This window comes from Dysgonomonas sp. Marseille-Q5470 (assembly GCF_951230145.1).
GTDB lineage: Bacteria > Bacteroidota > Bacteroidia > Bacteroidales > Dysgonomonadaceae > Dysgonomonas.
Genome location: NZ_CATNVE010000008.1, coordinates 115,344 through 173,014, shown reverse-complemented (window position 1 = coordinate 173,014; position 57,671 = coordinate 115,344). Strand labels below are relative to the sequence as shown.

General features: G+C 35.8%; 42 protein-coding genes (2 of these 42 cut by a window edge). 18 read left to right on the top strand and 24 right to left on the bottom strand.

Annotated elements, in window-relative coordinates; translation table 11 throughout:
• Positions 1-1,052, top strand: partial view of a replication-associated recombination protein A gene (locus QOX35_RS13240; protein ID WP_283687341.1) — the 3' portion only. It extends 217 nt beyond the left edge of the window; only the last 1,052 of its 1,269 coding nucleotides appear in the window; its start codon lies beyond the left edge, outside the window; its stop codon occupies positions 1,050-1,052.
• 156 nt (positions 1,053-1,208) lie between these two features.
• Positions 1,209-2,471, top strand: coding sequence for a type IX secretion system plug protein (locus QOX35_RS13235; RefSeq protein WP_283687340.1), 1,263 nt, complete (start codon positions 1,209-1,211; stop codon positions 2,469-2,471).
• A gap of 75 nt (positions 2,472-2,546) precedes the next feature.
• On the opposite strand, the gene speA is transcribed toward QOX35_RS13235, so the two are convergent.
• From speA to nusB, 12 genes are all read right to left on the bottom strand, one after another.
• A complete protein-coding gene (speA, locus tag QOX35_RS13230; RefSeq protein WP_135106438.1) occupies positions 2,547-4,439 on the bottom strand; it encodes a biosynthetic arginine decarboxylase in 1,893 nt (630 codons plus the stop codon).
• A gap of 23 nt (positions 4,440-4,462) precedes the next feature.
• Positions 4,463-4,930 carry a GyrI-like domain-containing protein gene (locus QOX35_RS13225; RefSeq protein WP_135106436.1) on the bottom strand — a complete coding sequence of 156 codons (468 nt, stop codon included), beginning with the start codon at positions 4,928-4,930 and terminating at the stop codon, positions 4,463-4,465.
• Between the two features lie 2 nt (positions 4,931-4,932).
• A complete protein-coding gene (locus QOX35_RS13220; protein WP_283687339.1) occupies positions 4,933-5,442 on the bottom strand; it encodes a flavin reductase in 510 nt (169 codons plus the stop codon).
• A gap of 121 nt (positions 5,443-5,563) precedes the next feature.
• Complete coding sequence (gene lepA, locus QOX35_RS13215) at positions 5,564-7,351, bottom strand: translation elongation factor 4 (protein ID WP_283687338.1); 1,788 nt, start codon at positions 7,349-7,351, stop codon at positions 5,564-5,566.
• A 243-nt stretch (positions 7,352-7,594) separates the two neighbouring features.
• The gene (locus QOX35_RS13210; protein ID WP_135106431.1) at positions 7,595-7,855 is read right to left on the bottom strand and encodes a hypothetical protein; all 261 of its coding nucleotides are present in this window, start codon (positions 7,853-7,855) and stop codon (positions 7,595-7,597) included.
• 107 nt (positions 7,856-7,962) lie between these two features.
• Positions 7,963-8,748, bottom strand: a complete 786-nt coding sequence (locus QOX35_RS13205; RefSeq protein WP_283687335.1) for a metal ABC transporter ATP-binding protein — start codon at positions 8,746-8,748, stop codon at positions 7,963-7,965.
• Between the two features lie 3 nt (positions 8,749-8,751).
• Positions 8,752-9,648 carry a metal ABC transporter solute-binding protein, Zn/Mn family gene (locus tag QOX35_RS13200; RefSeq protein WP_283687333.1) on the bottom strand — a complete coding sequence of 299 codons (897 nt, stop codon included), beginning with the start codon at positions 9,646-9,648 and terminating at the stop codon, positions 8,752-8,754.
• A gap of 19 nt (positions 9,649-9,667) precedes the next feature.
• Positions 9,668-10,318, bottom strand: a complete 651-nt coding sequence (locus tag QOX35_RS13195; protein WP_283687331.1) for a carbonic anhydrase — start codon at positions 10,316-10,318, stop codon at positions 9,668-9,670.
• A complete protein-coding gene (gene coaE, locus QOX35_RS13190; RefSeq protein WP_283687330.1) occupies positions 10,319-10,909 on the bottom strand; it encodes a dephospho-CoA kinase in 591 nt (196 codons plus the stop codon).
• An 11-nt stretch (positions 10,910-10,920) separates the two neighbouring features.
• Entirely contained in the window at positions 10,921-11,907 is a 987-nt protein-coding gene (locus QOX35_RS13185) for a YbbR-like domain-containing protein (RefSeq protein WP_252637313.1), read from the bottom strand.
• 34 nt (positions 11,908-11,941) lie between these two features.
• Positions 11,942-12,280, bottom strand: a complete 339-nt coding sequence (gene yajC, locus QOX35_RS13180; RefSeq protein WP_283687327.1) for a preprotein translocase subunit YajC — start codon at positions 12,278-12,280, stop codon at positions 11,942-11,944.
• 119 nt (positions 12,281-12,399) lie between these two features.
• A complete protein-coding gene (nusB, locus tag QOX35_RS13175) occupies positions 12,400-13,326 on the bottom strand; it encodes a transcription antitermination factor NusB (protein WP_283687326.1) in 927 nt (308 codons plus the stop codon).
• 207 nt (positions 13,327-13,533) lie between these two features.
• Here nusB and cmk point away from each other — a divergent pair, with 207 nt between their 5' ends.
• From cmk to pfkA, 3 genes are all read left to right on the top strand, one after another.
• The gene (gene cmk, locus QOX35_RS13170; protein WP_283687325.1) at positions 13,534-14,226 is read left to right on the top strand and encodes a (d)CMP kinase; all 693 of its coding nucleotides are present in this window, start codon (positions 13,534-13,536) and stop codon (positions 14,224-14,226) included.
• On the top strand, positions 14,227-15,102 hold the full coding sequence (locus QOX35_RS13165; RefSeq protein WP_283687323.1) for a 4-hydroxy-3-methylbut-2-enyl diphosphate reductase: 876 nt from the start codon (positions 14,227-14,229) through the stop codon (positions 15,100-15,102).
• Between the two features lie 99 nt (positions 15,103-15,201).
• Positions 15,202-16,182 carry a 6-phosphofructokinase gene (gene pfkA, locus QOX35_RS13160; protein ID WP_252637317.1) on the top strand — a complete coding sequence of 327 codons (981 nt, stop codon included), beginning with the start codon at positions 15,202-15,204 and terminating at the stop codon, positions 16,180-16,182.
• 100 nt (positions 16,183-16,282) lie between these two features.
• On the opposite strand, the gene QOX35_RS13155 is transcribed toward pfkA, so the two are convergent.
• Both QOX35_RS13155 and rho read right to left on the bottom strand, forming a co-directional pair.
• Positions 16,283-17,215 carry a cation diffusion facilitator family transporter gene (locus tag QOX35_RS13155; RefSeq protein ID WP_283687322.1) on the bottom strand — a complete coding sequence of 311 codons (933 nt, stop codon included), beginning with the start codon at positions 17,213-17,215 and terminating at the stop codon, positions 16,283-16,285.
• Between the two features lie 95 nt (positions 17,216-17,310).
• Positions 17,311-19,152, bottom strand: a complete 1,842-nt coding sequence (gene rho / locus QOX35_RS13150) for a transcription termination factor Rho (RefSeq protein ID WP_283687321.1) — start codon at positions 19,150-19,152, stop codon at positions 17,311-17,313.
• A 496-nt stretch (positions 19,153-19,648) separates the two neighbouring features.
• On the opposite strand from rho, the gene QOX35_RS13145 reads away from it, so the two are divergent.
• On the top strand, positions 19,649-21,316 hold the full coding sequence (locus QOX35_RS13145) for a formate--tetrahydrofolate ligase (protein WP_283687320.1): 1,668 nt from the start codon (positions 19,649-19,651) through the stop codon (positions 21,314-21,316).
• Between the two features lie 83 nt (positions 21,317-21,399).
• Here the strand turns inward: QOX35_RS13145 and QOX35_RS13140 are convergent, their stop codons facing one another.
• Both QOX35_RS13140 and QOX35_RS13135 read right to left on the bottom strand, forming a co-directional pair.
• On the bottom strand, positions 21,400-23,613 hold the full coding sequence (locus QOX35_RS13140; protein WP_283687319.1) for a glycoside hydrolase family 3 C-terminal domain-containing protein: 2,214 nt from the start codon (positions 23,611-23,613) through the stop codon (positions 21,400-21,402).
• 81 nt (positions 23,614-23,694) lie between these two features.
• Complete coding sequence (locus tag QOX35_RS13135) at positions 23,695-25,428, bottom strand: phosphoenolpyruvate carboxykinase (protein WP_283687318.1); 1,734 nt, start codon at positions 25,426-25,428, stop codon at positions 23,695-23,697.
• 244 nt (positions 25,429-25,672) lie between these two features.
• Between QOX35_RS13135 and QOX35_RS13130 the strand changes: the two genes are divergently transcribed.
• The gene (locus tag QOX35_RS13130; protein ID WP_283687317.1) at positions 25,673-26,731 is read left to right on the top strand and encodes a class I fructose-bisphosphate aldolase; all 1,059 of its coding nucleotides are present in this window, start codon (positions 25,673-25,675) and stop codon (positions 26,729-26,731) included.
• 131 nt (positions 26,732-26,862) lie between these two features.
• Here the strand turns inward: QOX35_RS13130 and QOX35_RS13125 are convergent, their stop codons facing one another.
• From QOX35_RS13125 to QOX35_RS13095, 7 genes are all read right to left on the bottom strand, one after another.
• Entirely contained in the window at positions 26,863-28,425 is a 1,563-nt protein-coding gene (locus tag QOX35_RS13125) for a flotillin family protein (protein WP_283687315.1), read from the bottom strand.
• Between the two features lie 53 nt (positions 28,426-28,478).
• Positions 28,479-29,054, bottom strand: a complete 576-nt coding sequence (locus QOX35_RS13120; protein ID WP_283687314.1) for an NfeD family protein — start codon at positions 29,052-29,054, stop codon at positions 28,479-28,481.
• Between the two features lie 164 nt (positions 29,055-29,218).
• Entirely contained in the window at positions 29,219-30,700 is a 1,482-nt protein-coding gene (locus QOX35_RS13115) for a TolC family protein (RefSeq protein WP_283687313.1), read from the bottom strand.
• A 24-nt stretch (positions 30,701-30,724) separates the two neighbouring features.
• Entirely contained in the window at positions 30,725-31,840 is a 1,116-nt protein-coding gene (locus QOX35_RS13110) for an efflux RND transporter periplasmic adaptor subunit (RefSeq protein ID WP_283687312.1), read from the bottom strand.
• Positions 31,841-31,877: 37 nt separating this feature from the next.
• Positions 31,878-33,134, bottom strand: coding sequence for an ABC transporter permease (locus QOX35_RS13105; RefSeq protein ID WP_283687310.1), 1,257 nt, complete (start codon positions 33,132-33,134; stop codon positions 31,878-31,880).
• 15 nt (positions 33,135-33,149) lie between these two features.
• A complete protein-coding gene (locus QOX35_RS13100; protein ID WP_252637332.1) occupies positions 33,150-34,403 on the bottom strand; it encodes an ABC transporter permease in 1,254 nt (417 codons plus the stop codon).
• 13 nt (positions 34,404-34,416) lie between these two features.
• Positions 34,417-35,112, bottom strand: coding sequence for an ABC transporter ATP-binding protein (locus tag QOX35_RS13095; protein WP_135106389.1), 696 nt, complete (start codon positions 35,110-35,112; stop codon positions 34,417-34,419).
• Between the two features lie 456 nt (positions 35,113-35,568).
• Here QOX35_RS13095 and QOX35_RS13090 point away from each other — a divergent pair, with 456 nt between their 5' ends.
• From QOX35_RS13090 to QOX35_RS13040, 11 genes are all read left to right on the top strand, one after another.
• Positions 35,569-35,928, top strand: coding sequence for a MarR family winged helix-turn-helix transcriptional regulator (locus QOX35_RS13090; RefSeq protein ID WP_283687309.1), 360 nt, complete (start codon positions 35,569-35,571; stop codon positions 35,926-35,928).
• A gap of 46 nt (positions 35,929-35,974) precedes the next feature.
• Positions 35,975-38,431 carry a DsrE/DsrF/DrsH-like family protein gene (locus QOX35_RS13085; protein WP_283687308.1) on the top strand — a complete coding sequence of 819 codons (2,457 nt, stop codon included), beginning with the start codon at positions 35,975-35,977 and terminating at the stop codon, positions 38,429-38,431.
• Between the two features lie 337 nt (positions 38,432-38,768).
• Entirely contained in the window at positions 38,769-40,130 is a 1,362-nt protein-coding gene (locus QOX35_RS13080; RefSeq protein WP_283687307.1) for an MATE family efflux transporter, read from the top strand.
• Positions 40,131-40,183: 53 nt separating this feature from the next.
• Positions 40,184-47,281, top strand: a complete 7,098-nt coding sequence (locus QOX35_RS13075; protein ID WP_283687306.1) for a type I polyketide synthase — start codon at positions 40,184-40,186, stop codon at positions 47,279-47,281.
• A gap of 7 nt (positions 47,282-47,288) precedes the next feature.
• On the top strand, positions 47,289-51,659 hold the full coding sequence (locus QOX35_RS13070; protein WP_283687305.1) for a type I polyketide synthase: 4,371 nt from the start codon (positions 47,289-47,291) through the stop codon (positions 51,657-51,659).
• Positions 51,647-51,952 (top strand): phosphopantetheine-binding protein, encoded by a 306-nt coding sequence (locus QOX35_RS13065; protein ID WP_283687304.1) that lies wholly within the window; start codon positions 51,647-51,649, stop codon positions 51,950-51,952. The genes QOX35_RS13070 and QOX35_RS13065 overlap by 13 nt, the downstream gene beginning before the upstream one ends.
• Positions 51,930-52,688 carry an alpha/beta fold hydrolase gene (locus QOX35_RS13060; protein WP_283687303.1) on the top strand — a complete coding sequence of 253 codons (759 nt, stop codon included), beginning with the start codon at positions 51,930-51,932 and terminating at the stop codon, positions 52,686-52,688. Before QOX35_RS13065 ends, QOX35_RS13060 begins: the two co-directional genes overlap by 23 nt.
• Complete coding sequence (locus QOX35_RS13055) at positions 52,685-53,884, top strand: glycosyltransferase (protein WP_283687302.1); 1,200 nt, start codon at positions 52,685-52,687, stop codon at positions 53,882-53,884. The genes QOX35_RS13060 and QOX35_RS13055 overlap by 4 nt, the downstream gene beginning before the upstream one ends.
• Before the next feature lie 17 nt (positions 53,885-53,901).
• Positions 53,902-55,095 (top strand): glycosyltransferase, encoded by a 1,194-nt coding sequence (locus QOX35_RS13050; protein ID WP_283687301.1) that lies wholly within the window; start codon positions 53,902-53,904, stop codon positions 55,093-55,095.
• Between the two features lie 109 nt (positions 55,096-55,204).
• Complete coding sequence (locus tag QOX35_RS13045) at positions 55,205-56,695, top strand: glycosyltransferase family protein (RefSeq protein WP_283687300.1); 1,491 nt, start codon at positions 55,205-55,207, stop codon at positions 56,693-56,695.
• Between the two features lie 5 nt (positions 56,696-56,700).
• Positions 56,701-57,588 (top strand): 3-hydroxyacyl-CoA dehydrogenase, encoded by an 888-nt coding sequence (locus tag QOX35_RS13040; RefSeq protein ID WP_283687299.1) that lies wholly within the window; start codon positions 56,701-56,703, stop codon positions 57,586-57,588.
• 66 nt (positions 57,589-57,654) lie between these two features.
• On the opposite strand, the gene QOX35_RS13035 is transcribed toward QOX35_RS13040, so the two are convergent.
• A protein-coding gene (locus tag QOX35_RS13035; RefSeq protein WP_283687298.1) for a fimbrial protein crosses the window boundary here: on the bottom strand, positions 57,655-57,671 show its end. It continues 2,872 nt past the right edge of the window; 17 of the gene's 2,889 nt are visible here — the last part of the coding sequence; its start codon lies off the right edge, out of view; its stop codon occupies positions 57,655-57,657.

Below are 57,671 nucleotides of genomic sequence, written 5' to 3'. Positions count from 1 at the left end.
TAAACTCCGGTGTAAAAGATGTTCGTGAAGTAATTGAATTGGCTAAAAAAAATCAGTTTTTTAATACCAAAAGCCCAATTTTATTTATTGATGAAATTCATCGTTTTTCTAAATCACAGCAAGACTCATTACTCGGTGCTGTAGAAACAGGGGTAATAACATTGATCGGTGCTACTACAGAAAACCCTTCGTTCGAAGTTATTCGCCCGTTGTTGTCACGTTGTCAGGTTTATGTCTTGCAATCGTTAGGTAAAGAAGATTTGGAAGAGCTGGCTCATAGGGCTTTAACGCAGGATATAATACTTAAAGATCGGGATATCGAACTTAAAGAAACCGATGCGATATTGCGTTTTTCAGGAGGCGATGCCCGTAAATTATTGAATATACTTGATTTAGTAATCTCTTCCGAAGTAAGCGATAAGATCACAATAACCGATAAACTGGTAACAGAACGCTTGCAAGAAAATCCGGCAGCATACGATAAAGGAGGGGAAATGCATTATGACATTATTTCTGCTTTTATAAAGTCGATACGAGGGAGCGATCCCGATGCTGCTATTTATTGGTTGGCACGGATGGTGGCCGGAGGTGAAGATCCGAAATTTATAGCACGACGTCTTGTTATTTCTGCTGCAGAAGATATTGGATTGGCAAATCCAAATGCCTTGTTGTTAGCAAATGCTTGTTTCGAGACGTTACATAAAATAGGTTGGCCGGAAGGACGTATTGTACTGGCTGAAACTACTATATATTTGGCAACATCTCCTAAGAGTAATTCGGCATACATGTCGATAGATGAAGCCATCGCTTTAGTCAACGAAACAGGAAATCTACCTGTACCATTACATTTGCGTAATGCGCCTACAAAGTTGATGAAGGAATTGAATTACGGAAAGGAGTACAAATATGCACATAGCTTTGAAAATAATTTTGTACAACAAGATTATGTTCCTAAAGAGATAAAGGGGAGACAATTTTGGAAACCCCAGCAGAATGCATCTGAAAGTAAAATAGTGGAATGGCTCAAAAAGCTCTGGAAAGATCGATATTAAGCGCTTGCTCAAGTATTATTTTTAAGAATTTAAATTATCTAATAATAGAATTGTAGTTTACTTTTATAGCTCAAAAGTGACATAAAAAAATAGATAATTACCTGTTACTTTTGTCACTTTTTGAAAAAAGACTATGCAATAATTAAGTTTAGAATAATGAATAATAATAAACTATTGCTATCTATAATCTTTTACCTAACGAGTATATATACTTTTTCACAAGTCTATCATACCCAGGCAATATCTGATGATATATATACGGTACAGGTAAATAAAAATAACGATTGGAGTTCATATCCCATCATAGCATTGAATGGCAATGATTATGTACATATCAGTTTCGATCGTATTTCTGAAGACTCAATGAATCGTTTACGTTATCGGATAATCCATTGCGATGCATACTGGAAAAGAAGCAGTGGCATATCCGAGATAGATTATCTAAGTGGATTCAATGATAACCCGATAGATGATTATGCCTCTTCTTTAAATACAACCGTAGAATATACCCACTTTGCTATTAATATGCCTAATAATGATGTGAATGTTAAATTATCTGGAAATTATGTTGTTGAAGTTTACGAAGATGGTACTCCTGACGAAGTTTTACTTACTGCTTGTTTCTCTGTCGTAGATTCACAAGTAAGTATCGCTCCAAGTATAACATCTAATACGGATATTGATACAAATAAAGGGCATCAGCAGTTGTCTTTTAGTCTATTGCATCAGAATTTTAATATAAGAGACCCTTTTACTGAATTGAAAATCTTTGCTTGGCAAAACAATCGCCTCGACACTGAAAGGCACCAAATAAAGCCTACTTACGTTAGTGCCGATAAACTAATATATGAGCACAATCGAAATCTGATATTTGAGGCTGGAAATGAATATCGTCGATTTGAAACGACAAGCTATAGATACAATGGGTTGAATGTAGAGCACATAGAATATAATCGCCCTAACTATACGATGTACATCGTTCCAGATAAAATCAGAGCTGGGAGATCTTATAGTTATGATCAAGATCAAAATGGAAGATTTTATATTAGAAGTAACGATGCGAATGATAGTGAGATAGAGTCTGATTACTTTAATACGGTATTTACTCTACCAATGGACAACCCGATAGGTGAGGATATTTTTATTAATGGAAATTTTACTGATAATAACTTTACCGACAAATACAGAATGAAATATGATGAAGAGCACAGACAATATTATATAGATCTGCTTTTAAAGCAAGGTTTGTATAATTATCAATATCTGACTAAGCCGGGAGCCAGTTACTCAACAGCAACAATAGAAGGTAATTATTTTGAAACAGAAAATGAATATCAGATATTTGTCTACTATCGCCCTTCCGGACAACGTTACGACAGCCTCATAGGCGTACAAAATATTCAATCAAGAAGTAAATAAGGTGATTAACCTAAATAAAAAATCCTCTTTATGCAATGCGTAAAGAGGATTTTAATATATATGCTTATACTTTAATTATTCAAGGTAAGTGTATCCATAAAGACCTGAACGATAGTTTGATAGGAATTCTTTTCCTTCTTCTACTGTTATTGTCCCTTGTTTAACACTCGAAGTAACCCATGTTTCAACAGTGCGAACAAGCTTCTTTGCGTTGTATTGGGCATAGTCTAATACTTCTGCTACGGTTTCGCCGTCTATCATTTGCTCTATCTTGTATCCGTCTTTATCAACTGATATATGAACCGCATTTGTATCTCCAAACAGGTTATGAAGGTCGCCCAATATCTCCTGATAAGCACCCACTAGGAATACTCCGAGATAATATGATTCGTTCTTCTTCATGCTATGTACCGGCAAGTATGATGACTGATTACCGTTAGAGATAAAGTTATCTATCTTTCCGTCAGAGTCACAAGTTACATCCTGTAGTGTTGCTGTTCTATCCGGCTTTTCGTCCAATCTATGAATTGGTATAATCGGGAAAATCTGGTCAATAGCCCAAGAGTCCGGCAACGACTGAAATAGAGAGAAATTACAGAAATATTTATCCGGTAACAATTTTGATAATTGTTTCAACTCTTCAGGAGCATGTTTTGCTCTGCCTGCAATTTGGAATATTTCACGGGCAATAGAGAAGTAGAGACGCTCTACCTGCGCTCTCGTTTTCAATGTTAACATTCCCAAACTAAATAAGTCAAGAGCCTCTTCACGAATCTGTTGTGCGTCGTGCCAAGCTTCTAACATACGTGATTGGCTAAGATCGTCCCATATTTGATAAAGCTCTTTAACGAGTTCATGGTCATCTTCCGACAACTCTTTATCTTCGTCCCACTCCGGCAAAGTAGCTGTTTCCAACACTTCAAATACCAGAATAGAGTGATGTGCCGTAAGCGATCTCCCCGATTCTGTTATAATATTAGGGTGGGGAATACCATTCTTATCAGCTGCATCTACCATTGTAGCGATAGAGTCATTCACATACTCTTGTATCGAGTAGTTTACACTACTTTCGTTATAAGAAGAACGTGTACCGTCGTAATCAACACCCAGTCCTCCACCAATATCAACAAACTCTACTTTGAAACCCATTGCATGAAGCTGCACATAGAATTGAGCGGCTTCACGTAAAGCTGTTTTTATCCGGCGAATTTTGGTAATCTGGCTTCCAATATGGAAGTGAATAAGACGTAAAGAATCCTGCATATTTGCTTTTTCAAGATATGCTAAAGCTTCTAACAGCTCACTCGAATTCAAACCGAATTTGCTTCCATCGCCTCCTGATTCTTCCCATTTGCCACTACCCGAGCTAGCTAGCTTGATACGGATACCAATATTAGGTGTTATTTTTAGCCTTTTAGCTATTTTGGCTATTAGCGGTATCTCATTAAGTTTCTCAACTACAATGAATATATGCTTACCCATTTTTTGAGCCAATAAGGCTAACTCAATATAGCTTTCGTCCTTATATCCATTACAGATTATAAGCGAATCAGAATCGGTGTTGATTGCTATAACGGCATGAAGTTCCGGCTTAGAACCGGCTTCCAATCCGATATTGAATTTTTTTCCATGGCTGATAAGTTCTTCTACCACCGGGCGCATTTGATTCACCTTGATAGGGTATATTATATGGTTTTGCCCTTTGTATTCATATTCTTCGGCAGCCTGTTTAAAGCACGTGGAAATTTTCTCGATACGATTATCCAGGATATCCGGAAAACGAATCAAAACAGGAGCTGACACATCGCGAAGCTGCAATTCGTCCATCAGTTCTTTTAAATCAACAGCCACCCCGTCTTTTCTCGGAGTTACAACAACGTTACCTTTCTCATTAACAGAAAAGTAATTAATACCCCAGCCTGCGATGTTATACAACTCAGCTGAGTCTTCGATGCGCCATTTTCTCATTCTTTGTGTAAAGTGAAATTTATTTAAATAGATAAATATGTTGTTATTTTAGCATTTTTAGGGTCTTTCGACTCCTCACCATAGATGTCGAAATCTGCTAAATAACGTCTTTTTATATTAGACTGCCAAATATGTGCCCAAGTTTTACCTATGGCATAAGGCAGTTCACCTTCCGAAAGGTACTTATAATATTTCGATTCCGGTATTTCTTTGAAAGTCAATCCCAAATTTGTAGGTATCCCTTCAACACTGGAAACTTTATAACCTAATACAGTCGTGTATTCTCCTGTATAGTCACTCTCATAATCAGTATAAATGCAATAGATATCATTAGATACCTTATTCGGCATCAGTTGCTGAATGTAAGCATTACGGAAAAAAACTTCCCATAGTTTTGCAATATCCTCTTGCGATTGATGATTCTGATTCGTAGTACGGACAGATATTCCAACAACCACAAACTTAGTCAGAGTGACTTCTTCTCGATTCATCCTTATTTCCTCTTTAAGATATTTGTTACTTCTGCAATATACAAGTAATGAAAATCCTTTTCGGGATACCATCTTTCGATGATGTCTTTCTCTAAAAAAGCATCTTCTTGAATGCGCTGGACAAAGAGCTTTTTGACAAAAATAGCTGTTTCCGCTTCCATAAAATATGGTATATTCTTATCGAAAGCAATATTTAGTCCGGCTTTTGAGATTTTATCTTCATCACGTCCCGATACTTTACCTAAATAACTTAAGTTCTTTAAGTATTTTTTATCAAAGAAAGTAAGAGAAAAAGATTCAGTACTTTCTACAAACTCCCTTGTGTATCTTTGAGGACGTATAACAACAAATACTACTTCTTTGTTCCACATCACACCGTATCCACCCCAACTTGCAGTCATTGTATTCACTGTTCCATCGGGCTTAGATGCAGTAACGAGCATCCATTTGTTTTTTAACCCAAATGAATCGGGAGTAAAATCTTTTATATCTATTTTTTCAAAAGATGTCATGATTTAGCAATTGTCAATATCGTTTTCAATTAAAAAGTAACAAAAGTAACAGTTTTTGTACTGTTTCTAGATGTCACTTTTTTATATCTAAACTAATTCTAATGGTCTGTATAAAGATAATTTAATCGAGTTTCAATACAGCTAAGAAGGCTTTTTGAGGAACTTCTACGTTTCCTACCTGCTTCATACGTTTTTTACCTTCTTTTTGTTTTTCGAGAAGTTTACGCTTACGAGAGATATCACCACCATAACATTTCGCCGTAACATCTTTACGTACGGCCTTGATCGTCTCACGGGCGATAATTTTAGCACCAATGGCAGCTTGTATTGCTATATCAAATTGTTGACGGGGAATAAGTTCTCTCAATTTTTCACACATGCGACGTCCGAAGTTTACGGCGTTGTCAACATGCGTAAGTGTAGAGAGGGCATCTACAGATTCACCATTTAATAGTATGTCAAGTTTTACAAGCTTCGATTCACGATAGTCATGCATATGATAATCGAAAGAAGCGTATCCTTTCGAAATACTTTTCAGCTTATCGTAAAAGTCGATAACAATCTCACCTAATGGTATATCATATATAATCTCAACACGATCTCCTGATATATATTCTTGTTTGATAAGGATACCTCGTTTGCCGAGACATAAAGTCATAATAGCCCCTATATAGGTGGTGTTGGTGATTACTGAAGCACGTATATAAGGTTCTTCTATATAATCTATCAGGGTAGGGTCGGGGAGTCCTGCCGGATTGTGAACCTCTTTCGTGTTCCCTTTCTTGTCGTGAACTATATAAGATACGTTCGGAACAGTTGTGATCACATCCATGTTGAATTCCCGGTCGAGGCGTTCCTGTATAATCTCCATATGTAAAAGACCTAAGAATCCGCAACGGAACCCAAATCCTAAAGCAACAGATGATTCCGGCTGAAATGTAAGAGAGGCATCATTCAACTGAAGTTTCTCTAACGATGAGCGTAGGTCTTCAAAGTCTTCGCTATCGATAGGATATACTCCGGCAAAAACCATTGGCTTTACTTCTTCGAAGCCATCAATAGCCTTGTCGCACGCTCCTTTTACATGTGTGATAGTATCACCAACTTTTACTTCTTTCGAAGTTTTAATCCCTGAAATTATATAACCAACGTCGCCACATCTAACTTCATTGCGCGGAGACATATCCAGTTTTAGCACACCTACTTCATCAGCGTCATATTCTTTACCTGTTGCAAAGAATTTTACGAGATCACCTTTCTTAATTGTTCCATTCACTACTTTATAATAGGCAATGATACCACGGAAAGAGTTAAAAACTGAATCGAAAATAAGTGCTTGCAATGGAGCTTCGGGGTCTCCTTGTGGTTCCGGTATTCGTTCTATAATCGAATCCAGTATGGTATAAACGCCTTCTCCTGTTTTACCACTGGCTCGTATTATATCTTCTTTTTTTACACCTAACAGTTCTATGATCTGATCTTCAACTTCATCAGGCATAGCACTTGGCAGGTCTATTTTGTTCAGAATAGGAATAATCTCAAGATCATGCTCGATTGCCATATACAGGTTTGATATTGTTTGTGCCTGTATCCCTTGTGCCGCATCTACGATCAACAAGGCGCCTTCACATGCTGCTATAGAGCGCGAAACTTCATACGAAAAGTCAACGTGTCCGGGAGTATCTATCAGATTAAGAATATATTTTTCGCCTTTATATACATATTCCATCTGGATAGCATGGCTTTTTATCGTGATGCCACGCTCACGTTCCAGATCCATGTTGTCAAGTACCTGAGCTTGCAAGTCTTTGCCTTCAACAGTCTTTGTATACTCTAAAAGCCTGTCAGCAAGGGTACTTTTACCATGATCAATATGAGCTATAATGCAAAAATTTCGTATTTTATCCATTCTATAATAAATCTTCTTTTTGGTGTATCGATTTGAAGTAAATATACTACCCCAAATTAGGCTGCAAATATACAAAAAAGATATAAAATACAGGGCTATTCGAGAAACAGAATTCTGTGACTTTAAAGAAAGATTAAATCATGAGAAATAAATGCATTATCATTCTTTATATAAACTATGTCCATATATAATCAAAATAGGATGCACCATTGATACATCCTATTTCTTTATTCTGATATAATTTTATTTCTCTGTTTCCTTATACCATTTATTTAGCTGTCCGTTAACAAAAACAAAGTACCAGTGGTTTTTAAATTTATCTACATATTCTAAAGTCTGGTCTCCATTACTTCTTTGGTCGACAACTGAATATTTATCACCCATAAGTGAGACGATCTCTCGTTGTGTCATCCCCAGTTCTACTTGTTTTAGTTGTGTATTGTAAACTGGTCCGCAAGCTGCAAGTGTAAATGCAACAAGGCATGCAAAAAATATCTTTTTCATAATATAATTGTTTTATAACCTATTTAACGTTCTAAGCATGTGTTTAGTTCTCAGATATAGAGTAATATCAATTTATAGTCATTTTGAAAAAAAGAGATAATGAATTGCTAATCTTCTTTGCAACAGTCACAACCCTCATGTTTCTCTAAAACTCTGTGAGGAAAATCTCCATGTCCAATTATTTCAATAGGACACGAGTTGTATGATTTTTCAAGCCAGTCGGTCGAGATGTTCGTACCTGAATGATAATGCAGTCCTTCGTTTACGCATGCTATATTCTTCACGAGTGAAATAACGGTTCCAACATCATGAGATACCAGTATGATAGCCGTATCCAGATTTATCTCTTCTAGCAATTTGTAGAAGTTACTTTCAAAACGTTTATCCACATAGGAATTCGGCTCATCAAGAACCAACAAATCGGGGTCATCGATAATTGCCCTTCCTAGTAATGTACGTTGCAACTGTCCCCCTGATAACGCACCTATCGAACGGTGTATAAGCTGTTGCAACCCCATTTTTTCGGCAATGATGCTTACCTTTTCTTTTTGTTCCTTTGTATAAGAAGAGAAAAGTCCTTTTTTTACGGTTAATCCAGACAAGATAACATCATATACAGATATTGGGAATTTTTTATCAATCTGGTTGATCTGAGGTAAATAACCGATGTTTATTTTATCAACCTTTATATTATTCCTGTAAAAAGATATTTTACCCGAAGTAGGTTTGACCAACCCCATGAGAGTTTTCAGAAGAGTTGTTTTACCTCCTCCGTTTGGGCCGATAATACCAAGAAAGTCATTCTTGGTAACGTCCAGATTGACATTCTTCAATACATAAGGATTGCCGTCGTATCCTACAGAAAGATCTTTTATCTCAAGAATTTTACTCATCAATTAATCTTCTAAAGCCATAGCTCTAGCTATTTTAATCATTTCTTCACTCCAATTATAAGACAGCAGATTGATAGGTATAGCTTTTCCGCCAATAGCTTGGGCTACTGTTTCTGCATTCTTTGTGTCAAATTCTTTTTGAATAAAGACAACTTTTATACCTTCAGCTTTTGCTTTGTCTATCAGTTCTTTCAATTGTGCCGGAGAAGGGTTCTTTCCTTCATGCTCGATGGAATACTGTGTCAGCCCATATTCTTGAGCAAAATAGCTAAGCGCAGGATGGTAAATGATAAAAGCTTTGCTTGGTACTTTTTTCAGATACGATTTTATTATACTATCGGTCTTATCTATTTCAGAGAGAAGTTTATCGTAATTTGCTTTGTAATCAGCTTCATTTACTCTGTCTATTTCAATAAGCCCTTTGTACATGTTTTCTGCAATGATTTTAGCAGAAACGACAGAACTCCATGTATGTGGATCTCCTCCTACATGTCCATGATGACTATGATCATGCCCTTCGTGATGATTGTGGTCTTCACATGTTGATTCTATGCCATCCGAACAATCAATTACTTTAAACGCAGGATTACTTGCCGCAACTTTATTTATCAGAGAGTTCTCTATACCAAGATAACCCACCTTGAAATAAGCTGTACTTTTGTCAAGATTCATCATCTGTGAAGGAGTAAAGTCTGCACTTTCCGGATTCATTCCGGGAGAAATAATGCATTCTACTTTAAAGTGATTCCCGACAAGAGCCTCTAAAAAATACTTCTGCGGTTCTATCGTGACCATCAGTATTTTAGAGTCTTCAGCTTTTGTTGAAGGTTTACAACCTTGTAATAAAGCAAGTGTAAGTATTCCCAAACATAAAGCTATATATGTATGTCTATGTTTCATTATTTAATATAGTCTTATTTTACTTTTCCTTCGTTAGGTCGTATATTTTACGAATGTGATCAAGTTCTTTCTTGAAGTCAATGTTCAGGTCTATCAAAGTGCCATCGTTAAGATCATACACCCAACCTGCTACACGTGGATATCCTGATTCCAAATATGATTTTTGCACTTCTGCTGTTTTTATAACATTCAGACACTGTTCGTATACATTAAGTTCTACCAAGCGATTGTAGCGGTCTTTCATATCAGGAATAGCATCTAGCTCTTTTTCGTGTAAACGATATACATCTCGTACATTTCTTAACCATGGATTCAGGATACCTAAATCTCTCGGCTGCATAGCTGCTTTTATTCCGCCGCAATTATAGTGGCCGCAAACAATTATATACTTTACATTCAAATATTCTACAGCATAGTTAATAACAGACAATACATTCAGATCATTATTTACAACCATATTGGCTATATTGCGATGAACGAATACTTCTCCCGGTTGCAATCCCATTATTTCATTTGCATGTACACGACTATCCGAACATCCTATATATAAATAGTCAGGGTTTTGCTCTTTTACAAGATGGGTAAAGAAATCTGGATTTTCTTTGTTCTTATTCTCAACCCATTTTTTGTTTTCTGCAAAAATTTTCTGATATGATTCTTGTATTTGCATCTAGTTTTTTGAGGTTTTAAGTTCTTGTATTATATTCGTTACCTGTTCGATCAATGATTTTGTGTTATCATTAACAATTACAAAGTCAGAAAGTTTAGCTTTTTCTTCATCCGACATCTGATTTTGTATGCGTTCCATCACCTTTTCTTTAGGGAGGTTGTCTCTTAACATTGTTCGCTCGATTCTTATGTCTAAAGGTGTATATACCATTAACACCTTATCCATCATTTTGTTAAATCCAGATTCAAAGAGGATCGCAGCTTCATGCGCTACAATGTCACATTGTGCATGTTTTTTAACCCATTCAATAAAATCACGTTCTACTTCGGGGTGAATAATTGCATTTACTGTTTCCAGTTTTTTCTTATCATTAAAAATATGAGAAGCAAGCAATGGTTTATTTAGTACTCCACCACTATATAGTTCTTCACCAAATAAATTGATTAGTTTTTTTCGAATTGTAGGAGATGTGGCAACTAACCGTTTACTTTCTATATCAGCAATGTAAACAGGTACACCACTAAGTGAAAATATCTGAGAGACAGTTGACTTTCCACTGCCTATGCCACCGGTTATACCTAGTTTGATCATAATAATTGTTATTATTGTTCGAGTACAAACTCTACCTCTGAAGGTACAGGTGTCATTGTGCGTATATAATCAGGACTATCGGTTATACGTACAGGTATAGTTGCATCTTTCAGCTCTTTTATATCGTTGTAGTCTATAGTAACTTCGAAATTACTACTGGTTATATTATCAGGTCTTCTCTTGCCTACAAAAAATTCAATTTTGACAGCAGACGGAAATAGTTTTATTTCTAAGTTGCTTGGTAAATTGATACAGGTAATAGGTACTTCAACTTCCTTTTTTATAAACTCATCGATTGGAATGTTCAATTCTACTTCACTCGGAACATATTTGACTCCTAGTATAGGCTTCATCTTTATTTTTACCTTCTTTGCCGATTTGATATTCCTTAATGTATCCGATTCTGTATAAGCAAAGAAAATGGTATCTAATGAAGCTTTACTGCCGTATACCATAACAGAATCCGGCTGAGTTATCAAGTCTCCGTCAAGCATATAACCGGCATCGAGACTTACACTGCCGTTAAAAATAACAGGTAACTTCTTGCTTCGTAATAAGGCATATGAATATGACACCCGAGTGGGAGAGTAGCTAATTAGTTCGGATGTGACGAAAAGCTTTGAACGTATCAATTGCTCAAAATTACGTCCTTGGATAACCTTGTCCGGTGAATTCTTTATAACCTCTCTGACATCAACCACCAGTGAGTCTTTACGTCTGGTCAGGTAATATCGGAATAGGGTAGCACCATCATCTTTGATTCGGGCATAAACCGTAGTTGGCAGTTCATTCTCAAAGACTATACTATCCGGCTCATTTATGTATTTAACAGGTATAGCAAGGGTGGCCTCGTATTTTTGGCGATACACTTGCATCATCCAGAAAATAAAAGATAAAAGCACAAAAAACATGAAGGTCAAAATCTTTTTCCACCGAATTGTCTTGAAAAAAGCTTTGACCTTTTGTGCAAATATTTCCTTATCGTAAGTATCGCTCATAAGCTATACCCGGATATTTACCGTAATAAAAAAATTATTGTTTCTTAGTATCTTCGGCTGAAACATATACAGAAGATTTTTCAATCTTGATTTTTACTCCCTCTGCTATTTCAAGAATAAAATATGTATCACCCACTTCTTTCACTTTTCCGTGAACACCTCCGGCTGTAACAACTTTGTCTCCTACCTTAATGGCGTTTCTGGCTTCTTGTAGAGCTTTTTGTTTCTTCTGCTGTGGTCTGATCATAAAGAAGTACATGATTCCGAAGAGTAGTACCATCATAATAATCATGCCGGTACTTCCGCCTAATAAACCTCCGGCAGGAGAAGCTCCACCATCTGCAGCTTGTAACAATACATTTAAAAAAGTCATAATTGTTCTTTAATATTGATTTATATTATTCTTACTTCAGTTACTTTTTTTGAATAAGTTTTTACAAATATAAGTGAATATTTTGAAATAGGCTTTATGCGAAAATATGATAAATGCTATTATTTCTTAATTATCTTTTTTTCTTCTTTCAGCTCTTTTACAATTGCATCCAAAATTCCATTTATAAAAGAAGCACTTTTTATAGTACTATATGACTTCGCTATATCGATATATTCATTTAAGGAAACACTAATCGGGATAGATGAGAATTCGATGATTTCGGCTATTGCAATCTGCATTATAACCATATCCATCAGGGCAATACGTTCCGACTCCCAATTCTTAGTGTATTTATCAATCAACTCTTTATATTCTTTTCCGTTGAATAAGGACTCTCTCAATAATTTTACTGCAAACTCTTTATCCGTTTCATCTTTAAACATAGGAAGCAACTCTTGTTCTGTTCCTTTGTTTTCTTCAAAGCGTTTGATTGTTTTTAAAACAAAAGATTGGATAATTTCGATATCGTCGTTCCAGTAAAGACTTTCATCCTCAAGGATAGAATACAAATCTTCAGTTGTGCATATAATTTGCTTGAAAACTTTACGCCAAAACTCACGATCGTCAGTATATTCTTGAGATTGATTTTCTGTATATTCTTTATATATATCAGAGTTTAAGATATTATCCAATAGGTTGCGGATAAAGGCATCATGTTCTGCCCATGAGAAAGGCCTATCGTTCAGGTGTTTTATCAGTTCTGTGTTTTGACTGAGTTGAGATATGAATTTATTATTCAACAACTTTGTGTTTGGGCTCATATCCTCTTTAGTGGGCAATAGCTTCGATTTACGACTATCTACTCTCTGAGCATAAGTATTAGTCAACTCTACCATCAACGATAACAGATAAAAGTACAAATCATATGATTTTTGTAGGCTAAGCATTAACTCACTTTCTGCCTTTCTCAAATCTGTGGTTTCACTATGACTGCATGAGAACAGTATTTGAACAACCCTGATACGAATAAGAACGCGATTTATCATTTATATATAAAAATGTTTCAGGCTGCAAAAATACACATTTTTTTGTAATACAATAGTTTTTTTCGCCAACATCTTTCTCGTTATAAAACGAAGGAGGATTTAGAATGAAAAATTAGAATTATCTTTGCTGTATCTTTATTAGGAATATAATTTATAACGAATCAACATAAACATTTATATCGCTTAGATGTTTAATAGAAGTAAGTAATGAAAAAAATAGTTATCGCAATAGATGGGTTTTCATCGAATGGTAAGAGTACTATGGCCAAAAGTTTGGCAAGGGAGATAGGGTATATCTATATAGATAGTGGAGCCATGTATAGGGCTGTAACGCTATATTGCATAGAACATAATCTTTTTAATGGCGAAACGCTGGATGAAGAAAAATTGCGTAACGAAATAGAAAATATAAAGATACAGTTTCACTTAAATAAGGATACAGGAACTCCTGAGACATACCTGAATGGACAGAATGTTGAAAGTCAGATACGCAGTATGGAAGTATCGTCAAAAGTGAGTATTGTTAGTGCAATTCCTTTTGTACGCCATGCAATGGTGGCTCTTCAACAAGAAATGGGTAAGGCGAAAGGAATTGTAATGGATGGAAGAGATATAGGAACTGTTGTTTTTCCTGAAGCCGAGATGAAAGTTTTTGTGACTGCAAAAGCTGAAATTAGAGCACAGAGACGCTTTGATGAATTGCAGTCGAAGGGTGATACGAAAACGACATACGAAGAAGTGCTGGAAAATTTAAGAACCAGAGATCATATGGATCAGACGCGGGCAGAAAGCCCTTTAATCCAAGCGGATGACGCCATTCTTCTGGATAATTCATATATGACCATTGACGATCAGATGCAATGGTTGGTACAAAAGTTCAAACAAATAACTACAAATTAAATGAGTAATATAGAAATAGATGCTAAGTCAGGTTTTTGCTTTGGGGTAGTTAATGCCATAAAGAAAGCAGAAGAAGAATTGGCCAAAGGAGGCATGCTTTATTGTTTAGGTGATATCGTGCACAATAACCTAGAAGTAGACAGGTTGGAAAAACTTGGAATGAAGACTATTAATCATGAAGAGTTTGCAAAACTGAAAAATGCAAGAGTTTTACTTAGGGCTCATGGCGAACCACCTTCAACCTATCAAACGGCAAAAGAAAACAATATCGAGATCATAGATGCCTCATGTCCTGTTGTTTTACGTCTTCAGAAAAAGATACACGACAAATATGATAGTGAAAGAGATAACAATACACAAATTGTTATTTATGGTAAAAACGGGCATGCCGAAGTGAATGGGCTACTCGGACAAACTGAATCGAGTGCTATTGTTATTGAGAAGAAAGAAGATCTCGAAAAACTCGATTTTTCTAAAAATATTTGTTTATTCTCTCAGACAACAAAACCGTTGGATGGATTTCAAGAGATAATTGATATTATTCAAGGCAGAATGACGGGAGATGCTAAATTTGAATTTTTTGATACTATTTGTCGTCAAGTATCAAACCGTATTCCTAACATCAAAGAATTTGCTCTGAATAATGACATCATATTCTTTGTGGCAGGAGAGAAGAGTTCAAATGGAAAAGTCTTATTTGCTGAGTGTAAAAAATATAATCCCAACTCGTATTTTATCACTACACCATCAGATATAAACCCTGATTTAGTAAACAAAACAGCCTCAATAGGTATTTGTGGTGCAACTTCTACTCCAAAATGGCAAATGGAAGAAGTAGAAGCAAAAATAGAGGAAATAAGATCGGTGTTAATTTAACCAAATTGACATATTGAGATTAGCCTTATCAGTAAATTTATTCTTATTTTTGTAATTCATTTTGAAAAAGGGACTTTAAGAATAAATATAAATAACATTATGGCTAACATTAAGTGTATTGGTATCCTTACTTCCGGAGGCGATGCTCCGGGTATGAATGCAGCTATTCGTGCAGTAACTCGTTCAGCTATCTATAACGGAATAGAAGTTAAAGGTGTTATGCGTGGTTATAAGGGATTGGTATTTGATGAAATTATACCATTCAAAACAAATAGTGTAAGTAATATTATACAGCAAGGAGGTACAATTCTTAAAACAGCTCGTTGTAAAGAGTTTGAAACAACAGAAGGTCGTCAGACAGCATACGAAACACTTCAACGTGAGAATATTGATGCTTTGGTTGTTATAGGTGGAGATGGTTCACTTACTGGAGCCCGTATTTTTGCACAAGAATATAATTTTCCTATAGTTGGTCTACCTGGAACTATCGATAATGACTTGCAAGGAACAGATTTAACGATTGGTTATGATACAGCGTTGAATACAATAATGCAAGCTGTAGATAAAATTCGCGATACAGCCAGTTCACACGAACGTTTATTTTTTATTGAAGTGATGGGTCGTGAATGCGGTATTCTCGCACTTAATGGAGCCATTGCCTCCGGAGCAGAAGCTGCTATTATCCCTGAGAGATCAATGCAACAAGACCAATTGGCAGACTTGATATCTAATGGATTTCGTAAAAGTAAAAATAGTAGCTTAGTTCTTGTTACAGAGGGTGATATCACCGGTGGTGCAATGGCAATGGCCGAGCGTGTGAAAAAAGAATTTCCCCAGTACGATGTACGAGTAACTATTCTTGGGCATGTACAACGTGGAGGTTCTCCTACTGCAAACGACCGTATTCTTGCTAGCCGAATGGGTGCTTCCGCAATTGATGCTCTGCTTGATGGTCAACGCAATGTAATGATTGGTATTCAGAATGATGTGATTGTATATGTTCCATTTTCCAAAGCAATCAAAAAGAATAAACCAATTCAGCCGGATTTAGTAGAAACATTGAAGGTGCTTTCAATTTAGAAATAGAATAAAATATATAGATACTAAATAAAAAACGACGAAATCGGATAATGATTTTGTCGTTTTTTTTTTGTTTGATTATTTCCCTTTGAAAAAAACTTTAATTACAAGAGTCTTCAAACAAACAAATATTCTTTCCTTCTAGCTGAATTGTGGCATGCTTAATTCCAAATTTTTCATGAATAGAGCGCTTAGCCTTCTCTAGGATTAGGTCACGATCAACATTTGGTTTTACTATTAGGTGAACTGTTAATACCGAAAATTCGGACGTTATCATCCATATATGTAAGTCATGTATATCTTCTATGCCTTCTATTGACTTCAACGCATTTACAACTTCATCAGAGTCTATCTCTGATGGTTTAGCTTCCATCAATATGTTAACAGATTCTTTAAGGACATGCCATCCACTATAAAGAACTAGGAGTGAAACAATCATACTTGCTATTGGGTCGGCTATATACCAGCCAAACAACATGATGAGTATTGCTGCAGCTATAGCCCCAACAGAACCTAACAAATCGCCTATAACGTGCAGAAAGGCACTTCTTATATTTAAGTTTTCTTTGGTCGAGCCTTGTGAATGCAGGATATATGCGACAATTATATTAATAATTAGTCCAATGACTGATATGACCATCATACCCGGGCCTATTACATGAGGAGGTTCTGAAAGTCGATGTATTGCTTCTTTGAATATAAAAACAGAAATCAGGACAAGTACAATGCCATTTAATAAAGCAGCTAGAATTTCAAAACGTTTATATCCATACGTTTTGGATGGGGTTGCTGCTCTGGAGCCGAAAATAAGAGCACTTAAACTTAATCCTAGTGCAACAGCATCACTTAACATATGCCCAGCATCAGATATTAAAGCTAAGCTATTCGTTAAATATCCTCCGATGAATTCAACAAACATAAATCCTGCTATCAGAAAGAAGCTAATCGTTAAAGCCTTCTTATTGGCATTATGTGCATGGCTATGCCCGCTATGTGAATGTTCGTGGTTGTTATGATTGTGATCGTGTTTCATACGTTCTTATTTAGAATTATTTAAAATAAAAAAGCAAGGGTAAAGTTACTTCTTTTTCCCTTGCTTCTGTTATCTAGAATTATAATTCTTCTTACCTAGTCATTCATTGAGATAAGGAATTCTTCATTATTTATTGTTTTTCTTAATCTTCCGTCAAGGAACTGCATTGCTTCTACAGAGTTCATGTCAGATAAGAAGTTACGAAGAACCCACATTCTGCTTAGTGTATCGTTGCTGAGTAACAAGTCATCTCTACGAGTACTTGATGCAATAATATCCACTGCTGGGAATATGCGCTTGTTAGACAATTTACGATCGAGCTGAAGCTCCATATTACCTGTACCTTTAAATTCTTCGAAGATAACATCATCCATTTTAGAGCCGGTCTCAGTGAGTGCTGTTGCAATGATTGTTAGAGATCCTCCATTTTCGATATTACGCGCTGCTCCGAAGAAACGTTTTGGCTTATGTAATGCATTCGCGTCAACCCCTCCGGTTAATACTTTTCCTGAAGCCGGTTGTACAGTATTGTATGCACGAGCTAGACGAGTGATGGAATCCAATAGGATAACCACGTCGTGTCCGCACTCTACCATACGTTTTGCTTTATTCAATACTATTTCGGCAATCTTCACATGGCGATCTGCCGGTTCGTCAAATGTAGATGCTATAACTTCAGCATTTACACTACGTTCCATATCGGTAACCTCCTCAGGGCGCTCATCGATCAGAAGAACGATCATGTACACCTCGGGATGGTTATCTGCAATCGCATTTGCTATATCTTTTAGCAATGTTGTTTTACCGGTCTTCGGTTGAGCAACAATCAAACCACGCTGTCCTTTACCAATCGGAGAGAATAGATCTACCACACGACATGATAGATTGTCATTACGTCCTTTTGTTAGTTTAAATTTCTCATCCGGAAATAGTGGCTTCAAATGATCAAACGGAACGCGGTCACGTACTTCATCCGGTGTGCGTCCATTGATTCTATCTACCTTAACTAAAGGGAAGAATTTTTCAGACTCTTTCGGTGGACGTATTGGTCCTTCAACTATGTCCCCTGTTTTCAAACCGAATAGACGTATTTGAGATTGGGATATATATATATCATCAGGTGACGACATATAATTATAATCGGATGAACGAAGGAATCCGTAGCCTTCCGACATAATCTCTAAAACACCTGTAGCTGATAATATTCCTTCAAAATCAAAAGATTTTTCCTGATTCTGATTATTTTGTTTTTGATTCTGTTGATTATTTTGTTGCTGTGCCGGTTTATTTGTTTTAGCTGGTGCTTCAGTAATAATTTCTACAGCCGGAACCTCTGCATCAACTTCTAATGGAGATAGAAGTGGTAATCCCGGAACAGGTTCTTCTGGTTGAGCTTCTCTTACTTTGTTAGAGCGAAAAACCAGTTGAGTCGGCTTTACAGCTGTTGGCTGTTGTTTTACATTGCTGACAGGCTTAGCTTCCTTCTCTTTTTCTTCCACTTTCTTTACCACCTCTTTTTGTGGGGCCTTTTCTTTTTCTTCAATGACTACTTTCGGTTCATTTTTCTTTTCCACAACAGGAGCCTCTTTAGGTGTTACTTTTACCTGAGGTTTTGGCTCTTCTTTTTTAGGGGAGGCATCAGCAGGTTTAGAGTCTTGTTTTTCTGTTTTTTTCGCTTGCGGTTGGTTCTTGGGTCTTTCTTGTTTGTTCTTAGCTGCAGACTGGGATTTTCTTTGTTGTTGTTCTATCCGATCTTCGCTTTGATAGCTCTCAGAGTTTTTGTTTTTTGCTTCTAAGATAGCTTGTTCATCAAGAATTTTATAGATTAACTCATCTTTCTTATAAGCATCAGGACGTCGTATCCCAAGCTCCTTTGCGATGGTTCTAAGTTCGATAGTGAGCTTCTCGTTAAGCTCAAGAATGTTGTATATACGCATGTATATCTATATTAAAATATTGATTTTTGAGAATTTTTAATAAATTAGAGTAAAGCCTTTTCTGTAAAACTTTATAATAATAACTTTAATGGAACTTAACTTTAGGGAGATAATAATTTAAGGTTATTATCTAAGATTTAAATAGTTAGTTTGTTGGCTGGCTATCTGTCGGGATGATATTCAACCCCTAATCTTTTTTGTTTACAAGAGAAAATAATTATTTTATTTTTTTGCTAGACAAAGATAGATTTGCAATAAACCTGTGCAAAGATAATAAAAGAAATCTATTTTACAACATCTATTCTGTTATTGTTTTTTCTATTTCCTTCATAATAAAGACATATAAACTGGTTCTAAATAGTGCAATATGAACATATATGTGAGGACGGGTGTTAATTAGGGACTACAGTGTTGAAAAATCTTTATTGATTCTTTAATTTAAAGATTTATCTTTGCTCCCCGTAAAATTATTAATATCATTAAACCCAATAATAACATGATTACAGATATTGAGATTGCAAGAAATATAGAGTTAGAAAATATAAATATTATAGCCAAGAAGCTCGGAATATCTCAAGAGCAACTATATAATTATGGTAAATATATAGCCAAAATACCTGTATCTCTAATCAATGATCAGAAGGTGGCTAATAGTAACCTCATATTAGTTACAGCAATAACCCCCACTAAAGCAGGAATAGGGAAAACAACAACTTCTATTGGGTTAGCTTTGGGTTTAAACAAAATAGGGAAAAAAACAGTTGTTGCATTAAGAGAGCCATCATTAGGGCCTTGCTTTGGAATGAAAGGAGGTGCTACCGGAGGAGGTCATGCTCAGGTTTTGCCTATGGAAGATATTAATCTGCATTTTACAGGTGATTTTCACGCAATAACGTCTGCACATAATATGATAACCGCTTTACTTGATAATTATTTGTATAGAAGTAAGGGCACAAAAGGTTTTTTGAAGGAAATAACATGGAAGAGGGTACTAGATGTAAATGATCGGAGCTTAAGATATATCGTCACGGGATTGAATGGAACAACAAATGGTATCCCCACTGAGTCCGGATTTGAAATTACTCCGGCTTCAGAAATAATGGCTATTCTATGTTTATCGAAAGATATTGACGATTTAAAGCGAAGAATAGGAAACATCATTCTGGGATATACTGTGGAAAATAATGCTTTTACAGTTAATGATCTCGGTGTTTCAGGTGCTATTGCTGTTTTATTGAAAAATGCGATAAACCCGAATTTGGTACAAACTACAGAACATTCTGCGGCAATTATACACGGTGGGCCTTTTGCAAATATAGCTCATGGTTGTAACTCTGTAATTGCCACTAAAATGGCAATGTCTCATGCTGATTATGTAATAACCGAGGCCGGATTTGGTGCAGATTTGGGTGCTGAAAAGTTCTTTAATATTAAATGTCGTAAGGCGGGCATAACACCTAAGCTTACAATAATCGTGATCACTACTCAGGCATTGAAAATGCATGGGGGAGTAGCTTTGGAAGATATTAAGAAGAAAAATATCGATGGACTGCTGAAAGGTTTTGAAAATTTAAACAAGCATATCGAAAATCTGAAATCGTTCGGACAGACCGTTCTTGTATCTTTAAATAGATATGGCTTCGACTCTGATGAAGAAATTGCATTGATAGAGAAATGTTGCGATAAAATGGGAGTTGGATTTGCCTTGAATGATTCTTATGTAAAAGGAGGCGAAGGTGCTATAGCATTAGCGAAGAAAGTTGTCGAACAAATTGACTTAAATCCTTCCAGAAGTTTAGCTTTTACATACGATGATGGAGATGCAATTGACACTAAGATAGATAAAGTTGCAAAGAAAATATATGGTGCAGCCTCTGTTGTATTTAGCAATAAAGCTAAAAGAAAACTCGATACGATTAAGAAAATGGGAATAAGTCATTATCCGATTTGTATCGCAAAAACTCAATATTCTTTTTCTGATGATGCCAGCCTCTATGGCACTCCCAAAGATTTTGAATTTACAATAAATGATATTGTGATCAACAATGGTGCTGAATTTATTGTTGCTATAGCCGGAGATATCATGCGCATGCCGGGGTTACCCGCAGAGCCGCAAGCAAAGCATATTGATATTGTAAATGGTATGATTGAAGGACTTAGTTGATAGGTATTTCATGATTTAAAATAAACAAAAAAGCCTCTGAATAATTTCTTCAGAGGCTTTTTTTATAATCAATCTAATCAAACTTATTCTACAATAAAATCACTTCCTTTTATATCAAAATCTTTCTCAACGAGTGGAAGTCTTTCTGAATGGGTTGGGGTAGGAGAGCTTCCTCCGATAAATATCTTTCTTTTTCCCGCACTAACTTTTAATATGCCAGCATCATCTACTAAACCGAGCTCTCTTGGCGATAGGTTGAATTCTACAGTTTTAGATTCTCCAGCTTTGAGTGATACCCTATTGAAGCCTTTTAAAGCATATAAAGGTTTCTGTCCTTTCGTATCAGGGTAAGAGATATAAAGCTGTACAACCTCTTCTCCTTCTACTTTTCCTGTGTTCTTGATACTTACAGATACTTTAGCATTGTTTCCAGTATCTATTGTTGATGGTACTTGAATCGGTGAATATTCAAATTTAGTATAACTTAAGCCATATCCAAACGGATATAAAACTTCTCCATTAAAATATCGATATGTCCTGTTTTTCATTTCATATGAATTGAAGGCAGGCAAATCACTGTCTTTTGCATAGAATGTAACAGGAAGCTTTCCTGAAGGATTATAGTCTCCAAATAGTACATCAGCAATAGCTGTACCTGCATCCTGGCCACCATACCATGCGTTGACAATGGCTGGAATGTTTTGTGATTCCCATTCTGTTGCAATTGCACTACCTGTCATCATTACAAACACTGTAGGGATTTTTTCAGCAACAAGGGCTTTCATAAAATCTGTTTGTATTTTAGGTAGCTTGATAGAAGTTCTGTCCCCCCCGGTAAAGCCTTCAATTTTAACAGGCATTTCTTCTCCTTCTAACTCGGGAGTGATTCCACCTACAAAAATAACTATATCTACACCTTTAATACGTTTTAATAATGCAGAAACTTCTTCTTGACTATTTGCTGAAGGAGTAACAAAGTCTATTCCTTTTTCATAAATAACTTCTGCCCCTTTCAATTTTTGTTTTATAGCTTCGTATGGCGTTACTATCTCCGTTGGGAAACCATTATAATTACCCAAAACAGAAACTTCATTATTTGCGTTAGGTCCTACAACTGCTACTTTCTTTAGCTTTTTACTTAGAGGTAATGTATTATTCTCATTTTTTAGAAGTACAATAGATTCCCTTGTTATTTTCAATGCTAAATCTTTATGTTTCTGAGATTCAAGAACAGATGTCGATATCTGAGAGTATTTAACATTTTCGGCAGGATCAAACATGCCTAGCCTGAATCTTATCGTAAACAAGCGTTTAAGAGATATATCTATTTGCTTTTCTGTAATTATACCGGTCTTTACAGCATCTACAAGAGCCTTATAAGCTTCGTTACCACAATCTATATCCGTTCCGTTGTATACGGCATCAGCTGCTGCATATTTGGCATCAGGGTGCGTTTTGTGATGTTGATAGAAATCGTCAATTGCACCACAATCCGATGTTACATAGCCCGTGAAGTTCCATTTCTCGCGTAATATTTCTTGCATCAGAAAATTATTGCCACAGCAAGGTTCTCCATTATATGCATTGTATGCACACATTACTCCTGCAACTTTGGCATCCACTACTAAATTCCGAAATGCAGGAAGGTAAGTATCCCATAAATCATAGTCAGTAACAAATGTATTGAATGTATGACGCGTATTTTCGGGGCCGCTATGTACAGCATAATGTTTGGCACAAGCAGCAGCTTTTAGATATTTAGTATCGTCTCCTTGCAATCCGGCAACAAAGGATTTTCCTAATACTCCGGTTAAGAAGGGGTCTTCGCCATAAGTCTCTTGTCCACGTCCCCAACGAGGATCTCTGAATATGTTAATATTAGGAGTCCAATATGTTAATCCGTAATATATTTCTCTATTGCCTTTTGATGTGGCATCGTTATATATTGCACGTCCTTCGTCTGATATAGCAGAAGCAACCTCTTTCATCAACTCTTTATTCCAAGCTGCGGCCATACCTATAGCCTGCGGAAAAACTGTTACTTTATAATCTGTTCTGCCTATTCCATGCAGACATTCGTTCCACCAATTGTATGCCGGAATATTGAGCCGCTCTATTGCAGGTGTATTATTTAACATCTGGGCAACCTTCTCTTCTAATGTTAATTTTGACACTAAGTCGTTGACTCGTTCATCAATAGAGAGGTTGGTGTTTTGGAAAGGGTAATTTTGTCCAAGCAGTGAAAAACAGGATAAAACATAGATAGAAAGGATCAGCGTTAACTTCAGTTTTTTCATGATTTCTTTTTGATTCTGAATTATAAAATATACACAAAGCCTCTGATAATGAGTCGAGAGGCTTTGTAAATATATAATTTATTATTCATTAATCAAAGAGAAAAGCTCTTCGGCTGCCTCACGCGGGCCATCTTTTGCTTTACCTTCAATTGCCAGAGACGTGTGTATTTCACCGATTTTAACTCCGGCTTTTTTCATATCACTAAAATATGAGCGTACAAGCTTTTCGGTCGCTTCTCGTTCTTGAACCGGTCCAAATGGATTTGCAAAATAAGATTTTACAAGTCCTTTTTCTGTTGTCGTTCCTTTTGCTTTACGTGCTCCATCTTCAAATATTGGAATAGCTTTATCCAAATCGTTATACAAGAGGATTTTCTTTTCGGCCTCATTGTAATTATTGGCATATAGGAAATAATCTATCGGATATCCTCTGGATATAATTTCATATGTCGATATCGGAATTGTAACACGAGCATTTACTCTATCCATATTGGTATAAACACCTCTATCCAATTGAGCGAAGGCATAAGCCGGATCGAGATCATCTACCCTTACAAAGGCTCCAATCTCGGTTCCATATGCTTTGATAGTACCATCTTCTTCTTTCTTAAGATAACCCATATCATCAAAAATGACACGCATATGACGGATATAGTTTTCATTTAAAGTTCTGAAAGCCTCAAGACTTTCAGATTTACCCGCACCACTATCACCCATGATGATTATATTGGATTCTTTTCCATTACGAAGAACAATGTTCACCATAGCGCCGTGTATAGGTAGTCTTTCATTCTCAATTTGCTTCACATTATGCAATGTAAGAAGCATTTTCTTCATATATCCGAAATAATCTATATCGTCGCAATAGTTTGCATATCCAATCAATATATCATTCTTTTTATCTTTGTAATAGAAGGTACGTTTCTCTTCATGACCATCAGGATAACCGAATATGTAGATCATATCTGGTTTTTTTCCTATATATTCATTTTCTGTCGCTATTTCAAAAAGATTAGAGAGCCCTACACCATGTACCATAAAATCTTTATGGAAATAAACGAAGGTTAGCATGTTACCCACTTTAGCCGGAAATACGAACCAGTCGTCTTCGTTTAACACAAGATTTTCAATCGGATTTTGTTGATGCTCTTGGAAAATGCCATCACGTGTATTTCTCTTAGTATAAGAAATATATGGAGGATGGAATACTACTGTACTAATAAAAGGTATTGATGTTAACCCTTTATATTCGATCGGACAATTCCAGTTTACATCGTTTAATGTCAGACCGGCATTAGCTCCGGCTATAGATTGACGAAAAATACGGGATTCCCTTCCTACCACTGTTGTTTGTATTCTACGACCTGTTGATAATATGAGATCGTTAAACATATCATTGGCCTGAATAAAACGAACATTTTGCAGGCCTTCACCCAACCTGTTATTTCTTACGATTGTATATCTCTCAAGTCTTTTCCAATATTCAAAAAGCAATTCTGTAACTTCTATAAATAAGTCTTTATCTTCAAAGAATTTTGAATACTTGTTATCTACAGCTACAACTTCTTCAATTTCAAATACAGTAAGCAGTTTAAATACTTCGATAAAAGCATCTACAAGATTGTCTTCTGAGCCAAAATGTTCAATATAATAATCGAAAATCACAACCTCTTCTTTCTTAAGAAATTGTTTTATAAAAGAATCAACTACTCGTCGAAAACCATAGCTATTAAGAAGTTTTTGCTTTGTGTCGCAATATTTTAATGTAAAATTGATCATTGCTCTTCCTCTGGAAAGCGTAAATTCATGTAGCATAATGTTTTATATATGGTTAAATTAATACAAAAAGAGAGTGTTTCTTGATACGAAACAAACAAAGATAAAGATTAAATTTAAGTTTTTAGTTAATATGATAAGGTAGATATGGTTTATGTATGTTAAATAATCTTTTGATACGGTATATATCTGTGTCGCATTTTTAAACATAATCTCAATCGGGTTGTTCTATATAAAGTAACATGATTGATTATTCATAATCTAAATACAAAACTTATATATTATGGCTAATTCAAAAATTAGAAACATTTTAGGCGATCAAAGTGAGTTTCTTCTTGGGCATGTAAGCAAGACAGTTGACAAATCTCTTATACATGCGCCAAGTCCAAATGCGATAGATAATGTTTGGATAGATTCGGATCGTAACATCCCTACATTAAACAGTTTGCAAAGACTATTTAGTCATGGGAGGCTTGCTAATACCGGTTATTTGTCTATTTTGCCGGTAGATCAGGATATTGAACATACGGCAGGGGCTTCATTCGCTCCAAATCCTATTTATTTTGATTCAGAGAATATAGTAAAACTTGCTATAGAATCGGGATGTAGTGCTGTGGCTTCTACCTATGGGGTATTAGGGTCAGTAGCCCGAAAATATGCGCATAAGATACCGTTTGTGGTAAAAATTAATCATAATGAACTGCTAACATACCCCAATACATACGACCAAGTGCTTTTTGGTACTATAAAAGAAGCATGGAATATGGGAGCTACAGCTGTAGGCGCGACAATATACTTTGGTTCGGAAGAAAGCCGCAGACAAATAGTAGATATTTCCAAAGCCTTTGAGTATGCACACGAATTGGGTATGGCAACCATCCTTTGGTGCTATCTTAGAAATAACTCTTTCAAGAAAGATGGAGTCGATTATCACAGTGCTGCAGATTTATCTTCTCAGGCTAACCATATAGGAGTTACGATAAAAGCAGATATAGTTAAGCAAAAACTACCAACGAATAACGGTGGATTCAAAGCTATTAACTTTGCGAAGTGGGACGAACGTATGTATACCGAATTGTCTAGCGATCATCCTATCGATTTATGCCGTTATCAAGTTATAAATGGCTACATGGGACGCGTTGGTCTAATTAACTCCGGTGGTGAATCGCATGGAGCGTCAGACCTTAAAGATGCAGTCTATACAGCAGTAGTTAATAAGCGAGCAGGGGGTATGGGCTTAATTTGTGGTCGTAAAGCTTTTCAGCGTCCAATGAAAGAAGGTATTGAATTGATAAATACAATACAAGATGTATACTTGGATAAAGAAATAACTTTAGCGTGAGCTAAAATCTAGTGTTTTTTATTATAGTTGCTAAGCAGCCCTTGTGTATATAAAGCACAGGGCTTCTTTTTTAGAATAATAGATTAAAAATAAAGACCATTCTATGATTTAAGAATGGTCTTTATTTATTTTTATTTCTTCGTTTCTCCCTTTTCGTTCTTGTCTTCATCTTCTATAGGATGCGCAAGAGGGATGGTAATTCCAGCTTTCTCTGCATCGCCTTTCAGATACGAAGGAAGATTCATTCCGGCCATCTTGAATAAATCATTGAGTGGAGGAACAGACTTCATAAGACCCGAAACAAAATTAGCTGTAGTTGTTTGACCATTGCTATTGTTACCTGACGAATCCCAAACAGTAATCTTGTCAATTTTAAGATTCTTAATAGCTTCAACCTGAGTTTTCACCAGTTCAGGAAGCTTTTCTATCAGCAGTAACTGATATGCTGCTACAGGATCGCCTCCGGCTGCATTTACAACACCTTTATAACCTTCCGCTTGTTTAGATAGTATTTCATACAATCCTCGAGCTTCTGCATCCATTTTAGCAAATATAGCATCTGCCTCACCTCGAGCTTGTTCTCTCAACTGTTCAGCCTTAGCTTGAGCTTCAATAATGATTTTTTGTTTCTCTATCTCAGCAGGAATTACAACGTTAGCTATTTGAGTAGAACGTTCTCTTTCAGAACGAGCCAACTCAGCTCTTTGTTCTGCCTGATATGCTTCTTCCAAAGCTTTTGCTTCTTGTACTTTCTCCGACGAAACAGCAAGTCTCAAGGCTTCTGCTTCCTTTTCACGACGAAGAGCATCAGAGCCTGCAATTTCTATTTTTGCAATATTCTCTCCTTTTACTGCTACAGCATTTGCTTCAGCCGTTTTTACACGAGTATCTCTCGTTGCTTCAGCTTTACCAATCGACTCATCTCTGAATGCTCCGGCAATGCTAACCTCTTTGTCCTTCTGAGCTATAGCTATCTGCACATCTCTATCCCGATGTGTTTCTGCTATTTGTACATCACGAAGTCTATCGGCTACAGCCTTTCCTGTTTCACCCATTTTTTCTTGTTCAGCTACACTCACTTTCGCCTCATTGATGGCTTTAGCAGCAGCTTCTTTCCCTAGAGCTTCTATATACCCTGATTCATCATTAATGTCAGTCACGTTTACATTGATTAGCTTAAGACCAATCTTACGTAATTCGGTATCTACATTTTTAGAGATATTATCCAGGAATTTATCACGATCCGAGTTGATTTCTTCAATCATCATTGTGGCAATCACTAAACGAAGCTGACCGAATAAGATATCTTTCGCCAATTCTTGTATTTGCGAAGTGGTCAAACCTAATAATCTCTCTGCCGCATTATTCATATTCTCCTTCTCGGTAGAAATCGCAATAGTAAATCGACATGGTACATCGACTCTAATGTTCTGTTTACTCAATGCACTAGTCAGATTGGCCTCGATAGATATCGGTTTCAAATCTAAATAAGCAAAATCTTGTACTACCGGCCAGATAAAAGCACCCCCACCGTGTATACATTTGGCTGAAGCACCTCCTGTTTTGCCATATACAACTAATATTTTGTCCGACGGACAACGCTTGTACCTAGATACCATTGTCATAATGAGGACAAATATTACAATAATAGCCACTACAAAAAGAACTCCTGTTCCTTCAAATAATCCTTCCATAATAAGAGTTTTATTTTAAAATTTATTGTATTTGTTCAATCAAAGAATAGTTGTTAGAGTGTTAAAGGAGTAACAATTAATATATCTCCTTCTATACCTACAACCTTTACTAATGACCCGTTTTTGATTTCGTCAACGCTGTTGGTGATAGCTGAAAGTTCATGAGTAGAACCCCTAACACTAATAAAGACCTTACCTTTACCTTTTTTTGCAGCAGGAATAGAAAGATAAACATCTGCGGTTTTTCCTATTGTATCTTCTATTTTAAAGCTATTATCTTCTGATAGCTTTAGTAACGCTCGCATAATAAAGAAAAAGAATGCAATGAAGAGTACTCCTACTAAAAATGCGACAATAGCTAAAAGAACATTGCTTTCTATAACATTGTAAAGTGATACTCCAGCCCATCCAAATCCTAGAAGAAAATTAATTAGATTTCGAAGAGAAAAAAGCTGAAAAGGAGAATCTCCGCCATCTAGATTTCCATCAAAATCTGCATCAACACCTGTATCCGCATCGGCTCCAACAAAGGTCATTATTGTTTGTATAATAAATATTACACTCGCTCCGATGGCTATATACCAATAAAACTGTTGAGTGCCATCCATATTAGCAAAAAACTCTTTCATTATAGGTTTTAGTTAATGGTGTTAATTATATTTAAGCTTTATACAAATATATAATTTTTTCGCTAGAGAATTGACTCTAAAGGCATGTTTTTAAAATAAAAATTCCGTGAAACGTAAGATAATTTCACGGAATCTGATAACACTTGATTCTACATTAAACTCAATTATTCCAAATCTATAGGTTTTCCTTGGTAGAAATCTAATATTTTACTTCTAAAAAGGAAATCATACTTCGCCTGAATCTGTTCTGATCTACTTGTCAATAATTTAGTTTTCGCTTCATTAAATTCAAAAACAGTAGATTTTCCTATTTCGTATCTTTCCTGTGCATACTTGAAAGACTCTTCCGCTGCATCGTATGCCTTATCTGTAGAGCCGTATTTAGCCTGAGCTGCGACAGCACTCTGATATGCTTGTTGTATTTCCTTGTATAAGGCTAGTTTTACATTGTCTAAAGCTAGAGTTTGGTTTTCTATGCTTAATCGCGCGCTACGCACTTGATTACGTGTTTGGAAGCGATTGAAGATCGGGATATTCAGTGAGAATCCTATATATTTAGTCTGATTTTGACCAAGTTGTTTAGATATGCTTTCCTGATCCACCCCTTTTTTATAAATACGATCAAATCCGGTGCCATAGCGCATAGTCAGATCTAAAGTAGGATAGTATCCTGACTGAGCAACCTTTAATAATTTCTGAGAGCTTCCTAGCTTATATTGAGCCTCTTTAACATGGGGTTTTGTTTCTAATGCCATAGTGTAAACCTGATCGGGTGGTATTATACTAGAAATATTATCATATACAACATCTCCTAAATTAGGTTCTTCTATGTCAAAATTTTTCGTTGTTGGCAAATTTAGTGATTGTGACAGATTTAGCAGAGATAAATCAAGGTCATTATTTGCCATAGTCACATTTAACTCATCTTTAGCTAGCTGCGCTTTGATATCGTACAATTGTGAAGACGGTACCTTTCCAGCTTCAAGTAACAACTGTGTGCGTTCTACTTGCTGAGAACTATAAGATACTTGGTCTTTATATGCCTTTAGAATCTCTTTTTTGAAAAGTACATCTAGATATAACGATACTACTTGTAGTTCAAGATTTTCTTTTGCTTTTTTCAATCCTTCAACAGCAGCTTGCAAATTCAATTCATCCGATTTGATTTGATTTGGAATACGGAATCCTGTAAATAGAGGTACAGATGTTGATATACCAAAGCTGGTAGAGCCTGTATTTCCTGTTCCTACAGCATTTGTTGTGGTTCTGATAGAACGACCAAAGTTAAAATCTTGTCCAATATTTCCGTTTAAATTTGGAAGGCGACTATTCTTTGATGTGCTCAAATCTATTTCTGCACTTTTTACATTCAGAGATTGTTGTCGAAGGTCAATATTATTTTCTACTGCATAATCAACACACTGTTTCAATGTCCACTTCCCGGTTCCTTGAGAAAAAAGTGGAGTTTTTACTTGTACAGGTTCTACCGAGCGTTCTTCTGATATTTTAGTTGAATCTGCCGTCTCATCTAAGGTCTTTTCAGAACGAGACTCAGCCTTTTCTATATATGTCCTTTTTCTTACCGTTTGTGCTTGTATTGTAAAACAGCAACTTAATAGGACACAGAGTGTTATTGTTTTTTTCATAATTGTATACATTATCCTATCGGTCTATTTTTGAGCCGCTTTTTTAGATTTATCTGAAATTTCGTTTCCTCTGATTTTATCACCCTTCTTCAACCCGGATTTTACTTCTACTTTTATTCCGTCAGATAATCCTGTAGTAATTAGTTTTTTATCAAATAATTGTTCTATAGAATCTTTTAGAACATAGACATACGCAGAGTCATTACTGAATGTTATTGTACTTTCCGGTATAGATAATACTTTCTCAGCCTTAGATAATACGATTTCAGCATTTGCGCTGTATCCGGCACGAATAAGTACTGTATCAGGTATACGAGCAGCAGCTTTTATTTCAAACAAAATGGCTCCGTTTTCTTCAACTCCTTTTGGTGCAATATATTCCAGAACAGCATCAAATTTTTTGTTTTCTATAGCACCTACAGATAGTTTCATTGGCATACCTGTATGTATGCGTCCGACTTCGGTTTCATCTACTTTTCCAATAAAGATCATATCGTTCATGTTGGCTACACTAGCTATAGTAGTACCATCATTAAATGTATTGGCCTGAATAACAGAGTTTCCGACTTTAATAGGAACATCTAGTATCATACCAGTAATAGTAGATCTGATCTGAGTATTACTATATTGAGCTGTTTTTTTAGAAATCCCATTTTTTACAATATCCAGATTATCTTTAGAATTATCCAGCTCTTCTACAGCTTTTTTGTAGTCTGCCTCCGATTTATCCATCTCTTCCTTGGCTATTACACCTTTACCAAAAAGCTGTTTCTGTCTGTCGTATTCCGCTTTTATCTGGTTCAGGTTGATGCGAGCAACATTAACTCTCGATTCTGCACTATTCAACTGAGAAACCTCTGGTATTACTTTTACCGTAGCGATAATTTCCCCTTCTTTTACAAAATCACCGGCTTCTTTCAGCACCTCCGATACAATCCCGGAAATCTGAGGTTTGATAAGAATTTCATCACGGGGTGATACCTTACCTGTTGCTACAGTAGTGTTTTCTATATCTCCCGATTCTACAGTTGATATTTCATAAACAATCTTCTTCGGTTGTGATTTTCTAAAAAGAAAATATAATGTACCAACGAAAATTAATCCGATAAGTACTAGTCCAATAATTTTTAAAGCTTTCATATTATTTAATTTTCTATTTTTTATTCTTTACAGTAAATTATTCTTCTCTGATAGCATCGATTGCTTTTATGCGCAGTGCTCTCATTGCAGGCATCAATCCCGAAAGTATACCTGATACGATCAATACTCCTAATGCAGCTATTGCTGTCCAGAATGAAACTAGCGGCGGTATGAGAAATACGTCATCACTTATATTTTTGCTCATGACGTAGCTGATGATTTCTATGAGTGCTATTCCTGCAAAGAAGCCTGCAAATCCGGCCATTGTCGTTAAAACAAAACTTTCACTTAAAATCTGCTTCACTATTGTTATTGGCTTCGCACCGATAGCACGTCGCACTCCAATTTCACGGGTTCGTTCACGTACTGTTACCAGCATAATATTACTGATACCTATAATACCCGATAACAAAGCTCCTATTCCCACAAACCATATAAGGAAATCAATACCTAAAAATAAGTTGTTGAAAATCTGAAACTGTTTTTCTATATTGAAGCTACCTACGGCTTTTTCATCGGTAGGAGATATGTCATGCGCTGTTTTTATTATCGCTGTAACTTCTTCTTCTACCACAGAGGCTGGATAACCCGGTTTAGCCGTACATGCCATAAAATATACTTTGTCTCCTTGGTTAAAGGCCTGTTGCATTGTAGAGAATGGAATAAAAACCGTTGATTCTACATCTCCGCCGATCGACATGTTCGACTTAGGACGAATCACTCCAATTACTTGAAAGTATATTCCATTTACTCTAATATATTGTCCTTCGGGATTTTCCCCCGGCTGAAATAATGTTTCATAAACCTCTCGTCCGATTACGCATACTTTGCGAGTGCCCGCTATATCCAATTCGTTGAATACCCGTCCCATGAGTATGTGCTGTTGTTCTATATTGAAATGATCGGGATATATACCTCTTGTTCCATACGATCCTGATTTTCGTCCACGTACAACATTTTTATCTCCGCTATTTCCAAAGAGTACAGGAGAAATATATTCCACAGATTGGGCTTTCTCTCTGATCAGCGTAACATCTTTTCTGTTCATCGACCAGAAACGTCCTTTACGGAATCCTTTATACGGTTCACTGGTAACATCTGTCCAAAAGAAGCAGGAGTTGGATGCAAATCCGCTTACGTTTTTCATAATACCACCTTGAAAGCTATATCCGATACCGATAAGGATAATAAGCATAAAAATACCCCACGAAACGCCTATGCAAGTAAGAAAACTTCGAAGCTTATTTCGAGTAATCGTTACCCATATTTCTTGTAAATTGTCTAAATCAAACATGTTCTGGTTTTTTTATTATTCGGCTCTCATCGCTTCTATTGGACTCACTTTTGTCGCTTTCAGGGCAGGTATAAGACCTGCAATTGTTCCTGCAACAATCAGAACCACTGTTGCCCATATTACAGTAGACAAATCTACTGTTGGATCTTTGAATATTGAAGGACCATCCGATGGCGCGTTTGCCATAATTGTACTAATTCCTTCTGTTATACCAACCCCAATGACTATACCAATATAGCCTGCTACGGTAGTGATCAGTATAGATTCAAAGATAATGAGCTTGAGTACAGAGAAAGGAGTAGCTCCTATTGCCTTTCGAATACCGATTTCTTTAGTTCGTTCTTTTACCGTTATAAGCATGATATTTCCTACACCAACAATTCCCGCTAATAATGAAGCAATTCCGATGACAATGATAAAAGCAGTGATAATAAAGAATATACTTTGTGCTTCCAACATGTCTTCTGCCGTATTGCGAACATACAATGCAGATCTGTCGGCCGGGTCAAAATTATGGAGTGTTCCCATTCGTTGGCGGAGCCTTTCTACAAATTTCTCGTTTGCTTCTTTGGTTGGCAATCCGACTACGGTAAAATCAATCCTGCGAAAACCATAACCCTTGTTATATAGCATCTGGGCTGTTGTGAAAGGAATATAGCCCGGAGGGTTGTTGTCATAGATATCTTCATTATCGTAAACCCCAATCACCTGATAAGCTATATTATTATCAGCAATCACATATTGGTCTATCGGATCTTTATCTTTAAATAATACCTTTTTCATATCGGGGCTGAGAACTATCACTTTGCGGCGATTGTCAACATCCATTTTATTGAGAAATCGGCCATTTCCATTCGCAACTTTCAGATTATTGATAATAGAAGCATCCTGTGACACGCCGTCTATATCCCACGAACCATACTCTTTTTCATAAGATAGAGTTACTCTTTGGCTCAACCGAACCGAGACATATTCTACCTCCGGTATCTTATTTCGTATTAGATCATAATCTTTTTGATCAAATTTTATTTGTCTATTCGTCGGAAGGCCCTTGTAAGCCATTGAAGTCCATCCGGGCCACAATGTAACAGAGTTTTGTGCCCTGCGTGAAAAGTTTGAAGTAACACCATTTTTCAACCCATTACCTGCAGCCAATAAGATTATAAGCATAAAAATACCCCATGCTACAGCAAAACTGGTCAAAAAAGTGCGTAACTTATTTTTGCCGATTGTAGAAAATATTTCGCGTATAGAATCAAAATCAAACATAAGTAATCCGGGTTTACATTGCTATTATTGGGTTCTCATTTACTTCTATCGAACCTATAATTCCATCCTTTATATGGATAACTCGATCTGTAGCATCAGCCACAGATTGCTCATGGGTTACAATAAGCATGGTTATACCGTCGTCGTTATTGATCTGTCGAAGTAATTGCATTACATCTCTTGAAGTCTTACTATCCAAGGCTCCTGTAGGTTCATCGGCCAGTATTATCTGGGGTTGGGCTATTAGAGCCCGGGCAATTGCGACACGCTGCTTTTGTCCTCCTGAGAGTTCATTAGGCATATGGCTCGCATGTGATGCTAGTCCCATCTTGTCCAGATATTCCATAGCTATGCTATTACGTTTTTTTCGAGAAACTCCCTGATAATATAGCGGTAACGCTACATTTTCTACAGCATTTTTGAATGTAATCAGGTTGAAGGATTGGAATATAAAACCAATCTTCTTATTTCTCAATTCAGCTGCTTGGGTTTCACTCAAATTTTTGATTAGAACATTATCTAAATAATATTCACCGGTATCATAGGTATCCAGAATGCCGAGAATATTAAGTAAGGTGGATTTCCCGGAACCGGAAGCTCCCATTATAGAGACTAACTCACCTCTTTCCACATCCATATTAATCCCTTTCAATACATGTAAAGGCGATTTTCCCCAATAAGTTTTGTTTAAACTATTTATTCTTATCACGTTCGCTGTTGTTTATTATATTTGAAGAACCTACTGCCACACAGAATTAACTTTTGATAAAGTTTCACGAAATAGTATCTAGAAACATTTACTATATATGTCGTTAAAAATTAAAAAAGGTTACATCTTTTTGATATTTTAACATTAAAAAATTATATAATTCTGTAATTAGATGATATAAAGATGAATAATTAAATTTAGAAAATACAACTTTTGCTTATAAATTTATTTTTTTGATATGCTTAGGGAGCCTCGTATTGCTATTTTTTTTCAGAAGAAAGCATATTTGAAATAAATCATAGAATCATATATTAAATAGAAAGATAGCAGGCACAGTATGCGATAAAATTGGAGTATTTTCATCTTTTGAAAAATTTAGAATATTATTCATATACATTTTGTCAATAGAAAAATATTATTTTTCTTTGCAAATATTTTCCAATAGCAAATATTTTAATGGAGTCAATTTGTAAACTAAAAAACATATATAAGTCTCTTTATACTTTTGAGAAAGAGTTTGCCGAAAAGAATAATATAACCATTAACGAAGGGATGGTTTTATGTTGTATGAAGGATGAGAAGCCAAAAACAGCAAATGAGATTTGTGAATTTGTAGGGTTGTCTAATTCCAGAGTATCACGTATAATAAATACTGTAGAAACAAAAGGGTATATATTGCGAGAAATGGGTTCTATAGATAAAAGGCAAATGATTTTTTCCTTGACAGAGGAAGGGAGAAAGAAAATAAAAGAAATGATGAAACATGAAATTAATTTATCTGCATTGATAAAAGAACTGGTAGAAATATCAGCATAATTTTTAATCACATAATTGCTAATAACAAATATTTATAATATAAATTATGAAAATACTTATAATTGGAGGTGTGGCAGGTGGTGCAACAGCAGCTGCACGACTCAGAAGAATGGACGAAAATGCTCAGATTATACTTTTCGAAAGAGGAGAGTACGTATCGTATGCCAACTGTGGACTTCCTTATTATATTGGCGGTACAATTAGTGAACGAGACAGGTTATTTGTACAAACAGTAGATGGTTTCATCAATCGTTTTAATATAGATATCCGTGTAAGATCCGAAGTGACAAGCTTTGACCTGAAAGATAAAACAGTAAAAGTCCATGATATTGCAGCCAATAGAGATTATATAGAAAGTTATGACAAACTAATAATATCTACAGGAGCAGAACCTATCAAACCTCCAATGCCGGGCATAGAAGACAGTCGTATATTCTCTTTAAGGAATGTACCTGATATGGATAAAATAAAAAGCTACATAAACCAACATAAGCCCCGAAGGGCTGTGGTAATAGGCGGTGGTTTTATAGGCTTGGAAATGGTAGAAAATCTACATGATGCAGGATTAGATATAACGTTGATTGAAAAGAGTAACCAAGTAATGGCTCCAATCGATTTTTCTATGGCTTCTATTGTACACCGGCACCTTATTCAAAAAAATGTATCTCTTTTGCTCGAGGAGGGTGTTGCACAGTTCGAATCAATTGAGGATGGTATAAACGTCGTATTGGAAAGTGGAGGAAGTGTTACTGCAGATATGGTTATATTAAGCATCGGAGTTCGTCCCGAAGTAAAATTGGCTAAAGACGCAGGCTTGCAACTTGGTTCTATGGGAGGCATCAAAGTTGATGACTATATGCAGACGTCAGATAGTAGCGTATATGCTCTAGGTGACGCTACTGAAGTGTTTAATCCGATTATTAATAAACATACTTTAATTCCACTAGCCGGACCGGCAAATAAACAAGCTCGTATAGTAGCCGATAATATTTTAGAAGGGAATAAGTATATATATAAGGGTACTATAGGAACTTCTATAGCTAAGGTCTTTGATCTGACTGTCGCAGCAGCAGGAGCTTCTTCAAAATTACTAAACAGAGAGAAGATAGAGCATATATCATCATATACGCACGGAAGTTCCCATGCTGGCTATTATCCGGAAGCACTACCATTATCTATCAAAATAATTTTTTCTCCTGAAGATGGCAGATTGTTGGGAGCTCAAGTGGTCGGTTATGATGGTGTTGATAAACGTATTGACCTATTTGCACAGGTAATAAAAAATGGAGGTACAATTTATGATCTTCAGGAGATAGAACACGCTTATGCTCCCCCATACTCGTCAGCCAAAGACCCGGTAAATATGGCCGGATTTGTAGCAGAAAATATTTTAAAAAGGAAAGTAAATATTATACAATGGCGTGACATCCTCAACGTAGATAAAGCAGAAGCTATGATCATAGATTCACGTACAAAAGAAGAATATGATTTTGGACATATCGAAGGTGCAATTAATATACCAGTCGATGAGATTAGAAGTCGTCTAAATGAAATGCCGAGAGATAAAAAGATTATAGTTTATTGCGCTGTTGGATTACGTGGGTATATTGCCTCGCGGATTCTTATGCAATCTGGCTATACCAACGTTTATAATCTATCGGGAGGATATCGAACTTACTCTTGTGCTATTGCTGATAATATAACGAGTGAAGGTCTCTGTGATACACTTATTAAAGATGATGGAGAGATGGAAAATAAAGAAAGTGCAATGATTAAAACAATCAAAATAGATGCTTGTGGATTACAATGTCCTGGTCCGATCATGCAATTGAAGAGAAATTACGATGAAATAAATCTAGGCGACCGCCTCGAAATTAGCGTTACAGATCAGGCTTTTGGTGAAGACTTAAATGGCTGGTGCCGCATGGTTGGCGCAAAACTAGTAAGTATGAATAACTCGGGTGGGGTAATAACTGCTATTGTAGAAAAGATAGCAAAAGAAGATGCTTCTTGCACCACATCAGCTATCGCTAGAGATAATAAAACGCTCATAGTATTTAGTGACGATTTGGATAGAGCTCTAGCTTCATTTGTGATCGCTAATGGTGCAGCAGCTACGGGTAAAAAAGTAAGTATCTTCTTTACATTCTGGGGTCTGAATATAATAAAAAAGGAGAAAAAGCCTACTGTAAGAAAAGACTTTATGGGAAGAATGTTTGGCATGATGTTGCCATCTAGCAGCAAAAAACTAGGCCTATCTCAAATGAATATGGGAGGGATCGGTAGTAAAATGATGCGTAGTATCATGAAAAACAAAAATGTAGATAGCCTTGAAAGCCTTATGCAACAGGCTTTAGATAATGGTGTCGAATTTATTGCATGTTCTATGTCGATGGATGTAATGGGTATAAAAAAAGAGGAATTAATAGATAATATTACGATTGGTGGTGTTGCCGCTTATCTCGATAGAGAAGAAAATGCGAATGTAAATCTATTCATTTAATATTTTTAGATATATAAGACAACCCTAAATGCTCTTCTCTCACCTGATTATTTATCCTGGAGAGAGAGGAGTCCTTTTTATGTTTTTGCACCTATACAAAAAGAAAGTAGATATAATATCCTTAAATTAAAAAACAATAAATTTCATAGATTTAGATTCCGTCTCTGATAATTTGTAGAGGCTTTATTCTTTGTTCAATAATTATTTTTATTTGTTTAGTATAATATATTTATATAAGTTTGTGGCTTGAGACTATAAATATATTTTTTCTTTAACATTGACTTTACATACATTACTAATGTTTTGCCTAGATAACATTTAGTAATCAGATAAAATAATGGGGTCTATACTAAATAGATTAGAATCAGAACAAACAACAAAACTACTGAGAGAATATTCCATTTCGGCTATTATCGGTTCCTTAGTTGTTGCCATCTACAATATTGTGGATAGTATCTATATTGGACATGGGCCTAATTTAGGAGATCATGCCATTGGTGGGCTAGGAATCGTTTTTCCTATAATGACATTCTTTACTGCATTAGGAGCATTCGTCGGTACAGGTGCTGCCACTCGTGTTGCTATTTATATGGGTGAAGGTTGCAAAGATAAGATGGATAGAGCACTAGGTAATGCTCTGGTTTTGATAATACTATTAACAGGATTCTTCGTTCTTTTGACCTATATCTTTATCGATCCACTATTACATATAATCGGAGCAACACAAGACACTTATCATTTTGCTCGCGAGTTTTTAATCTATTATCTACCGTGTTGTATCTTTCTGAATTTAGGCTTTGTATTGAGCAGTGTTATGCGTGCTTCGGGTTATCCTCAAAAAGCAATGTATATTATGCTGCTTGGTGTTATTCTAAATATCATACTTGCACCTATTTTCATTTTTATATTCGAATGGGGTATGAGGGGTGCTGCAATTGCCACTTCAATAGCAGCGTTTATCTCCTTCGTAATCTTTATGATTCATTTTCTTAATAGAAATAACACATTAACACTACATAAGCATAAGTTAAATCTAGATAAAAAAATTGTATGGGCTATAATGAGTATCGGGGTTTCTCCATTTCTTATGCAAGTAGCAGCTTCCATTGTTGTCTTTTTTATAAATAACAGATTAAGTACTTATGGAGACAGCATTGCCATAGAAGCATATGCAATAGCCAATAGATTAAATCTTATTATTGTACTCATCATTGTAGGTTTAACACAAGGAATGCAACCTATAGTTGGATACAATTATGGAGCGAACAAGATAGAAAGAGTTATATCTACAGTAAATCAGGCAATAAAAGCCGGCATCGGTATCGGATTTATCGGTTTGATAGGTGGATTATTCTTTTCAGATATTGCAGTCAGGCCATTTAACCCTACTTCTGCATTGGCGAGTAAAGCTTCCGGAGTTTTAAAAATAATAACGATTGTATTACCTCTTAGTGGGTTACAAATGGTCATTTCTAATTTTTTCCAATCTATAGGAATGCCCACGAAAGCAATCATGCTAAGTCTAACACGGCAATTTCTTTTTCTAGTACCGTTGTTGTTTATTTTACCTCTTTTTTTTCAATTGGATGGGGTCTGGATTTCAATACCATTAGCTGATGTTGCATCAACAATATTAGCTGTTATTATTTATATTGGGCAAATACATAAACTTAAAGAAAAATATATATATATGCAATAGATTAGATAATAAAACAAGAAAGACAAACAAAAACAAACTACAACTATTTAATAATGCAACATTACAAAGAGCTACTTATCGTATCTCCTTTCGAGATACCGAATACTACTTTAGCTTTAGATACGATCAAGACCGGTGCATATCCCGTATTGCATCTTGGTCGGAATCTGCAAAAAGCACAAGAATCCTTAGATATTATGAGTGAATCTACAACAGAATCTTTTGGGGTTTGTTTTGTAGATGATACTACATTAAAATTAGACCTTCCACCGAATGTAAGCAGAGTGATTTTTCCTGCTGGTATGGATATATCTGTAAGCGAAAATATAGAAAAATTATGTCAGGTACATTCTTTAGATGAAGCTGCAAGAGTAATAGATAGCGGTATCAGTAATATTATCGTAAAAGGAAATGAAGGAGCGGGAAAAGTGTCAGCGCAGTCCGCATTCATCCTTTTCCAAAGTATAGCGAATAAATATTTAAAAAAAGGAATAAATATTTATATACAAGGAGGAGTCGGTATACATACTTCTGCCGCTTGTTTAGCTTTAGGAGCGAAGGGGGTTATTCTGGATAGTCAGATTTCCTTATTTCCTGAATGTGGATTAACCAAAGATCAGAAAAATATTTTTAGTAAACTGAGTGGGAGTGAGACTACTGTAATTGACAATTTCAGAATATTGTTGAGGAAAAATTCTCCTAAATTACCTGTCAACACTAAATATTCGGATATTATACCATTATTGGGAGGATTAGATATTAATAAGAATATCTTACCTATGGGACAAGATATTTCATTATCTATTGACTTTGTAGAAAAATATAAAAACCTTAACACTTTCGTTTCTAGTTTCTATGAGGCTATATACGGTCATATACAGCAAGCAAAAAGACTGCAAACAATCAAATCAGATAGTAAACTCGCAAAAAGTTTAGGTATAAAATACCCAATAGCACAAGGTCCAATGGCCAGAGTAAGCGATGTCCCTGAATTTGCTTGTAGTGTAGCTGATGCGGGAGCATTACCTTTTATAGCCATGAGTATGACGACCGGAGATGCTGCCCGCAGCCTGATAGCAGAATCTAGTCGGTTACTCAACGATAAAGTCTGGGGCGTGGGGCTACTCGGCTTTATTCCTACAAAACAACGCGAAGAGCAAACGAAATATATATTGGAGTACAGACCACCCGTGGTACTTATCGCCGGAGGAAGCCCAGCTTTGGCAAAACCATTTGAAAAAGAAGGTATCAAAGCTTTTATTCATGTTCCATCTCAAACATTGTTGGATATATTTCTTAAGGAAGGGGCGAAGAACTTTGTATTCGAAGGACGTGAAAGTGGGGGACATATAGGCCCTCTTTCCAGCTTTATCTTATGGGAAAGACAGATATACAGATTACTAAAAGAAGATAATCTGTCTGCATTTAGTGTCTTTTTTGCGGGTGGGATACATAATGCATTTTCTTCTGCGTTCGTATCTATAATGTCTGCCACACTCGATGCTAAAGGTGCTAAAATAGGGGTGTTAATGGGGTCTTCATATCTTTATACAAAAGAAGCCGTAGAGACAAAAGCCATCCTCCCTGAATTCCAAAAGTTGGCGATTGAAGAAAATGCAACAGTTATTCTGCAAGCTGCCCCCGGACAAGAAACACAATCTCTAAAATCTCCATTTACAGAATATTTCGGTAAGGAAAAAGAAAAACTACAACGGCAAAACCTAGATAGTAAAGAAATTTGGATCAGATTAGAGGAGCTTAATCTTGGTCGTTCAAGAATTGCAACCAAAGGCATTGAACGTATAGGGACTGATCTTGTAAAATTGAACGAGGAAGAGCAAAAAGAAAAAGGTCTTTACATGATAGGACAAATAGCAGCTCTCAATCAAAAAGAAATGACTCTGTATGAATTGCATAAGCATGTAGCTGTAGATAATAACGAGCTACTTTCTCAACTGCCCGATATTGCTTTGCCAACATCAAATACACAACCATTAGATATAGCGATTGTCGGAATTTCGGGTATTTTCCCCGATGCGCATAATATTGAAGAATATTGGAGAAATATCGTTCTTGGCAAAAATTGTATCACAGAGGTTCCCGATAGCCGCTGGAATAAAGATCTATATTATGATTCAAATTCTACTGATACAGATAAAGTGGTCTCGAAATGGGGCGGATTTATCCCATCGATAGATTTTGATCCTCTTGAGTTCGGAATGACACCTCAATCACTTGCGTCTATAGAACCGACACAATTACTGAGCCTTTTGGTGGCTAAGCAAGCATTAACAGATGCAGGATATGAAAACCTGTCCGAAATTGATTTAGAAAACACTTCCGTTATATTCGGTGCAGAAGGAGCAACAGAACTAGCGGCAAGTTATGGTTTCAGAGCCTATGCAAAACAGGTTTTTGGAGAATTACCAGATGTATTGAAAAATTCCCTACCTCGCCTTAATGAAGATTCTTTTGCAGGAGTATTATCAAATGTAATATCTGGTAGAATAGCCAATCGCTTAAATCTGGGGGGACGTAACTATACAGTAGATGCAGCCTGCGCTTCTTCTCTTGCAGCATTGGATCTGGGCTGTCAGGAGTTATTCTCCAATCGCTCTGATATGGTACTTTTAGGTGGAGCCGACTTACATAACGGAATCAACGACTTCTTAATGTTTTCATGTACGCATGCATTATCCCGTAAAGGTTACTCTGCCTCATTCGATGCAGATTCGGATGGTATTGCCTTGGGAGAAGGCATTGGCGTTTTAGTGCTGAAACGGTTAGCTGATGCTGAACGTGATGGAAATAAGATATACGCTGTTATCAAAGGAATGGGAGGTAGTAGTGATGGAAAAAGCCTGGGAATGACTGCCCCAAACAGAAAAGGACAGATAAAAGCATTACAAAGAGCTTATCAGAATGCAGGAATTTTACCCTCACAGGTAGAAATGATAGAGGCTCATGGCACGGGAACAGTAGTAGGAGACCGAACAGAGCTGCGAGCATTAACAGATATGTTTCTTGAATCAGGCGCCATTAAAGGGCAAACATTACTAGGTTCTGTAAAGACACAAATAGGACATGCTAAATGTGCTGCAGGTATTGCAGGCGTTATCAAAGCAGCCCTGTCTATCTACTATAAAGTTCAACCGCCGACATTGCACCTGAATAAACCAAATCCTTATTATGATAAGGACAGCAGTTCTTTTGTGTTTAATTCTCACTCGGGATATTGGGACAGTGAAAAAAGAATTGCAGGAGTCAGTGCTTTTGGTTTTGGCGGAACCAATTTCCATGTAGTGATGGAAAATCATAAAAAAGAGGAAGAACATAATAGCTGTTTACCTCTATGGCCATCAGAACTATTTGTATTTCGCGGGGATTCACTAATAGAAGCTAAACAACAATTACAGAAAGTAAAAGAACTGCTAAGCTACAATGATACAATCAATATTAAAAATATCGCTTACAGTTTGGCAGTAAACAGCAAGAAAGAAGTTCAAGTGTCTATAATTGCTAGTGATTGTAAAGAATTACACAATAGAATTAATGCAGCTCTTGCCGGAAAAGAAGAATATGGGATTTATTTAAAAAATGCGAAAGAAGGAAAGGTTGCATTTATGTTTTCCGGACAAGGTAGCCAAAGAGTAAATATGGCTCGGGATATGTTTGTTGTCTTTCCCGCAATGCGTCGCTTACTTACCAAGCATAAAGAATATGAGAAGATACTATTTCCATACTCAGCCTTCGATGAAGAAACGCGTAAAGAGCAAGAGGAAGTTATCACCGATACACGAAATGCCCAGCCATTACTGGGTATTGTAGATTTTGCCTTTGCTGAGTTTCTTAAATCACTAGGTATTATTCCTGATATGGTAGCAGGTCATAGCTATGGAGAGTTGCCGGCTTTATGTTTTGCCGGTGCTTTTGATGCAGAAGAGCTAGTATCATTAAGTAGTAAGAGAGCTTTATCTATATTAGGAGCAATAGAAGAGGATAAAGGGAAAATGATAGCTGTCAGTCTCTCCGAAACAGAGATAATTACGCTACTGGATGGTGAAAAGGATGTATGGGCTGTGAACTTCAATTCTCCGAAACAAATAGTCCTAGCCGGTTCTACCGAAGGAATCAATTCTTTTATGCGAAAACTAAGTAATAAAAATATTGCTTATAAAGAACTTAATGTTGCATGTGCATTTCATAGTCCTCTTTTGCATAAATCAAGAGCGTTGTATACCGATGAGTTACACAAGGTTGACTTTAAGACTCTAAATATACCTGTATGGTCTAATACAACAGCAGAGCATTATCCTCAAAAAACTCAAGAAATAAAAAATCGATTAGCGGAGCATCTTATTAAACCTGTACTTTTTACCCGGCAAGTTGAAAATATGTACAATGAAGGTGCACGTATGTTTATTGAGGTGGGACCGGGCAGAGTTCTTACTGGACTTGTTCAATCCATATTAGGAGACAAAGTTTCTACTTTTGAGACAGAAAATAAAAGTTTCAATGGAGTAACTTTCATCTTACATACTATTGCAAAATATTTGTCAACAGGAAAATCTGTTGATGTTGAAAAACTCTTTGAAAAGCGTAATACATCTATAGTAAACATTGATAAGCCTGAACAATATAAGAAGAGTCCTATTCTTTGGCATATCAATGGTCATAATGCTATACCTACTGATGGACGAATGCCTTCAACAGGAGCATATCCGATAATACAACCTATAATGAACTTAAAAAACATGACGAATAATCTAAATAATAATTCCACTTCAGGACTTTCATCCTCTGATCAAGTAATATTAGAGTATCTGAATAGTATGAGAATGATGCTGCAAAGCCAGCGTGATGTTATGCTGGGCTATTTAGGTCATATTCCCAATAATATATCAACTCCAATACAAACGAATTCTGTACAACAAGTACAAGTGTTACCGATGAACACTTCTTCACAACAGGTAGAGCAGAGACAAGAATTTGTGGACATAAATACTTCTTCTTCTAAATCGGCTGAAATATCAACACAAGCCTTATCTATAGATGATATTAAAGGTTTATTGCTCGAGACCGTTAGCGAAAAAACGGGCTATCCCATCGAAATGTTAGGTCTCGACCTAGATTTGGAGGCCGATCTCAGTATAGACTCTATCAAACGAATGGAAATTATTGGATCATTGAGAGAAAAACTTAATATATCAGGGAGCATGGAAGATGCTGAAGATACAGTAGAAAAGCTTGCCTCTGTAAAAACTCTTAATGGTTTGATCGATTGGATTAAGGAATTAGCCAATTCAAGTATAAATCAGACACAAGGTGCAATTATGCCAGATGTAGTTGATTCTGTTGTTCCTATTCAAACTCAAGCCGTGACAATTGATGACATTAAGACTTTGCTTCTTGAAACCGTTAGTGAAAAAACTGGTTATCCAGCCGATATGCTTGGTTTGGATTTGGATTTGGAAGCTGATCTCAGTATTGATTCTATCAAACGTATGGAGATTATAGGCTCATTGAGAGAAAAACTAAATATATCCGGTAGTATTGAGGATGCTGATGATACAATTGAAAAACTAGCTTCAGTAAAAACTCTTAATGGATTAATTGATTGGATAAAAGGGTTAGCTAATGGTGTTGAGAATAAAGATTCTATATCCCAGTCTCAAATAGAACAGATAGCAGTAAAAGAAAGTGATACCATTGAAGGTGAATTGATAAGAATGAGTTTTGAACTTGAAGAAACAACCCTAAACTCTGAAAATAATAAGATACAAGGAAAACGATTTGCCCTTACGGATGATAATGGTGTATATGCTCAAAAGGTTAAAAACGCAATGGAGGCAAATGGAGCTATTGTTGACTTGATACAAGGGGATGAGAATCTTACTCAGTATGATGGACTGGTGATACTCAACTCTTCGGCATCACCTCGAAAATACAGTATAAAAGAAGTGTTTAGTATGATCAAAAATGTAGATCTTGCTAGGATTAAATGGGTGTATACATTCAGTGATGTACTTGGAAATATTAAAATGACTGAAGGGGTATCTAAGTTGAAAGAAATTCAAGGCTTCCCAGGACTGATTAAGAGCCTTGCTCATGAGTTTCCAACAATTAATTTCCGGGCAATAGTATCACATTCTATCTTCGACCCAAATCTTCTATCTCAAATTACTGTAGATGAGTTATTAACAGAAGATGATACTTATACAGAAATAATCTATAAGGATAATAAGAGATATTTTGCAAAACCTAAGCCTGTCACTCTTGTCAAAAATGGAAGTTCTCATTTTTCTCTCGACAAAGATGCTGTAGTTGTTGTGTTTGGCGGGGCACAAGGGATTACGCCGGAGTTGATTAGCGAACTATCAAAAGAATATCCCTGTAACTATATTCTTGTAGGACGGTCTGACGCTCCTACAGAAGAATTTGATAAGTATAAATCATTGGACTCGAAGGATAAGATACGCAGATATCTGATCACTGAAGAAAATATGAAATCTCCCAGCGAAATAGAGAAGAAAGTACAAAAGATATTCAAGACTAATCAGATAAATGAAAATGTTGCAAAAATAGAACAAAACGGAGCGAAAGTAACATATATATCCTTAGATATAAAAAATGAAGAAGCACTGAGATATTTTATCAAAAAAACATATGATACCTATAACAGAATAGACGGAATATTTCATGCTGCAGGTCTGTTGGACGATAAATTATTTATACATAAAACCTTTGAATCTTTCTATAAAGTGTATTCTACCAAAGTTACTCCACTGCATGTCTTATTGGATGAACTACGTTCCGACCTGAAGCTATTTGTAATGTTTAGTAGCGTTGCATCAGCTTATGGAAACAAGGGACAATCTGATTATGCTTCAGCAAATAGTGTTTTCGATCATATAGCTTCAACCCTAAATGACAAAGTTGAAGCCAGAATACTAACCATCAACTGGGGACCTTGGAAAGGAACCGGGATGGTGAATGAAACACTAGAAGCTGAATTCAAGAAACGTGGAGTTTCGTTGATCCCTCTCAAGAAAGGAGCTGAATATTTTGTAAATGAGCTTAAATATGGAAAAGAGAGCCATATACTGGTAATGGGTGGAGCAGATGATGTAAAAAGCTTTTTAAATAATTGACTCAGAAGTGGAAAATAAAAAAGATATAGCAATAGTAGGAATGTCTTGTTTTGCTCCTGAAGCAAGTAATTACACTGAGTATTGGAACAATCTTATCAATGGGGTGGACTGTATTAAGGATGTTCCTGCAGATAGATTGGATCCTAGATATTTTGATGAGACAAAGACTCTGGCTGTAGATCGATTTTACTGCAAACGAGGAGGTTTTATTCCGGATATATTATTTGATCCCATGCAGTTTTCGATCCTACCATTGGCTGTAGAAGGAATGGATACGGCGCATCTTTTAGCATTAAAAAGTGTTTATGAAGCACTGGAAGATGCATCGGTCTTTGAAAAAAATATATCCTTAAAGAAATGCGCATTGGTAATAGGAAAAGGAGCGTATGTGGGATCTGCTATATGGCGAGCGATGGATATTGTTCATGTCAGTCATCAGATAACAGAAGTGGTAAAAAAAGCATTACCCGATTTATCTGATGAAGAACTCGACAAAATAAAAGAACAGTATCAAGCGTCACGAGGGCGTTATCAGGCGGATTCTATGCCCGGGCTTATACCCAATCTGATAGCATCCCTTATTTCTAACAAGTTAGATATGCAGGGACCGTCATATGTAGTTGATGCCGCTTGTGCCAGCTCTTTGATTGCATTGGATCATTGTGTCAAAGAACTAGAAAGTGGAAGATGTGATATTGCAGTTGCAGGGGGAGTTCATGTTGGTCATAATGCTCCGTTTTGGAGTATTTTCTCACAACTTGGAGCTCTATCTCATAAACAACATATCTGTCCATTCAGCGAAAATGCGGATGGTCTACTGATTGGTGAAGGTAGCGGTTTCGTTGTTCTAAAAATGCTGGATAAGGCTATTGCAGACAAAGATCGTATTTATGCAGTCATCAAAGGGGTAGGAGTGAGTAGTGATGGATCAGGAGTTGCCGTAATGGCTCCATCAGTAAAGGGGCAAAAGCTTGCTATAGAAACAGCCTGGGCTAATAGAGATTTAGACAAATCTAAAATTGGTTATTTAGAAGCACATGGCACAGCTACAATGATAGGAGATAAGACAGAGTTACAAACTTTATCAGAAGTGTTTCCAAAAGAAGAATGTGACAAAGATGTACTGATCGGTTCTGTAAAATCTAATATTGGTCATGCTATGCCTGCCGCAGGTATTCTTGGTCTGATTAAAACAGTTTTAGCATTATATACTAGAAAGATTCCTCCAACATTACATTGTGAGCATCCATTAAAGGGGATAGAAAATACCCGTTTCAGACCTGTACAGAAACTTCAGGATTGGGATGAAAATAAGTACCCATTAGTTGCTGGGGTAAATGCTTTTGGTTTTGGAGGAATAAATGCACATGTGATCTTAGAAGCATACGGAGAAAAACGATTTTTAGACGATGATGTTGAGAAAAGCCCATTTCATGATAAAGTAATAGCGATTAGCTCTACCTCCAAAGAAGAGTTAATAAAGACTTTACGTAATGGACAAACAGCATCTTTTAATCAAGACGGAGACTACCGTTTGGTTCTATTCAACCCAACGCCTGATAGGATAGAAAAAGCTATAAAGTTTATTGAAAAAGATTTAATATGGAAAGGGCGTCAAGATATTTGGTTTACAAATAAACCACTTATAAAGAATGGAGGAAAGATTGCTTTTATGTATCCGGGTTATGATACCGGAGTGAATCCTGAAATAGAGAGCCTGATCAACTATTTTAAATTTTCTTTACCGGAAGAGGAATACAGATCAACAGAAAGTAAAATTATAGACAATGTCTTAAGATTGTATCGTATCAACAAAGCGATGGATATGTCGTTGAAGGTATTAAATATAAAATCAGATATGAACGTCGGACACAGCTTAGGTGAATGGTTCGGCGTGGAAGCATCAGGTATGGTATCAGGTAAATCAATCAAAAAACTTATCAACTGCTTAGATGCGAGTCAATATAAAATAGATGGTGTTTTCTTTATTGCAGTCAGTGTAGGGCGGGAGAGGGTTAAGAAATATTTGAATACAATACCCAATCTTTACTTGTCTAATGATAATTGTCCGAATCAAGTATTACTATGCGCTACCGAAGATGCTCTTAATAAGTTGTCCGAATCTCTTAGACAGGAAGATATTTTCTTTCAGGTTTTACCTTATCAATCTGGATTTCATACTCCTTTTATAAGAGATAGGCTTCATCTGCTTGAGGATTCGTTCCAACATCTCGAATTTCTTGATCCGAGTGTGCCAATGTGGTCATCGAATACATTGGAACCTTATCCAACCGAATCTCATGATATTAAAGCATTATCTGTCAAACATCTTATAGAAAGTGTGAGATTTAGAGAGCTTATTGAAAAACTCTATAATGAGGAAAATGTACGCGTATTTATTCAGGTCGGAGGAGGAAGTCTTGTCGGATTTGTAGATGATATATTGGTAAACAAACCCTATAGTTCTATATCTCAGGTCAGCACACAAAGAACTACATTAGAGCAATTGAGACGCGTGATGGCATTGCTTTATATAGAAGGTCGGGATGTAAATATGTCTTTTCTTAATGTAGAGAAACTGAATAAGAAAAAACAGAAAAAAGGGATGAATTTACAAATGCTCATGGGCTTTCAATCAGACTTTCCTCTTTTGAGTGAACATGTCCAAAATCGTCTACAAAAAACGATTTCTGTTGATTTTGACTCATTAGCAATGGACACTTCTCATCCGATAATGGCAGCTCTGAATGAGAATATGAAAGAGATGGCACAAATGCATATGGAACTAGCCGGTCTATTCAAGGAAAGGAATATAAACTATAAAAATATCTCTGCTAATACTCAATCTCAAGTCACGAATACCATTTCGCCTGTTATCGAAAAAGATTTAAAACCTACCGTTATAAAAAATGGGCCTAAAACAGGATCAACATTTGAAGAAGATTTATACGTATCATTAGATACACACCCTACACTAATAGGACACTCATTAGTTAAGCAGCCGGCAAATTGGAACTATGTGGAAGACTTAAATCCTGTAATTCCAATGACTATGACCTTTGAGTTGATAGCTGAAGCTGCACATAGACAGGATTTGTCAAAAAAGATTGTAAGAATTGGGCCTATCAGTGTTTATCAGTGGATGGAAGTTCATACACCCTTTGTACAGAAAATAAATGGTGTGTGGAAGTCTGAAGATTTACTTTCTTTAAACATCAAGAATTATGCATCGGGGGAGGTTACATTAAGAAACACATTTTCTAAGCCTGATTCATATTATGAAAATTATATTGATCTGGGAGAAGATATCCGACCATTACCTACACCAGAGCAAATCTATGAAAAGTATATGTTTCATGGAATTGAATATCAGGGGATAGAAAAGGTTACAAATGTCACAGAAAAAGGTATAAGATCTTATATAAGAAAAAAGGCAGGCAAAGGATCTCTCCTTGATAATATGGGGCAAACTTATGGTTTGTATTTACATCTTATTCTGGATATAAACTATATAACCTTTCCTGTAAAAGTTCAGGAAATTACTTTTTATCAAGATATGCATGATCAAGAAGGATTATTTGAATGTGTCTGTTTGAGTAAAACTATTGATAAAGACTTTACGACAGCAGAAATGATACTGAAAAGAGATGATAAAGTATGGTGTATTGTCAAAGGCTGGCAAAACAGACGATTTGAGTTTGATAGTTTGCTATGGGAGATGACTTTGAATCCTGGAAAAAATTTTATATCGCAACAAATAGCACCTGGAGTATTTTTATCGGAAAGTATATATAATAAGACAGGTGTTTTAGAATTTCTTAGAAAAAGATACTTAAATCAGCCCGAAAAGAAACGACAAGCTTCTCTGCCTCTAAATAAGCGGAAAGATTATCTTACTAGCAGGATTGCTCTTAAAGATAGTTTAAGGTGGTATGTTCAGAATAAGAGTGGTAAATTAACATATCCAATTGAATACTTTATAAAATATGATGATTATGGCAAGCCTTATGTGTATGGTATAGAAGAAACAAAAGGATTAGAAATTTCTTTAGCCCACAAGAATGGAGCCAGTGTGAGCATTGTTTCAGAAAAATCTGTTGGTATCGACATTGAAACAATAGAGGAACGTACAAAAGACTTTTTGGAAATTTCATTCACCCCTTACGAATTCGAATTGATTAAAGACAAGGATATCACAGAATGGAGCACTCGTTTTTGGGTAGCAAAAGAAGCTTATGGAAAAATGTTAGGCGTGGGACTTCAAGGGAACCCTAAACGATATGAAGTAAAAAGAATAAATGAAGACATTCTTTTTATTGAAGATTGTGAAATAAGGATATTTAAATATAAAAACTACATAATAGGATGGACACAATAATCGTAAAAGAAGAAAAAGATCTGGTATTTGAAGTTTTGCATCAGTTTATTTCAGATATAATAGGTGCAGATATAGCAGAAGAACTTGATATAACTCAAAACAGCAATTTTACAAAAGATCTGGAGATGGATAGTATTGAACTTGTATCTTTTGCTGAGAAAGTTAGAATTAAATACGGGACGGATATAGACTTTACAAAATGGTTGTCAGCAATGGATCTTGATCAGATTGTAAAGTTAAATATAGGAGATATTGTAAACTTTATTGTTGATGGCAATCATTCAGATAAATAACAAGAAAATCCATGTATTGGAAATGAATTGTGAAGCATCTCAGGCTATTGTGATGATTCATGGTATGTTTACCAATATGTCAGTATTCTACTTTAACATAGCCCCTGAACTGGCTAAACATTTTCATGTTGTATTATATGATTTGCAAAGCCACGGTATGAGTGAACGTGTTGACTGTGGATATAATCTTGAGGCGATGTCTGATGACTTGATAGCTCTACTTGATGTTCTGAATTTAAAGAAAGTACACTTGGTTGGATACAGCTATGGTGGTCTTATAGCCTTAAAAACGGTAATGCTTTATCCTGATAGGGTGGAAAAACTAAGCCTGATAGAGTCTCCCAAGCCGGATGAAGGTGATGCTCCTGAAGTACTCCAGAAATATGGAAATAAATTTATAGATCAGTATTTGAATAACTATGCTGAGTCTACATCTTTACAGCCCGGAAAAAGACAGATTGAAAAGAATAGAAAACTCTATGAATACTTATTCAACCATACTTCAATTAAGGAAGATTTTGATATAGATAATAATTTGTTTGATATATTATCTACCAATTCTATTAAAGTGCCAACCTTATTATTATATGGCTCTGATTCGGATTGTTTATTAGCCGGAAATCTATTGAAAGAAATTATTCCAAATTCTTATTTATTAGAAGGGAGTGGCGATCATAACTTGCCTATTCAAAAACCACAATGGATTATTGAAAAACTATTAGAATTTATGAAATGAAAGGCCGATTTTTATTTATAGTTCCGCCACTTACAGGTCACGTTAATCCTACCTTAGGTTTGGGGGCTGAATTGCTTAAAAATAAACATGATGTGGCATGGATAAGCATTGATCCTCAATTAGAAGAAAGAATACCCAACGGCGGCACATTTCTTTTACTCGATGCTGATATAAGTGAAGCTGATAAAGAACAGATAAAAAATGAAATTCTGGAGCTTGGAAAGAAAGCTGTTTATGGTCTTGATAGTTTGAAATTTTTGTATGATGAAGTATTAGTTCCAATGAATATGGGGATGTATGAAGGTGTAAAGAAACTTATTGATGCTTATAAACCTGACATCATTATTAATGATCATCAGATATTTGCTGCAGCAGTAGCTGCAATACAAAAGAATATACCTTATGTAACATCTGTAACTGCTCCGGCGGCAATAAAGGTAAACGAAGCTTTACCGACGATTCATGTATGGGAAGGAGACCAGATTATAAAGTTTCAAAAGAGTGTAGGGCTTGATATCCATAAGCGTTTAGATTGCTCCAAATTACTTACAATTGTATATACTTCTAAAAAATTATTTGGAGATTCTAACTTAGATAATTATTACCAATTCGTAGGTCCAGTAATCAATAGAGGAGATTTGACCGATGATTTTGATTGGCATAAACTTCAATCAATGAATGATCTTCCTAAAATACTAGTCACAATAGGAACAACATTTGATCACAACCTCAAACGACAATTTCTAAGGAAAGTGACAGAGGCTTTCGAGAATGATATGATAGGAATCGTAATTGTTTCCGATCCTGAGTTGTTTGACTATATACCTCAAAATTTTATAGTATGTAGACGCATTCCACAACTTAAACTTATCCCTCTAATGGATGTTTTAGTATGCCACGGAGGACACAATACTGTTTGTGAATCATTGTCATATGCCAAACCTTTGGTCGTTTTACCTATTGCCTATGATCAATCCTATGTTGCAAGTACAGTTGTAGATAGCGGATCAGGAATACGATTAAACTTCAATCGATTTAAGGCACAGCAATTGAAAGATGCTGTCAACGAAATTCTCCATGACAAGAAATATTCAGAAAATGCCCAGGCAATACAAAAATCATTTGAAGAAGCGGGAGGCGTTGCTAAAGCAGTAAAATTATTAGAAAATATACTTACAAAACAAATAGGTCTATAACCTTAAAATAGAATTAAATGTCTAAATTTTTATTTGTAATTCCTCCTTTCTGGGGGCATATAAACCCCACATTAAGTATAGGAGGCACTCTCTTAGAAAGAGTCCATGATGTTGCTTGGGCGGGTATGACCAAACTCAATATGAAACTCTTTCCTTTAGGAGCAAAATACTTCTATATGGAAAAAACAGAGAGTAAAAACAAAAAAGAGATAGAACGAATAATCTTGCTGCAAAATAAGGGCGCTAATATGCCGGCACTTGAAGCTCTTAAGTTAGGATTGGAAGATACCTATATTCCTTTTGCTAGGATGATGATAGACGAGTTTAATGAGATTGTAGAGCAATATAAACCCGATGTAATAGTGAATGATTGTATTACTTTTGTTGGTGGACTGTCCGCTCAATTAAAAAATATTCCATTTGCCACTATAACGCCTATTACACCTAATGCTCTGAACGACCCTCAAAGTGCACCTAAAGTTACAGAATGGGTACATAAATCAATCATTGATTTACAACGTTTTGTTGGAATAGATGGGGATGAAGAGTTTGTGCAGTCTAAGCTATTGAATATGTACTATACCTCACAGCTATTTTGCGGTTTAGATAATGCTTCTGTACCACCCTATATGAAGTTTATAGGGGCATTGACAGGTAGACCGGATAATACTCCATTCGATTGGAAAAAGCTTGAGGCAATGGGTGACCACCCTAAGATATACATTTCGATAGGAACAGTATTGGTCCAAAGTCGGAAAGATTTCTTTAGCCGCATGATTGACGCGTTAAAAGATAAGCCTGTTACTGTTATAGCGGCTGCAGATCCTAACATATTGGATGAATGGCCTGAGAACTTTATAGTGCAAGGATATGTTCCTCAATCGGAATTATTGAAACATATAGATGTTGTAATCGGACATGGTGGGTTAAATACAACTTGCGATACATTTATGAATGGTATACCTATGCTCATTATCCCGATGGCCTTCGATCAATCGCATACAGCACAACTGATTCAAAACTACGGCTGTGGTATTCGCATTAAATATAGTCGTATTCGCATTCAAGACATCGAACATGCAGTAGATGAGCTATTATACAATCCTACATATAAAAAAGCGGCTAAAGAGATTCAACAATCTTTTATAAAAGCGGGTGGCAATAAAAGAGCTGCCGAATTATTGGAAGAAATTATAACTGTAAAACAGTAACTAAAAAGAATATAATTTGAGCATGAGCGTTTTTAACCCACTGACCGAAAATAAAATAATAATACTCCTCGGTTGTTATGTTTTTTTTCTATTAATCATATGTTCTCACATGTCTCCTTTGTATTATTCAAATGAATGGGCAGATGTAAATATTTACTTTAATGTAGCAAAAGCTATGTTTAATGGCAGAACCCTTTATAATGAATCTTTTGATCATAAAGGGCCTCTTATTTTCTTTATATATGGTCTGGGATATCTTATATCAAATAATTCTTTCTTCGGAATGTTTCTGATTCAATGGACTGCATGGTTTATAATGGTTTATTATATCTATAAGCTATCTAAATTATATTTGGATAATGCTTTTGCATACATAGTAGCTATTATTTTCCCTGTCTTTATACTGAAAATAATGAAAGCGGGAGGATCAGCAGAAGAGTTTATTCTTGTTTTCGAATGTATTAGTTTATATTACTTTGTCAGATATTTTAAAGGAAAAGGTGTATTTATCCATAAGCCGTCAGTAATGTTTATACATGGAATTATGTGTTCTATGGTACTTTTCATAAAACTCAATTTGTTGGCTTTTTGGTTCTTTCCTTTAGCTGCTATATTTTTTAATCTTTTACGGAAGAGAGCGTTCAAAAATTTTGCAGTAAATATGGTTGCATATATTGCAGGACTTTTGATTATTGCAACTCCTATTCTTTTGTACCTCTATGTTAATGACGCACTCCAAGAAGCATACTCTATTTATATTGATTTGAATAGAAAATACGCAGAATTACAGACGATAAGTAGCTCTCTGCAATTGGTATTGCTCCGTGTTGTATACCTGTTTATGGATCCTTTTGCACTTTTCTTTATGGCACTTATTGGAGTTTTTTATTTTCCAGTAAAACATATTAAGTATACTTTAGGTAAATATGCTTTACTATTATCCGGAGTCGCTCTTTACATTATTATATTTATGTCTCCGGTTTTTCAAATGTATTATCCTGTTGTATTTCTTGTTTTTAGCTTATTGGGTGTACTAAGTTTGTTTATATACATATCCGGTTTTATAACGATAGTAAAATATATTACACCTGCTTTTTTACTTATCATTACAAGTTGTATGATATATATAGGCTATAGTCAGACTGATTTGGGGAATAGTAAAATCGCCGGGACTACAGTTTCTTTGAAGCCGGGATTACTTACACAGAAAATTCATGATGAAATTGTTAAGGAACAAAATCCGACACTCCTAAATGTAGGTTTTGGTCTGGGTAATAGCTTATTTACAACATGTAAAATTGTTCCTAATATTCGTTATTTTGTTTCACCTAATCTAACATATGAATCATATCCTCAAATGCGTGATGAACAGACAAGGTATATTGAAAATAAAGAAATCAAGTTTATAGTTATACCCTTGCCTCTATTGGATATAGATGGAAGCACAAAAGTGCAGAAGAGACGGAAAATTGGAAATCAAGAATATTTTTTAAATCTCCCTGCTTTCAAAGAAAATTACACTTTAATTTTAACAGACACGATTATCAATACGATAGATGAAAAAAATATAGAGATACTTCAACTATACAAACTAAAATAAAGAAGATGAATAAAATATCCAATGTAACTATTCTAGGGGGTGGTAATATGGGCTCTCAAATTGCATTTCAGACAGCTTTTAAAGGATTCAATGTCACGATATATGACATCAATGTAGACTTATACAGTCAGGGGATTGAAACCCTTGAATTACTAAAGAACATATATCTGAGAGAGGCTCATGCTAACGAAGAAGAAATGGATGCCGCTTTTAATAATATTTCGTATTCTTTTAATCTGTCTGAAGCTGTTCAAGATGCTGATATTACAATAGAAGCTATACCCGAGAATATGGAAATAAAACAAAAATTATACACAGAGTTGGGTAGGGTTGCTCCTGCAAAGACAATTTTTACTACTAATTCATCAACAATTTTGCCCAGCGATTTGATGAAGTTTACAGGGCGTCCCCAAAAATTCCTGGCATTACATTTTTCTAATTTATTATTTCACTGCAATATTGCTGAAATTATGAAATCATCAGAGACTGATGCTGAAACGTATAATACTGTTATAGAATTTGCTAAAGCTATTGGAATGATTCCTGTCCTTGTAAAACAAGAGCAACGTGGTTATATATTAAATTCATTGTTAATGCCTTTTATGGCAGCTGCTACCGAACTCTACCTAAAGGGTGTTGGCGATATTGAAACCATCGATAAAACATGGCGTATCGCAACAGGCTCACCTGTTGGTCCTTTTGAAATATATGATATAGTTGGTATAAATACAGTCTATAATATAGCCGCTAATGGAGATCTGAAAGCAAAATTATTTGCACAATATCTAAAAGACAATTTTATAAAACAAGGAAAACTGGGATATCTCTCAGGAGAAGGGTTTTATAAATATCCAAAAGAAAAAGAAGTAAACATCAATAAAATAAAGAAATGACAAAAGGGAGATATGTAGGATTAAAGCCTATATATCTTCCCTTCAAGTTATAACTGGTTTTAAAAGTTACTCTTCTACTACAC

What these genes read in the sequence shown, in the direction of transcription:
- QOX35_RS13235 (WP_283687340.1), top strand. Translation starts at nt 1,209, where the DNA reads ATGAATAATAATAAACTATTGCTATCTATAATCTTTTACCTAACGAGT.
- speA (WP_135106438.1), bottom strand. Translation starts at nt 4,439, where the DNA reads ATGAGAAAATGGCGCATCGAAGACTCAGCTGAGTTGTATAACATCGCA.
- QOX35_RS13225 (WP_135106436.1), bottom strand. Translation starts at nt 4,930, where the DNA reads ATGAATCGAGAAGAAGTCACTCTGACTAAGTTTGTGGTTGTTGGAATA.
- QOX35_RS13220 (WP_283687339.1), bottom strand. Translation starts at nt 5,442, where the DNA reads ATGACATCTTTTGAAAAAATAGATATAAAAGATTTTACTCCCGATTCA.
- lepA (WP_283687338.1), bottom strand. Translation starts at nt 7,351, where the DNA reads ATGGATAAAATACGAAATTTTTGCATTATAGCTCATATTGATCATGGT.
- QOX35_RS13210 (WP_135106431.1), bottom strand. Translation starts at nt 7,855, where the DNA reads ATGAAAAAGATATTTTTTGCATGCCTTGTTGCATTTACACTTGCAGCT.
- QOX35_RS13205 (WP_283687335.1), bottom strand. Translation starts at nt 8,748, where the DNA reads ATGAGTAAAATTCTTGAGATAAAAGATCTTTCTGTAGGATACGACGGC.
- QOX35_RS13200 (WP_283687333.1), bottom strand. Translation starts at nt 9,648, where the DNA reads ATGAAACATAGACATACATATATAGCTTTATGTTTGGGAATACTTACA.
- QOX35_RS13195 (WP_283687331.1), bottom strand. Translation starts at nt 10,318, where the DNA reads ATGCAAATACAAGAATCATATCAGAAAATTTTTGCAGAAAACAAAAAA.
- coaE (WP_283687330.1), bottom strand. Translation starts at nt 10,909, where the DNA reads ATGATCAAACTAGGTATAACCGGTGGCATAGGCAGTGGAAAGTCAACT.
- QOX35_RS13185 (WP_252637313.1), bottom strand. Translation starts at nt 11,907, where the DNA reads ATGAGCGATACTTACGATAAGGAAATATTTGCACAAAAGGTCAAAGCT.
- yajC (WP_283687327.1), bottom strand. Translation starts at nt 12,280, where the DNA reads ATGACTTTTTTAAATGTATTGTTACAAGCTGCAGATGGTGGAGCTTCT.
- nusB (WP_283687326.1), bottom strand. Translation starts at nt 13,326, where the DNA reads ATGATAAATCGCGTTCTTATTCGTATCAGGGTTGTTCAAATACTGTTC.
- cmk (WP_283687325.1), top strand. Translation starts at nt 13,534, where the DNA reads ATGAAAAAAATAGTTATCGCAATAGATGGGTTTTCATCGAATGGTAAG.
- QOX35_RS13165 (WP_283687323.1), top strand. Translation starts at nt 14,227, where the DNA reads ATGAGTAATATAGAAATAGATGCTAAGTCAGGTTTTTGCTTTGGGGTA.
- pfkA (WP_252637317.1), top strand. Translation starts at nt 15,202, where the DNA reads ATGGCTAACATTAAGTGTATTGGTATCCTTACTTCCGGAGGCGATGCT.
- QOX35_RS13155 (WP_283687322.1), bottom strand. Translation starts at nt 17,215, where the DNA reads ATGAAACACGATCACAATCATAACAACCACGAACATTCACATAGCGGG.
- rho (WP_283687321.1), bottom strand. Translation starts at nt 19,152, where the DNA reads ATGCGTATATACAACATTCTTGAGCTTAACGAGAAGCTCACTATCGAA.
- QOX35_RS13145 (WP_283687320.1), top strand. Translation starts at nt 19,649, where the DNA reads ATGATTACAGATATTGAGATTGCAAGAAATATAGAGTTAGAAAATATA.
- QOX35_RS13140 (WP_283687319.1), bottom strand. Translation starts at nt 23,613, where the DNA reads ATGAAAAAACTGAAGTTAACGCTGATCCTTTCTATCTATGTTTTATCC.
- QOX35_RS13135 (WP_283687318.1), bottom strand. Translation starts at nt 25,428, where the DNA reads ATGCTACATGAATTTACGCTTTCCAGAGGAAGAGCAATGATCAATTTT.
- QOX35_RS13130 (WP_283687317.1), top strand. Translation starts at nt 25,673, where the DNA reads ATGGCTAATTCAAAAATTAGAAACATTTTAGGCGATCAAAGTGAGTTT.
- QOX35_RS13125 (WP_283687315.1), bottom strand. Translation starts at nt 28,425, where the DNA reads ATGGAAGGATTATTTGAAGGAACAGGAGTTCTTTTTGTAGTGGCTATT.
- QOX35_RS13120 (WP_283687314.1), bottom strand. Translation starts at nt 29,054, where the DNA reads ATGAAAGAGTTTTTTGCTAATATGGATGGCACTCAACAGTTTTATTGG.
- QOX35_RS13115 (WP_283687313.1), bottom strand. Translation starts at nt 30,700, where the DNA reads ATGAAAAAAACAATAACACTCTGTGTCCTATTAAGTTGCTGTTTTACA.
- QOX35_RS13110 (WP_283687312.1), bottom strand. Translation starts at nt 31,840, where the DNA reads ATGAAAGCTTTAAAAATTATTGGACTAGTACTTATCGGATTAATTTTC.
- QOX35_RS13105 (WP_283687310.1), bottom strand. Translation starts at nt 33,134, where the DNA reads ATGTTTGATTTAGACAATTTACAAGAAATATGGGTAACGATTACTCGA.
- QOX35_RS13100 (WP_252637332.1), bottom strand. Translation starts at nt 34,403, where the DNA reads ATGTTTGATTTTGATTCTATACGCGAAATATTTTCTACAATCGGCAAA.
- QOX35_RS13090 (WP_283687309.1), top strand. Translation starts at nt 35,569, where the DNA reads ATGGAGTCAATTTGTAAACTAAAAAACATATATAAGTCTCTTTATACT.
- QOX35_RS13085 (WP_283687308.1), top strand. Translation starts at nt 35,975, where the DNA reads ATGAAAATACTTATAATTGGAGGTGTGGCAGGTGGTGCAACAGCAGCT.
- QOX35_RS13080 (WP_283687307.1), top strand. Translation starts at nt 38,769, where the DNA reads ATGGGGTCTATACTAAATAGATTAGAATCAGAACAAACAACAAAACTA.
- QOX35_RS13075 (WP_283687306.1), top strand. Translation starts at nt 40,184, where the DNA reads ATGCAACATTACAAAGAGCTACTTATCGTATCTCCTTTCGAGATACCG.
- QOX35_RS13065 (WP_283687304.1), top strand. Translation starts at nt 51,647, where the DNA reads ATGGACACAATAATCGTAAAAGAAGAAAAAGATCTGGTATTTGAAGTT.
- QOX35_RS13060 (WP_283687303.1), top strand. Translation starts at nt 51,930, where the DNA reads ATGGCAATCATTCAGATAAATAACAAGAAAATCCATGTATTGGAAATG.
- QOX35_RS13055 (WP_283687302.1), top strand. Translation starts at nt 52,685, where the DNA reads ATGAAAGGCCGATTTTTATTTATAGTTCCGCCACTTACAGGTCACGTT.
- QOX35_RS13050 (WP_283687301.1), top strand. Translation starts at nt 53,902, where the DNA reads ATGTCTAAATTTTTATTTGTAATTCCTCCTTTCTGGGGGCATATAAAC.
- QOX35_RS13045 (WP_283687300.1), top strand. Translation starts at nt 55,205, where the DNA reads ATGTCTCCTTTGTATTATTCAAATGAATGGGCAGATGTAAATATTTAC.
- QOX35_RS13040 (WP_283687299.1), top strand. Translation starts at nt 56,701, where the DNA reads ATGAATAAAATATCCAATGTAACTATTCTAGGGGGTGGTAATATGGGC.